At 40.5% G+C, this 57,671-nt stretch carries 42 protein-coding genes, 1 tRNA gene, 2 pseudogenes and 1 riboswitch (1 of these 46 running past the window's edge); of the genes and pseudogenes, 20 read left to right on the top strand and 25 right to left on the bottom strand.

Going from position 1 to position 57,671, the window contains the following annotated elements:
- Positions 1 to 577: 577 nt before the first annotated feature.
- The 6 genes and pseudogenes from EV690_RS18800 to iolD form a co-directional block, all read right to left on the bottom strand.
- Positions 578 to 682: pseudogene (locus EV690_RS18800) on the bottom strand (transposase); the annotation flags it as partial.
- A gap of 226 nt (positions 683 to 908) precedes the next feature.
- On the bottom strand, positions 909 to 1,805 hold the full coding sequence (gene iolE, locus EV690_RS10140) for a myo-inosose-2 dehydratase (RefSeq protein ID WP_131912895.1): 897 nt from the start codon (positions 1,803 to 1,805) through the stop codon (positions 909 to 911).
- Positions 1,806 to 2,118: 313 nt separating this feature from the next.
- A complete protein-coding gene (locus EV690_RS10135) occupies positions 2,119 to 4,404 on the bottom strand; it encodes an ATP-binding response regulator (protein WP_165872725.1) in 2,286 nt (761 codons plus the stop codon).
- 300 nt (positions 4,405 to 4,704) lie between these two features.
- Positions 4,705 to 6,564, bottom strand: coding sequence for an ATP-binding response regulator (locus EV690_RS10130; RefSeq protein WP_165872724.1), 1,860 nt, complete (start codon positions 6,562 to 6,564; stop codon positions 4,705 to 4,707).
- A 598-nt stretch (positions 6,565 to 7,162) separates the two neighbouring features.
- A complete protein-coding gene (locus EV690_RS10125; protein ID WP_131912892.1) occupies positions 7,163 to 8,314 on the bottom strand; it encodes an acyl-homoserine-lactone synthase in 1,152 nt (383 codons plus the stop codon).
- Positions 8,315 to 8,933: 619 nt separating this feature from the next.
- Complete coding sequence (iolD, locus tag EV690_RS10120) at positions 8,934 to 10,874, bottom strand: 3D-(3,5/4)-trihydroxycyclohexane-1,2-dione acylhydrolase (decyclizing) (RefSeq protein WP_131913119.1); 1,941 nt, start codon at positions 10,872 to 10,874, stop codon at positions 8,934 to 8,936.
- A 448-nt stretch (positions 10,875 to 11,322) separates the two neighbouring features.
- Here iolD and EV690_RS10115 point away from each other — a divergent pair, with 448 nt between their 5' ends.
- Both EV690_RS10115 and EV690_RS10110 read left to right on the top strand, forming a co-directional pair.
- Positions 11,323 to 13,236, top strand: a complete 1,914-nt coding sequence (locus tag EV690_RS10115) for a bifunctional 5-dehydro-2-deoxygluconokinase/5-dehydro-2-deoxyphosphogluconate aldolase (RefSeq protein ID WP_131912891.1) — start codon at positions 11,323 to 11,325, stop codon at positions 13,234 to 13,236.
- A gap of 387 nt (positions 13,237 to 13,623) precedes the next feature.
- Entirely contained in the window at positions 13,624 to 14,451 is an 828-nt protein-coding gene (locus EV690_RS10110) for a MurR/RpiR family transcriptional regulator (RefSeq protein WP_131912890.1), read from the top strand.
- 161 nt (positions 14,452 to 14,612) lie between these two features.
- Here EV690_RS10110 and iolB read toward each other — a convergent pair whose 3' ends face one another.
- Together iolB and EV690_RS10100 are read right to left on the bottom strand one after the other, a co-directional pair.
- The gene (gene iolB, locus EV690_RS10105) at positions 14,613 to 15,434 is read right to left on the bottom strand and encodes a 5-deoxy-glucuronate isomerase (protein ID WP_131912889.1); all 822 of its coding nucleotides are present in this window, start codon (positions 15,432 to 15,434) and stop codon (positions 14,613 to 14,615) included.
- 18 nt (positions 15,435 to 15,452) lie between these two features.
- Positions 15,453 to 16,961 carry a CoA-acylating methylmalonate-semialdehyde dehydrogenase gene (locus tag EV690_RS10100; protein WP_131912888.1) on the bottom strand — a complete coding sequence of 503 codons (1,509 nt, stop codon included), beginning with the start codon at positions 16,959 to 16,961 and terminating at the stop codon, positions 15,453 to 15,455.
- Positions 16,962 to 17,658: 697 nt separating this feature from the next.
- On the opposite strand from EV690_RS10100, the gene EV690_RS10095 reads away from it, so the two are divergent.
- Positions 17,659 to 19,158, top strand: a complete 1,500-nt coding sequence (locus EV690_RS10095; RefSeq protein WP_131912887.1) for a sugar porter family MFS transporter — start codon at positions 17,659 to 17,661, stop codon at positions 19,156 to 19,158.
- 94 nt (positions 19,159 to 19,252) lie between these two features.
- Here EV690_RS10095 and EV690_RS10090 read toward each other — a convergent pair whose 3' ends face one another.
- The 4 genes from EV690_RS10090 to iolG form a co-directional block, all read right to left on the bottom strand.
- Positions 19,253 to 20,056: an ATP-binding cassette domain-containing protein gene (locus tag EV690_RS10090; protein WP_131912886.1), complete on the bottom strand. Its 804-nt coding sequence runs from the start codon at positions 20,054 to 20,056 to the stop codon at positions 19,253 to 19,255.
- Between the two features lies 1 nt (position 20,057).
- On the bottom strand, positions 20,058 to 21,110 hold the full coding sequence (locus EV690_RS10085) for an ABC transporter permease (RefSeq protein ID WP_224055045.1): 1,053 nt from the start codon (positions 21,108 to 21,110) through the stop codon (positions 20,058 to 20,060).
- Between the two features lie 184 nt (positions 21,111 to 21,294).
- Positions 21,295 to 22,248: a sugar ABC transporter substrate-binding protein gene (locus EV690_RS10080; RefSeq protein WP_131912884.1), complete on the bottom strand. Its 954-nt coding sequence runs from the start codon at positions 22,246 to 22,248 to the stop codon at positions 21,295 to 21,297.
- Positions 22,249 to 23,280: 1,032 nt separating this feature from the next.
- Entirely contained in the window at positions 23,281 to 24,270 is a 990-nt protein-coding gene (gene iolG, locus EV690_RS10075; protein WP_131912883.1) for an inositol 2-dehydrogenase, read from the bottom strand.
- A 572-nt stretch (positions 24,271 to 24,842) separates the two neighbouring features.
- On the opposite strand from iolG, the gene EV690_RS10070 reads away from it, so the two are divergent.
- Positions 24,843 to 25,319 (top strand): Dps family protein, encoded by a 477-nt coding sequence (locus EV690_RS10070; RefSeq protein WP_131912882.1) that lies wholly within the window; start codon positions 24,843 to 24,845, stop codon positions 25,317 to 25,319.
- A 28-nt stretch (positions 25,320 to 25,347) separates the two neighbouring features.
- On the opposite strand, the gene EV690_RS10065 is transcribed toward EV690_RS10070, so the two are convergent.
- The gene (locus EV690_RS10065; RefSeq protein ID WP_131912881.1) at positions 25,348 to 25,554 is read right to left on the bottom strand and encodes a hypothetical protein; all 207 of its coding nucleotides are present in this window, start codon (positions 25,552 to 25,554) and stop codon (positions 25,348 to 25,350) included.
- Between the two features lie 235 nt (positions 25,555 to 25,789).
- Positions 25,790 to 26,218, bottom strand: coding sequence for a winged helix-turn-helix transcriptional regulator (locus EV690_RS10060; RefSeq protein WP_131912880.1), 429 nt, complete (start codon positions 26,216 to 26,218; stop codon positions 25,790 to 25,792).
- 116 nt (positions 26,219 to 26,334) lie between these two features.
- Here EV690_RS10060 and EV690_RS10055 point away from each other — a divergent pair, with 116 nt between their 5' ends.
- From EV690_RS10055 to EV690_RS18620, 5 genes and pseudogenes are all read left to right on the top strand, one after another.
- Positions 26,335 to 27,186: an SDR family oxidoreductase gene (locus tag EV690_RS10055; RefSeq protein ID WP_131912879.1), complete on the top strand. Its 852-nt coding sequence runs from the start codon at positions 26,335 to 26,337 to the stop codon at positions 27,184 to 27,186.
- 411 nt (positions 27,187 to 27,597) lie between these two features.
- Positions 27,598 to 28,827, top strand: coding sequence for a sugar ABC transporter substrate-binding protein (locus EV690_RS10050; protein ID WP_131912878.1), 1,230 nt, complete (start codon positions 27,598 to 27,600; stop codon positions 28,825 to 28,827).
- A gap of 7 nt (positions 28,828 to 28,834) precedes the next feature.
- Positions 28,835 to 29,614, top strand: a pseudogene (locus EV690_RS18440) (ATP-binding cassette domain-containing protein); the annotation flags it as partial.
- A gap of 174 nt (positions 29,615 to 29,788) precedes the next feature.
- Positions 29,789 to 30,907 (top strand): sugar ABC transporter permease, encoded by a 1,119-nt coding sequence (locus tag EV690_RS18435; protein WP_224055046.1) that lies wholly within the window; start codon positions 29,789 to 29,791, stop codon positions 30,905 to 30,907.
- Between the two features lie 537 nt (positions 30,908 to 31,444).
- Positions 31,445 to 32,758: a methyl-accepting chemotaxis protein gene (locus EV690_RS18620; protein WP_131912876.1), complete on the top strand. Its 1,314-nt coding sequence runs from the start codon at positions 31,445 to 31,447 to the stop codon at positions 32,756 to 32,758.
- A 283-nt stretch (positions 32,759 to 33,041) separates the two neighbouring features.
- Here EV690_RS18620 and EV690_RS10035 read toward each other — a convergent pair.
- Positions 33,042 to 33,117 (bottom strand) — tRNA-Thr (locus tag EV690_RS10035).
- Positions 33,118 to 33,671: 554 nt separating this feature from the next.
- Entirely contained in the window at positions 33,672 to 34,631 is a 960-nt protein-coding gene (locus EV690_RS10030; protein ID WP_131912875.1) for a manganese-dependent inorganic pyrophosphatase, read from the bottom strand.
- A 27-nt stretch (positions 34,632 to 34,658) separates the two neighbouring features.
- Positions 34,659 to 34,730: riboswitch (Fluoride riboswitch) on the bottom strand.
- Between the two features lie 229 nt (positions 34,731 to 34,959).
- Between EV690_RS10030 and ohrR the strand changes: the two genes are divergently transcribed.
- Together ohrR and EV690_RS10020 are read left to right on the top strand one after the other, a co-directional pair.
- On the top strand, positions 34,960 to 35,394 hold the full coding sequence (gene ohrR / locus EV690_RS10025; RefSeq protein ID WP_131912874.1) for a transcriptional regulator OhrR: 435 nt from the start codon (positions 34,960 to 34,962) through the stop codon (positions 35,392 to 35,394).
- A gap of 184 nt (positions 35,395 to 35,578) precedes the next feature.
- A complete protein-coding gene (locus tag EV690_RS10020) occupies positions 35,579 to 36,124 on the top strand; it encodes a glutathione peroxidase (protein ID WP_131912873.1) in 546 nt (181 codons plus the stop codon).
- Between the two features lie 280 nt (positions 36,125 to 36,404).
- On the opposite strand, the gene EV690_RS10015 is transcribed toward EV690_RS10020, so the two are convergent.
- A complete protein-coding gene (locus EV690_RS10015; protein WP_165872722.1) occupies positions 36,405 to 37,949 on the bottom strand; it encodes an ArnT family glycosyltransferase in 1,545 nt (514 codons plus the stop codon).
- Between the two features lie 404 nt (positions 37,950 to 38,353).
- On the opposite strand from EV690_RS10015, the gene EV690_RS10010 reads away from it, so the two are divergent.
- Positions 38,354 to 38,872 (top strand): cytochrome b/b6 domain-containing protein, encoded by a 519-nt coding sequence (locus EV690_RS10010; protein WP_131912871.1) that lies wholly within the window; start codon positions 38,354 to 38,356, stop codon positions 38,870 to 38,872.
- Positions 38,873 to 39,174: 302 nt separating this feature from the next.
- Here EV690_RS10010 and EV690_RS10005 read toward each other — a convergent pair whose 3' ends face one another.
- Together EV690_RS10005 and EV690_RS10000 are read right to left on the bottom strand one after the other, a co-directional pair.
- Positions 39,175 to 39,900, bottom strand: a complete 726-nt coding sequence (locus tag EV690_RS10005) for a GNAT family N-acetyltransferase (protein ID WP_131912870.1) — start codon at positions 39,898 to 39,900, stop codon at positions 39,175 to 39,177.
- A 295-nt stretch (positions 39,901 to 40,195) separates the two neighbouring features.
- Positions 40,196 to 40,921, bottom strand: coding sequence for a GNAT family N-acetyltransferase (locus EV690_RS10000; RefSeq protein WP_131912869.1), 726 nt, complete (start codon positions 40,919 to 40,921; stop codon positions 40,196 to 40,198).
- Positions 40,922 to 41,687: 766 nt separating this feature from the next.
- Between EV690_RS10000 and EV690_RS09995 the strand changes: the two genes are divergently transcribed.
- Both EV690_RS09995 and EV690_RS09990 read left to right on the top strand, forming a co-directional pair.
- Positions 41,688 to 42,104 (top strand): MarR family winged helix-turn-helix transcriptional regulator, encoded by a 417-nt coding sequence (locus EV690_RS09995; RefSeq protein WP_131912868.1) that lies wholly within the window; start codon positions 41,688 to 41,690, stop codon positions 42,102 to 42,104.
- A gap of 1,176 nt (positions 42,105 to 43,280) precedes the next feature.
- Positions 43,281 to 44,870: a methyl-accepting chemotaxis protein gene (locus EV690_RS09990; protein WP_131912867.1), complete on the top strand. Its 1,590-nt coding sequence runs from the start codon at positions 43,281 to 43,283 to the stop codon at positions 44,868 to 44,870.
- 208 nt (positions 44,871 to 45,078) lie between these two features.
- Here the strand turns inward: EV690_RS09990 and EV690_RS09985 are convergent, their stop codons facing one another.
- Positions 45,079 to 45,801 (bottom strand): tetratricopeptide repeat protein, encoded by a 723-nt coding sequence (locus EV690_RS09985; RefSeq protein WP_131912866.1) that lies wholly within the window; start codon positions 45,799 to 45,801, stop codon positions 45,079 to 45,081.
- A 173-nt stretch (positions 45,802 to 45,974) separates the two neighbouring features.
- On the opposite strand from EV690_RS09985, the gene EV690_RS09980 reads away from it, so the two are divergent.
- The 3 genes from EV690_RS09980 (at position 45,975) to EV690_RS09970 (ending at position 48,253) form a co-directional block, all read left to right on the top strand.
- Positions 45,975 to 46,607, top strand: a complete 633-nt coding sequence (locus EV690_RS09980; protein WP_131912865.1) for a hypothetical protein — start codon at positions 45,975 to 45,977, stop codon at positions 46,605 to 46,607.
- 268 nt (positions 46,608 to 46,875) lie between these two features.
- On the top strand, positions 46,876 to 47,796 hold the full coding sequence (locus EV690_RS09975) for an SPFH domain-containing protein (protein WP_131912864.1): 921 nt from the start codon (positions 46,876 to 46,878) through the stop codon (positions 47,794 to 47,796).
- Positions 47,797 to 47,806: 10 nt separating this feature from the next.
- Positions 47,807 to 48,253 carry an NfeD family protein gene (locus EV690_RS09970; RefSeq protein WP_131912863.1) on the top strand — a complete coding sequence of 149 codons (447 nt, stop codon included), beginning with the start codon at positions 47,807 to 47,809 and terminating at the stop codon, positions 48,251 to 48,253.
- A 58-nt stretch (positions 48,254 to 48,311) separates the two neighbouring features.
- Here EV690_RS09970 and EV690_RS09965 read toward each other — a convergent pair whose 3' ends face one another.
- Complete coding sequence (locus EV690_RS09965) at positions 48,312 to 48,623, bottom strand: hypothetical protein (protein ID WP_131912862.1); 312 nt, start codon at positions 48,621 to 48,623, stop codon at positions 48,312 to 48,314.
- 541 nt (positions 48,624 to 49,164) lie between these two features.
- Between EV690_RS09965 and EV690_RS09960 the strand changes: the two genes are divergently transcribed.
- Positions 49,165 to 49,887 carry a YebC/PmpR family DNA-binding transcriptional regulator gene (locus tag EV690_RS09960; protein WP_131912861.1) on the top strand — a complete coding sequence of 241 codons (723 nt, stop codon included), beginning with the start codon at positions 49,165 to 49,167 and terminating at the stop codon, positions 49,885 to 49,887.
- A 71-nt stretch (positions 49,888 to 49,958) separates the two neighbouring features.
- On the opposite strand, the gene glgC is transcribed toward EV690_RS09960, so the two are convergent.
- The 4 genes from glgC to EV690_RS09940 form a co-directional block, all read right to left on the bottom strand.
- On the bottom strand, positions 49,959 to 51,179 hold the full coding sequence (glgC, locus tag EV690_RS09955; protein WP_131912860.1) for a glucose-1-phosphate adenylyltransferase: 1,221 nt from the start codon (positions 51,177 to 51,179) through the stop codon (positions 49,959 to 49,961).
- A 192-nt stretch (positions 51,180 to 51,371) separates the two neighbouring features.
- Positions 51,372 to 52,778 carry a prephenate-dependent tRNA uridine(34) hydroxylase TrhP gene (trhP, locus tag EV690_RS09950; RefSeq protein WP_131912859.1) on the bottom strand — a complete coding sequence of 469 codons (1,407 nt, stop codon included), beginning with the start codon at positions 52,776 to 52,778 and terminating at the stop codon, positions 51,372 to 51,374.
- Between the two features lie 609 nt (positions 52,779 to 53,387).
- A complete protein-coding gene (rdgC, locus tag EV690_RS09945; protein ID WP_131912858.1) occupies positions 53,388 to 54,299 on the bottom strand; it encodes a recombination-associated protein RdgC in 912 nt (303 codons plus the stop codon).
- 132 nt (positions 54,300 to 54,431) lie between these two features.
- On the bottom strand, positions 54,432 to 56,237 hold the full coding sequence (locus EV690_RS09940) for a sensor domain-containing diguanylate cyclase (RefSeq protein ID WP_131912857.1): 1,806 nt from the start codon (positions 56,235 to 56,237) through the stop codon (positions 54,432 to 54,434).
- Positions 56,238 to 56,652: 415 nt separating this feature from the next.
- Between EV690_RS09940 and EV690_RS09935 the strand changes: the two genes are divergently transcribed.
- Together EV690_RS09935 and EV690_RS09930 are read left to right on the top strand one after the other, a co-directional pair.
- Complete coding sequence (locus EV690_RS09935; RefSeq protein WP_131912856.1) at positions 56,653 to 57,447, top strand: EfeM/EfeO family lipoprotein; 795 nt, start codon at positions 56,653 to 56,655, stop codon at positions 57,445 to 57,447.
- 51 nt (positions 57,448 to 57,498) lie between these two features.
- Positions 57,499 to 57,671 carry the start of a cupredoxin domain-containing protein gene (locus EV690_RS09930; RefSeq protein ID WP_131912855.1) on the top strand. The gene runs 919 nt beyond the window's last position, so the window shows 173 of its 1,092 coding nt (coding positions 1-173); its start codon is at positions 57,499 to 57,501; the stop codon falls past the right edge of the window.

The following is a 57,671-nucleotide window of genomic DNA, read 5'->3' as shown; positions in this document are numbered from 1 at the left end:
ATAATGTGGCGAGTACTATTTAATCTATCTCGTTATGTCTTTTCAAAACGAGAGCCTGAATCTTGGAGATTTAGTGCTGTAACTCTGATTACTACCGTAGTTACTGTTCTGTTTGGTTTTGTATTTTTCTTTGCACTTATTTATTTGAATATAATGCCATTCTTTTTAAAACATCCCTTTGTATTTTATGTGCCACTATTTATATTTTTCTCTTGGTTTTTCTTTTACGGAGTGAAGCAGTTTAAGAAATTCGTTGATGAGTTGGAATCGGAAAAAAACAAGTCGTCTCGGTAGGATCGTGATTATCGTCGAATAAGTCCTTTCTTGCGCCTAAATACTACATACGCAGCCACATCGCGAGATAAAAAATTAGCCCTAGTCACCACCAACAGTATAGCCAAAATAGGGATTGAGGTAGGGGAGCGTGACGTGTCACATGACACTATAATTATGATATTTAAAATATCTTTAGTTTCTACCCTTTGCTGTCCCTCCCATGTATCGATATCTGGTTAATCGCTCAACTAGATATTTCATGAAATTAGAAATCCATTTGGATGTATCGAGATTACCCCTTCATGGCTTCAGCGGCATCTCGAACGCTGTAATTTTGGTCGACAACGAGCTGCGCCGCTTCCAGACAGAATTCGGGGCTAAAGTTAGGTCTTCTTGGTTTAGTCATTGGTTCACCTGTATCGTCTCTGAGGTCAGTTTATCACCTCTAATCAGGTGGCCAAATTCACTATGCCACTTACAGTGTGCTGTTTAGTGCTAATTCCTGCATCCCAAAAGACGCAACGCCTTGCTATATTCTGCTTTTTCACAAAGCGTTTAGTCAATTTTACTCATGATACAAAGTTATAATGAATTACTATTTGAAAAGGGCTCCTTCTCCTGAGTTGCAGTTATTAGATATGAGCGATTTCACGAATATATTGACGAGCTTTGAAGGCATATTCGAGCGGGTTTGCGACACTGGGGTCTTGCTCGGCTTCAACAACCATCCACCCTTCATAACCTGCTTTATCCAAAGCGTCAAAAATCGGCTTAAAATCGATGACGCCATCTCCTGGAACCGTGAACGCGCCAAGGCGGACACCATCTAAGAAACAGCGGTGTTCATTGATGACTTGTTGACGTTTTTCCTCTCGAATATCTTTTAAATGGACATGTGGAATTCTATTCATATAGCGATTGAGAATATCCATAATGACAGTCTGATTGCCTTCAGAGTAATAGATATGGCCTGTATCTAATAACAACCCCACCGATGGCTCGACTTCAGCCATAAAACGGTCGATTTCAGCTGGCGTCTGAATGGCAGTGCCCATATGATGATGAAGGCAGACTGACATGCCTTTTTCAGCGGCCATTTCCGAAAGTTTGTTATAGCCTTTGGCAACTAGATGCCACTGCTCATCATTAAATGTGGGTTTATCATCAAAGATTGGACGATCGGTTCCCTGAATACTGCCACTTTGCTCAGAGCAACCGATGACTTTTGCACCCATCGTATGAAGAAAATTCATATGGTCCATAAAGCCAGCGATTGTTTCATCTAATTTGCCATCCGCGAAAAACGTACTAAACCAGGCATTACAAATTTGTAGTCCTCGCATCGATAATTGCTTTTTCAAAACGACCGGATCTTTAGGGTATTTATTGCCAACTTCACAACCGGTAAAACCAGCCAGAGCCATTTCACTGACACATTGTTCAAAGGTATTTTCCGCCCCCAGACTTGGGAGATCATCGTTAGTCCAGGCGATTGGGGCAATAGCGAGTTTTACTTTATCAGTGTTCATGTTCGTCTCCGTATAGACGTAGCTATTGAATAGAAAATGAAATATTTTTTCTAATTTTTATTTAATTTGAAATAAAATTCGATGAAATGAATCACACTTTTGAGATCTTAGATATTTTTAGTATTGGGCTCTTGTTGGCTATGAGTGGGGAAGTAGAAAATGTATGAGAACGATTGGTTTGCAGGGAACCTCTTGTTGAAAAACAGCTCATCAATCTATTGCCACATAGAAATAGTATACAGAGTTGGATGGTTCTATTACCCTATGATTCATGTTGATTCAATCGGCTGATTTAAATTGATCAATGGACTGTTTATTCTATTTTTGAGATGGAGGTAAAGTGGGGAACCCATTTTGTTAAAATAGTTTCTAAGTGCTCTTTAGTCGTCGGTTTGGCTAAACGGTCATCCATGTGCTGGTTGATTTGCAACATAGTTTCATCTTCGGTTTCGCCTGAAAACGCAATAACGGGGAGTGTTGGGTAGAGTGCTTTAATCGATTTACAGGCTTGGAAGCCATCCATGACAGGCATTCGAATATCCATAAAAACTAGGTTAAGAGGGCAGCGTTGCACCTTTTCGATTGCTTGTCTGCCATTTTCAGCCTCTTCAACGTTGATTCCCAATTTTTCAAGATAAAATCTAAGCAGTTGACGCTGTGACCGATTGTCATCAGTAACCAGTGCATAAATCACAGAGTCAGAACCCGATTTAGCCTTTGGGGGAGAAGTCGCCAACGATGATTCTTGCATTTCCGGCAATGCCATGGGGGCTTGATCTACTTTTGGAAAATGAAGCGTGAAAACTGTGTATTGACCAAAAACTGAATCACACGAAATATAGCCATTGAATAAATTCATTACCCGTTGACAATAACTTAATCCAAGGCCTGTCCCGCCACTTTTTTGGTAGGTAAAGAAGTCATCAAAAATGCGTTGTTGTATATGTTTTTCAATGCCTGGGCCATAATCTTTGAAATGTAATAAATTTTCTTGTTCTGCGATCTCTAGCGTGATCTCAATAGTACTTTCAGGATATTCATTGAAGTAATAGATGGCATTGCGAAGGAGGTTAAATAAAATAAAGCTAAATAAAACATCATTTACTGCAATCGTAAAATCACTCTGATGATTGAATGTGACCCGTTTTTGAGTGATTTCGCTATCAAAAGCATAGTCGCTGATGACCGCTTGTCCAAGCTGACTGATTGAATAAGGATGAATAGATTGTGGATCAATAGTGGGTTGATTTGCTTCTTGAAGCATTAAATCGATAATTTGATTTCCATGATAAATGGCGTTTTTAGCTTGCGTAATTTCATGATGTAATTCTAAATAGCAATCCATATTAGTGGATTCACTGTCAATTTTTTCCAGCCGAAGCTGAATTTGAGAAAGTGGATTGCGCATTTCATGGGCAATGGATTGTGCGATGGCTTGCGACTGTTTGATGTGATATTCGCTAAAAATATAGGTTTGAATATTTTTTAGTAATTGCTTAAGAGCAGATATTTCCTCAATAGTAAATAGAGCCCCATTCTTTTTATGTGAAGCAATAAATAGACGACTTAGTACATGATTGAGGTCATATAAAGGAAGTATAATTGCTGAATTATCTAACGACATTTGATCTCGGATCTTAACTAATTGTATATCATCAGTGCGATCAACATAATATTCAAGTTCATCAATTAGTAATGCAGAGTTGTTTTTTGATAAATAGGAATAATATAAATCGTTGGTTATAGTATCTGAAAAAAGAATTGTTTCTTGGTCAAGATAAAGCAAATCAGAAATCTTTTTAATTGCATTAAATGTCGATGATTTAAATTCTTTAGACATTTTTTTTATTTGTTTAACTGGAGGCTCTTTTTGATGGTAAAGCCATAAACTAATATAAATACTAGTGAATTTCCAGATTAATTTCCAGTTAGCGCTATAACTGATTGTCCAAATGATAGCACTTATGTTCTTTAAGCTTTCGGGGAATTTCCAGAGAATTATAAAAAGAATAGATAAGTATAAAAGAGATATTAAAAAAATATTTAAGAAAATATAAGATAGGTACTTAAAACTATAGAAGCGATGATAAATCATTGTGTATCCGACTATCATTAATTCAACTACAGATAGAGCTGGAGGAAGCCATGTTAATGCAAAGTCATGACAAGCATATGTAACAATGACGCTAGTTAATATTGTCGTTGTTGAGGTGATAATGAAGCCAATCGCGATATATATAGATTCAATTCTTTTTATTTTTGTTTTATTTTTGTTACTTAGAAGGTTAATTGCTGTTAATAATGAAACTAATACAAATGTAAAAAAGAATAATACTGTGTATGGTCCGAAATTAATTATAAAAAAACTAGCCTTTACTATTTTAATATTGGTAATAGTCAGATTAGGTATGAGATTTATTATTAAAAAAAATGCTGAAAAAATAATGATAATTAATTTTTGCCATCTTGAAATTTTTCGGTCCTTTTTATTTGAACTAAGGTGACACGAATATGTAAAAGCAGAAATAATTAAAAAAGAAGAGAATATATTAGCTAACCTAGCTAATATGATAGCATCATGTTCTCCATTAGAAACCAACCAGCTTGTATGAAAGTAGATATTGCTTAATATCCAAAGAATTATAAATATGGCATACATAATGCATGGGTAATATAATGTTCGGAATAAATATAGCCCACGATTTTTAATGAAAAAAATAAAAAAAATAAAAAAGTTTAAAGTAATAATCAAAGATATTACTAGTAAAACAGATCTAAAATTAAAATCATTAATAAAAGACATTTGTTTAATATATGAAAGTGTTTATTATAAGTGTAAACATATGAACTAACTTGTTAGAATATATATAATTTATTCTAATTAATAAAATAATTTATGTCAATGATTTAACCACTTATCAATAATTTTTATTAAGTCATTCTTTCTTACCGGCTTTTCTAACCTATCATCCATAATGTTATTGATTTTTTGTATTTCATCTTTATCCGATTCACCAGACAAAGCAATTATAGGTAATTTAGGATAAATTTCTTTTATTTTATGGCTAGCATCAAACCCATTCAATAAAGGCATTTGTATGTCCATAAAGATGATATCTAACTTATGTTGATGAATTTTTTCAAGGGCTTCTTGACCATTCTGTGCCTCAATAATTTTAACTCCCATTTTCTTTAGATAGAGAATAATAAGGAGTCTTTGGGATTTATTATCATCGACAACCATTATATGTGTTCCAAATATATTTGGTTTTTTTTCTTTATTAATATCAGCATACTGAGTTAACCTGCTTAAAGGGATAGAGGATTTTGGGAAATACAAGGTAAATAATGTATACATCCCATAGTTTGAATGACACTCTATATAACCTTTAAACAGTTTCATTACTTTTTGGCAATACCCAAGACCTAGCCCTGTTCCTCCTCGTTTTTCAAAGGTGAAAAAATCATCAAATATACGTTTCTTTGTTACTGAATTTATTCCTGGTCCGTAGTCTTTAAAATTAAGTTGACAATAATAATTGTCCGTCGACTCAAAATAAATTTCTATATAACTATTAGGATATTCATGAAAATAATATATTGCATTACGTAATAAGTTAAAAATTATGAATTCAAAGAGAACTTTATGAACATTTATTGAAAAATCATTGCTCTCATTAATGAGAACACGTTCAGCAATACTATCAGATTCAAAAGGATAATTTAGAATAGATTGTTTGGTTAATTGTCGGATTGAATAAGGTTTCACTAAATTTGGATCTATGCTAGGTTGATGAACCTCTTGTAGAATTGTATCAATTATCTGATTACCATTATAAATCGCTTTTTTTGCATACTCAATTTCACTAGTGATCTTGTCTACATATTTATCCTCACTTGTTGTTAACTGAATTATTTTCTCGAGATGTATTTGTATTTTTGCCAATGGATTACGCATCTCATGGGCAATAGAATGTGCAATAGCTTGAGATTTTTTGATATGATATTCACTATAAATATAGCTTTCAACATTTTTAAGTAAATGCTGTAAGGCAGATACTTCTTCAGTAGAGTAAACTGATCCATTTTTTTTATGTGGAGTAATAAATAAACGTGTTAAAATGTGATCATTATCATACAATGGTAAAACCATAGCAGAATCATGTTGCGACATTTGTTCACAAATCATCTTTAAACTAAAATCTTGTGTATTTTCTGCATAATATTCAACTTCTTCTTTTAATAATGCCGAGTCATTTTTTGTTAAATAAGAAGAATATAATTGATACGTATTTGCATCGGATATGGAAATATAATTAGAGTCTATTTGAAGTAATTTAGATAGTTTCTTAGTTGCTTGTGAAAGTGAAATTTGAAAATCATGAGTGAGAGTGTTTATTTCTGAAACTGGTGTTTTTTCCCGTCCATATATAATCAAGCTAATATATTTCCCGGTATATCTCCAAATTGTCCTCCAAGATAGTCCAAAAATTAATGCCCAAATTAGTGAAATAACTATGTTAGGCTCGTAAAAGATATATTTTTTTATAAAAAGGATTGGTATAACAAAGACAGATAATATTATAGAAGAATTTATCATTAGAAATAGTATATATCGCCAGCTATAAAATCTATGGCAAATAATAGCATATCCCATGAATACTAATTCTATTACTGATAAAGCTGGAGGTAGCCAAGTGTATTTGAATACATTAAATGCTAAAGGTATAATAATATGAAAAATACTAGTGGATACCATGAAAGTAATCATCCCTATTATCATGTAAATTGATTTTATTTTTTCTATTTTATTAGGTGAGAAAGATGATAGAAATAAATTTATTAGAGATAAAAAAGTGATAATTATTAGGATAGAATAAAATATAAGTGTCGCGGAACCAAAATCGATAGTAAAATCACTAGGGGATATAATATTAATATCGCTAATTGTTAAATTTGAGAATATATTAGCGTAGATAGAAAATATTGTGGTAGATATAATTAATAATATTTGATAAGATTTTATCTTTATTTTCTTTCTAATGGACAAAAATGTGCAAGAGAATATGTATATAGAAATGAAGGCTAGAAAGGAAAAAATATTAGCAGCCTTATCTAAATTAATTGCTAGTTGTTTGGGATATATTACAAGAAACCTAGTGTGAAAATAAGAATTACTAACAATCCATAAGATAATAGATAACGTATATACAATATATGGGATATATATTATAGAGAATTGTTCCCATTTTTGATTTTTTAACTGGTATATAAAATATATTAACCATATGCAAATAAAAATAGATACACTAAGCAATAGTATTGCTTTAGTGTATAGAATGTTTTCAAAAAAATTGCTATACAAAATTTATCCTAGATTTTTGAATGATGAGTGATTTATATTTTTTCCAATCAATATTGGATAATTCATCTCGTAACTTTTGAGTAAACCAAAATCCCTTATAAGTGGCATTATTAGAGCCGTTTATATAATTATAACATCTACTTAGATAACATGTGCTAGATAACTTTTTATATAAATTGAGCATAACAGGTTGTTCAATGATAGTGAAAGATAATAGCTTTCCATAATCTACAAGTTGTTTCATTAAATGTTTCTGACATAAATACAAGAGAAAGTATCGAAATGATTTAGGTCCACTAACAGTTAGTCTTAATACCTCACAAATTGCATCATAATCATCTAAATAATTTGAAAAAGATGTTTCATTCTCACAGTTCTGTTCAGAAATAATATTCTTATTAAAAATTCCTGTTTCATATAAATATTTTCCAGCATCAAGAGGATGACATGATATCCATTGTTTTCCTTGAAAGAAAGGATCAAAACTTAGCCAGTTTTTTCTGTCATTCCAATTTTGAATCAAGCTTGTTGATACTAGAATTGTCCTCTTCTTATTATAGAGTAGAAAATGGTTACCTCTTTGTGAAAGTTGTAATAAAGAAAGTATTTCATACCATTTATATTCAATAATAAATAGTTCAATGTTAATTAACTTAATAGCATCAGATAGCAATAATGGAGTGTTACAGTGTAATGTATAAAAATAACGAGGATCGTTTTCAATATGTTCTACAATTTCTGATTTATATTCAAATTCATCTCTTGGTAAATTATTAAATAATGAAACAGGTAATGCTTGGTATTTATCTAAAATAAGAAATCGTTCATAATATCCCCAACAAGCCAATAGATTACCAAATAGTTCAATAGCCGTTTTTTCTAACTGATGCCAATAGGAATTAATACTAATTATTGCATGAGACTGAATATGAGCGATCGAACGAGAAGACTCAAATATAGCTGCTAAATTGCCATTGCTTAAATCTGGGTAAATCTGAAGCAGTTCATTTTTCCTGAGGGTGACTAGCTCTTGAAAGCTATGAATGATGTTATCTACTTCAAATTTTTTCTGAACATCCTGAAAAAATTGGTTATGGTTTGTGTTCGAGTTTTCAATAGGGCATTCGACAGAAATAGCTGACATTTTGCGTTGTTCCACAGCGAAATATGATATTAATAATATTATTATCATATTTTTTTGACGATTTCCACTGTGCAATAGGGTTATAGAATCCTGTCGTAAATCAAAATTTGGATTGTCTCAGTTTATTCGAATCAACGTTTTAACATTTAGACTAAATTGTGTGCTAGTTATTATTATAATGATTATTTTATCAATATTTCGTGTCCTATATTAATCTCTAGTTTTGAAATAATCAATAACATTTACATTGTTACAGATGACTATAAATGCAGAATATGTGAGCTATTTATCAATTTTGTTTGTCAAAATATATCCTAAGTAATTTTTGACGATTATTGTCTGACATAGGGGGATGGATAGTAATTTGAGTCATATTCAATACGCTCAGTTGAAGTGGTTGGCTGAGAGTTATAGCTCGAGTTTGATCTTTCCTTTCTCAAGAGCAAGGTTACATGCTATCTCTAAAGAGATCTGTTTGAGTGGAGTTAGTGCTTCTTGTTATGAATAAACATTCAATTCTGTTTGTGTTAATTGGCAAATAGGCGCTATTTTTTAGCATTTAGAGCCGTATTATGAGACACAAAAGGGGGCATTCTCGTATTGCCCCCTGCTTTGTCTGTCAATACTGCCGAGCTTTGCTGATAGTTGCTTTGAGGCGTTGTGAAGCGGCTCTTATTTCTGGTTTGTCAGATTGTTCGGCTAAACCGACCCGCCACCAATTTAGATAACCGTGGAGCATGGTTTTAGGAAGAATTTTAATATCAATGAGTGTGGATACCGTTTGCATTTGGGCATCGGCTAATGCGTGCTTTAGTTCATCGATGTTTGTTACTCGATACGCTTTACAGCCATATCCTTCGGCAATCTTGGCATAGTCAACCGGAATCAGTTTGCCATCGAGTTGGTTGTTTTTGGAATCACGGAATCTGAATTCTGTGAAAAAACTATTCATGCCATTGCCAATCTGTAAATTATTGATACACCCATGAGCGATGTTGTCAAAAAGTATGATGTTGATTTTCTGGTTTTCCTGTATAGATGAAACCAGTTCTGAGTGCAGCATCATAAACGAGCCATCACCGACTAGCGAGTAGACCTCACGTTGTGGGTTGGCGAGTTTTGCCCCCAGTGCAGCGTTGACTTCATAGCCCATGCAGGAATAGCCGTATTCCATATGGTAACTGTTGTAAGAGCGCGTTTTCCAAATCCGCTGTAAGTCACCTGGAAGGCTGCCCGATGCGCCGACAATCACTGCATCTTCCTCGATATTGTTGTTGACGAATCCCAGCACTTGGCTTTGAGTTAACACAGAGCCTGTTAATTGTTTGAATTCTCGGTATACCTGATCGCGGGGGAGATGGTCATCGATTTCCGGTATAAAATTGTCTCCGGTAAATTCGATTTGATAGACCCGTTCGCGTTCTGCATCTAGGTCCTCTTTTGCCTGCTGAATTTGTGAGCCCCAGCTCGTGCTATAGCTTGTTTTAGCAAGTACTGAGAGCAACGACTCAACCGCGGTTTTTGCATCAGCGATGATTTGCACACCATCTAGTTTGAATGCATCAAAACGGTTGATATTGATATTCAGGTAATCGACATCCGGGTCTTGGAATATCCATTTAGAGGCAGTGGTGAAGTCGGTGTAGCGGGTGCCTATCCCGATCACCAGATCGGCTTTGGGGGCGAGTTGATTGGCGGCAATACAGCCGGTTTCGCCAATTCCGCCAACATTAAGTGGGTGCTCAGACAAAATGGCGCCTTTGCCCGCTTGTGTTTCTGCAATCGGGATATCAAATTGCTCGGCAAATTGTAAAATAGCAGCGGTTGCCAGTGAATATTTAGCTCCTCCACCAAATATGATGATTGGCCTTTTTTTGCTTGTCAGTAGCTTTTTAGCATCGCTGAGCATAGCGTCAGTCGGCGGCTGTCGTTCTAGGCGATGCACTCTTTTGCTGAAGAAGTAATCTGGATAGTCATAGGCTTCCCCTTGTACATCTTGTGGAAGAGCCAGTGTCACGGCTCCGGTTTGGGCTGGGTCGGTTAATACTCTGATGGCATTAATACAGGCAGTCATCAATTGTTCGGGGCGCGAAATTCGGTCCCAATATTTACTAACAGCCTGAAATGCATCATTGGTACTGATAGTTAGGTTATGCGGTTGTTCTACCTGTTGTAAGACTGGGTCAGGTTGGCGGGTTGCATAGGTATCTCCTGGGAGTAGTAGAAGGGGGATATGGTTTGCAGTTGCGGTTGCAGCTGCCGTAATCATGTTAGCCGCACCGGGGCCGACCGATGACGTACACGCAAAAATTTGTTGGCGCAGTGATTGTTTCGCAAAACCGATCGCTGCATGGGCCATCCCCTGTTCGTTACGTCCCTGATGTATCCGGAGATCGCCACTATTTTGTTCCAGTGCCTGACCCAGTCCTAAGACATTACCGTGGCCAAAAATAGCAAAGATCCCTTTGATGAATTTGATTTCCTGTCCATCCACTTCCAGATATTGATTATCAAGGAAGCGAACCAAGGCTTGTGCCACTGTCTGTTTTGTTGTCTTCATCATCTATATTCCTAAAGTCTGGCTTGACGACTGGATTTGCTTGCTGTTTGCTAAAGTCATTTTCTGATGTTCACTTTAGCTGCGTTCAATCCGCTTATTTAATTAGAATTATAAGTAAGCTGTTTTTCATTCCAATAAAAAACAAAATATATATTTCATACTGGGATGTAGATCAAATAAACGCAGACTGGTTGGTTTTAAATGTGCTATTTAATCAAAGCTAATTAAATCTTAATGACCTGTTTTTAAAAGATTTATTAATTGAACACTTTACTTTGGTAAGACTTTTTTCTGTGGTTATTAATACCAGTGAGAATGTGACATGGGTATGATTTTTGTAGTATAACGGAACTAAAAAAATCTCCGTTTATTCTATTTTTATTGAAAATGAAATTTTTAGTTTGCATAATGCGGGTAAATTTCCATCATGAGGCACGAGGATAATCGAATGGATAAGGTGCAGAAAAAGCTTGATGTGATCTGTATTGGCCGTATTGCGCTCGATTTATATGGTCAACAAATTGGAGCACGTCTAGAAGACATGAGTTCATTTGCCAAATACCTAGGAGGATCTTCTGGGAATGTGGCTTTTGGAACGGCTATTCAGGGGCTTAAATCTGGGATGCTTGCTCGGGTTGGTGATGAACATATGGGGCGGTTTTTACGTGAAGAGCTCGAGCGTGTCGGTTGTGATACTCAATATCTGATAACGGATAAAGAGCGGTTAACGGCAATGGTGATTCTCGGGATTAAAGATCAGGACACGTTTCCACTGATTTTTTATCGTGATAATTGTGCTGATATGGCTTTAAGCGAGGCTGATATTGATGAGTCTTACATTGCTTCATCTCGTGCTGTAGCCATTACTGGCACCCATTTGTCGCATCCTAATACGCGTGCCGCCGTGTTGAAAGCGCTGGAATATGCTGGCAAGCATGGACTGAAACGTGCACTGGATATCGATTACCGCCCAGTTCTATGGGGGCTGACATCACTCGGGGATGGTGAAACCCGGTATGTTGAGTCTTCATCGGTTACCTCTTCTCTTCAGAATGTTTTGCACCATTTCGATTTAATTGTGGGCACGGAAGAAGAATTCCATATTGCAGGGGGAACGACTGACACCTTGGCGGCGCTGAAGGCGGTCCGTCAGGTGAGTGATGCGACCTTGGTATGTAAGCGTGGTGCTCAGGGATGTTCGGTTTTTGAGGGGAAAATTCCGGATAGCTGGGAGCAAACTCATCTGTATAGTGGTGTGGTGGTGAAGGTGTTGAATGTATTGGGTGCAGGGGATGCCTTCATGTCGGGGCTATTACGGGGCTATCTGCATGATGAAAGTTGGGAGCAATGTTGTCGATACGCGAATGCATGTGGTGCTCTGGTGGTGTCTCGTCATGGTTGTGCGCCCGCGATGCCAACCAAAGAGGAATTAGATGATTATCTGCTGCGCGAGCAATTGGTTCTACGGCCTGATCAAGATGAACGGTTGAACCATTTGCACCGGGTGACCACCCGTAAGGTGCAGTGGCCAGAGTTATGTGTCTTTGCTTTTGACCATCGTCGCCAGCTAGTTGAAATGGCTGAAGCAGCCGGACAGGATTACAGTCGCATTCCTGAATTGAAACGGTTATTACTTCAGGCTGCGATTGAGACGGCTCAGTCAGAGGGATTGGATCATACGAGCGGTATTTTAGCGGATACCACGTTTGGTCAGGACACGTTAAATGAAATTACTGGGCGGGGATGGTGGATCGGTCGTCCTATTGAGTTACCAGGTTCTCGCCCTCTAGTACTGGAACATGGCAGTATCGGCTCGCAGTTAGTAAGTTGGCCTCAGGAACATGTGGTGAAATGTTTGTTATTTTATCATCCTGATGACAGTGCGATTCTTAAAGAAGAGCAGGAGTCATCAATTAATGAAGTGTATCAGGCCTGTTGCCAGTCAGGGCATGAGTTGCTCTTAGAGGTAATTTTGCCCGATGGTCAAAGTGATAAAGATGAGGCGCATTATGTCACGATTGTTCAGCGCTTTTATCAGCTGGGAATCAAACCAGATTGGTGGAAATTGCCCCCATTATCGCATCAAAGTTGGATTGAAATTGGTCATTTGATTGAGGAGTATGATCCCTGGTGCCGAGGCATTGTGATTCTGGGACTCGATGCGCCAGAGGCTGAGTTGAAAGCCGGTTTCTTGCAGGCATCAAAAGTGCCTTGGGTGAAAGGATTTGCTGTGGGGCGGACTATTTTTGGTGAGCCTTCAGGGCGTTGGCTGCACGGCGAACTAACCGATGCACAATTAATTGAACAGGTACAGAATAACTACCGGAAGTTAATCCGTTACTGGCGTGAGTCCCGTGCTTAATTGACTCTAAATGATAAAGGTTTGTGATAGACCTTTATCATTTTTTATTCCTATTATTTTCATCAAAAACCCATAACATAAATGATTAAAAATCAATAAGATATATTTATACCTGACAAGGTTTTACTCAGGAGAAGTGAAGCAGTAGACAGTGATTTTAATCAAAAATCGAAAAAATGTTTTATAATGAACTTGATCGAAAATTTTTAATCATATTATGATAATGACTCTTTATCTTTGACGGGTTTTTGCCGTAACTGCTGCCTCATGCTCGGTTAACAAGAGCCTCAAAAATATCACTATACCCAGAATTTAAATCAATACTAATGAACGAAGATAGCATTTATATAATTAAATTCTAGTCGTCGAATTGTATCAGTAGGTTTTATGACAACATCATCACAACTGGCAGAATTGCAAGAAGATATTCGTACTCGTTATGACAGCTTGAGTAAACGTTTAAAACAGGTTGCCCAGTATATTCTGGATAATAGCAATAGTATTCCTTTTGATACGATTGCCTCGATTGCTGACAAGGCAAGTGTCCCACCTTCGACATTAATTCGTTTTGCCAATGCATTTGGTTTTGATGGATTTAATGAAATGAAACAAGTATTTCGTCAGAACCTTATGGAAGATACGGTTAGCTATACCGAGCGAGCACGTTTGTATCGTCAGATGGCTGGTGATAGCAAAGTCCATGAAACCCCCATGGAGATCCTTAATACTTTTGGTATGGTCAATGCGAAGGCTTTGCAGCAGTTGCCGGGGCAAATCGATCCTGAGCAGCTCAATGAGGCGGTGAAGCTGTTGGATGAATCGACCAATATTTATGTGATTGGTCTGCGCCGTTCTTTTAGCATTGCATCCTATCTGACTTATGCATTACGTCATTTGGAGCGTCGGGCATTTCTGATTGATGGCCTCGGGGGGATGTTTAAAGAACAACTGGGAATGATTCAACCGACAGATGTTGTGATTGCGATTAGTTATTCACCTTACTCGCAAGAAGTCCTGGATTTAGTGTCTCTGGGGGCGAAAAATGGAGCGAAACAAATCGCGATTACCGATAGTATGGTCAGTCCTCTGGCGGCTTTTAGCGATCTGTGTTTTGTGATTCGTGAAGCACAGATGGATGGTTTTCGCTCTCAGATTTCATCAATGTGTTTAGCGCAAACACTGATGTTGTCTTTAGCGGTCATGGGGACGAAATAACGTTTTTCATTCGTCATGTGATTCCTCATCTCCTGCCAACAATGCGGCTTGTATTATGTGTTGTTGTACATGCAATCGGCATGTAAATGCAACTCGAGGGGTTTTGCATCTTAGAGGTGCAATGGAGCAAAACCTCCCCTGACTCGGGGAGGGGCAGTGATTTAATTTTGCGGATATTGATCGCTGTTTATCCATTGATGGTCAGCTTCCCAGGTAAATTTCCACTGACGGATTGGACCTGCCATCACGTTGAGATAATACCCGTCATAACCAGCTAACATCGCGACCGGGTGATAACCCCGGGGAACTTTGACGACATCACGGTTATAGACAGCCATCGCTTCATCTAAGCTTCTGTCATCGGTATAGACCCGCTGCATACAAAATCCTTGTTCTGGATTGAGACGATGGTAATAGGTCTCTTCCAGATAGGTTTCTGTGGCGGATGAGGTATCGTGTTTATGGCTGGGATATGAACTGGTATCTCCTTCCTTTGTATAGACTTCAACGACCAGCAGGCTATCTGCCGGTTCGGTTTCCGGTAGAATATTATGAACCAGCCGCTGATTGCGCCCTTTGCCACGGTGTTCGATGCCCACATCAGTTGGTGCAATCAATCGGGCCTGTAATCCGCCATTACAGCCTGGTGCCTGACAAACGGCTAATTCCAGCTCCGTTTGTGCAACGATTGTGGCGGTGTCATTTTGTGGCAGATAAACCGAGTAGGGCGGTGTTTTTTCAAATGGGCTCATGCGCTGCCCGATGGTTCCAAAATACTGTTCTTGTGTTTCAATATTTGCAAGCCCTGAAATCAGCACCAGACACAATTCTTTATCCTGGCTAGCGAGCGATAGAGTCTGTCCTGAGGTAAGTTGATACACTTCAAATCCGACGTAATCCCAATTGGCATTTTCAGGCGTTATGTTCTGTATCCGCCCGGTTTTATCGGGCGGTTGGCATTTGGATAAAAGTGGTTGACTCATGTTGGTTCCCCCCGGCGGTTAACCTAAAGTTGGCATGTTGAATTCGGCAATGGTCTGTTGTCCGTCAGGCCAGCGTGTTGTGATGGTTTTCATTCGGGTGTAAAAGCGAACCCCATCTGGTCCATGTACGTTCAGTGCACCAAAAATAGAGCGTTTCCAGCCTCCAAACGAATGGAAGGCCATCGGAACTGGAACCGGAATATTGACGCCGACCATTCCGGCTTGCACTCGCATTGAGAAGTCGCGGGCATAATGGCCATTGGTTGTAAAAATGGCACTGCCGTTACCAAATTCATGGCCATTGACAATGCTCAAGGCTGTTTCGTAATCGGGGGCACGGATAATCCCCAGTACTGGCCCAAAAATTTCTTCTTGGTAGATCCGCATACCTGGCTTGACATCATCAAACAGAGTTCCTCCCACATAATAGCCATTTGGATAGCCTTTAACCTGATAATTGCGACCATCCACAACCAGTTTAGCGCCTTCTTGTTCACCAATATTAATGTAACCAAGAACTTTTTCTTGATGGGCTTTTGAGATTACGGGGCCCATTTCATTTTCTGGGTGGCCTTGTTCAGCCATTCCTGGGCCGACGCGAAGTGCTTTAATCTGTGGGATTAATTCGGCGATTAACTTATCGGCTGTGTCGTTCCCTACAGCAACAACTAAGGGCAGAGCCATGCAACGTTCACCCGCAGAGCCGAATGCTCCGCCCATAATGGCCTGAACGGATGCTTCCAAATCGGCATCAGGCATGACAATCGCGTGATTTTTAGCGGCTCCAAATGCCTGAACACGTTTCCCATGGGCACTGGCATTACTATAAACCTGTTCGGCGACAGCTGATGAGCCAACGAAGCTAACAGCCTGAATTCTTGGATCTTTTGTTAGGATCTCGGCCTCTTCGTTAGCACAGTGAATGACGTTGAATACGCCATCTGGTAGGCCTGCTTCTTGTAATAGTTCCGCGATACGGATTGAAACGGATGGATCGGCTGCTGGTGGTTTAAGTACGAATGTATTGCCACAGGCCAGTGCAATTGGGAACATCCACATCGGTACCATAGCGGGGAAGTTAAATGGGGTTATGCCGGCCACAACTCCCAGCGGTTGCATCACTGAATAACTATCGACGCCTTTCCCGACATTGGCTGAATGTTCACCTTTGACGGTGTGCGGGATCCCACATGCAAATTCAACCACTTCGATCCCCCGTGTTAATTCACCCTGGGCATCAGAGAAAACTTTGCCGTGTTCTTTTACGATCAGTTCGGCGAGCTCATTGCGATGTTCTTCCATCAGTGCTTTAAATTTAAATAGGATTCGAGCCCGTCGCAGTGGGGTCATCGCTGACCAAGCCGGGAATGCCTGATGAGCTGATTCGATGGCTTGCGACACTTCTGCTGTTGTACTTTGTGTGACGTAACTTTCTATTTCGCCGGTTGCCGGATTATAGATAGGTTGTGTCTGTCCACTGGCACTGATGTGCGATTTTCCGCCAATAAAATTACCGACTGTGATCATGATTCATTCCTCTTTTATAACAGGGCTGAGTATCTAGAGACGTTGATGCTGGAGATGTTTTTCATCTGGATGAAATGCAATCGCCTTCTACCAACATCTGCAGGGACTTACTTTTCGTTTTTATGCGGTCAGGCTGCAAGTCCGTTATCGGATATTGATTGATAATCAATGTATCCAAATGAAAAAAATATTTCAAATATTTGTATTTGAAATATTATTTCGCTGTGATCTGATTCATGCTTTTTGCTTCTATTTTTATGCAACGCATATACACGTGTTACATGACCTAAACAATTATCGTGAATGGCCCCGATGGTTGCGAGGGAGATGGCGGGTAAACTGCGTTGGTGTGAAATCGACGATCGAACGGTGTTGAGAGTCGTAATCAGGAGTGCTTCTTTACCAGTTAGTAAACAAATTGTTTAAAAAATGTATGAAATTAATTTTCCGAAATAATCAAAATTATTTCATTTACTGCCCCTTTAATTCGAAGTTAACGTGATGTAAATCTCATTTTTATAGGGTGTGCATGACCGATAACTCAAAATTTAATTTCAATTGTAATTTAAATGAAAATTTAAGTCTAAATTGTATTGACAAATTTTACAGTTATGAGCATTGGCCGTCATGCAAAAGATGGCGGTTTATTTGCGATAGCAATATCGGTAAGTCATTCATATAACACTCAGGAGTCATCATGAGTCACGAAACCTATATCACGATGAACAAGGCATCGGGTCCAAACAGTGATGCGAAGGTTGAACCTTTTGTGAAGGTGATTGCACTCGTTGCAACTTTAGGCGGTTTGCTGTTTGGATATGACACAGGCGTCATATCTGGTGCTCTTTTGTTTATGCAAAATGATCTCCACCTTACTCCGTTTACAACAGGACTGGTGACGAGTTCTTTATTATTTGGGGCGGCATTTGGCGCTGTTTTTGCGGGGCGTTGTGCAACTGCTATGGGGCGACGGCGGATTATTATTATACTGGCTGTGATTTTTGCCGTTGGTGCTATCGGAACGTCGCTTTCTCCTAACGTTCACTGGATGGTGATCTTCAGAACGATTCTCGGAGTTGCGGTTGGTGGTGCTTCTGCCACTGTTCCTGTTTATATTGCGGAAATTTCTCCAGCCAATAAGCGTGGACAACTGGTGACGATACAAGAGCTGATGATTGTTTCAGGACAGATGCTTGCATATATGTCGAATGCTGCGTTTAACGAAGTGTGGGGAGGGGAGTATACATGGCGCTGGATGTTGGCTGTTGCGACGGTTCCGGCTGTTCTTTTATGGTTTGGTATGTTGTTTATGCCGGATACCCCGCGTTGGTATGCCATGAAAGGACGTATGGCTGAAGCTCGCAAGGTGCTGGAAAAAACGCGGGCCAAAGATGATATTGAATGGGAATTAATAGAAATTGAAGAAACGCTGCAGGAAGAGTCGGCGGAAAATAAAGTTAATTTTCGTGATATTTTAGTAACACCTTGGTTATTGAAGCTATTTGGAATCGGCATAGGGGTTGCTATGATCCAGCAGCTTACGGGCGTGAATACCATTATGTATTATGCGCCGACCATGCTGAAAAGTGTCGGAATGAGTACCAATGCGGCATTGATTGCAACAATTGCTAATGGTGTGATTTCAGTCTTAATGACTTTTGTTGGGATCTGGATGTTAGGCCGTATCGGGCGTCGGTCAATGACCCTGATTGGGCAAATTGGGTGTACCTGTTGTCTGTTCTTTATTGGCTTCGTTAGCTTTGTAATGCCTGAATTCGTGAACGGTCAGCCTGATGTGTTGCGCAGTTATATGGTGTTGCTGGGCATGTTGATGTTCCTGTCGTTTCAGCAGGGGGCATTATCTCCGGTGACCTGGTTGCTGCTCTCTGAAATTTTCCCAACCCGGATGCGTGGCATTATGATGGGGGCTGCTGTTTTTGCCATGTGGATTGTAAATTTCCTTATTTCATTTTTGTTCCCGATTATGCTGGCTTCGGTCGGATTATCTAACTCATTCTTCATTTTTGGTTTAGTGGGTATTTTAGGGGCTATTTTTGTGATTCGCTGTGTTCCAGAAACACGCTCTAGAAGCTTAGAACAGATAGAACATTATCTGCGGGGACGGTTAGACCAACAGGCGCCAAGCCCTTTAGCTGCAGGACAAACATCACCTATGATGAATAATAAGTTAAAATAAGCGCAACTTCGGTCAAGGCGTTTATAAGGCCGCTTAGATGCGGCCTCTGTGTTTTATCCAAGTGTTATTTGTCTGCTTGCGTATTCTGGTGTTTTTAGACGGTACCTTGTAGCTCATCTGACAAGGCTTGTAATTCTTTACCGCCAGCCATGAGGTTTTGTAATTCTTCTGTTGTGATTTCCGATTTCTGAAAAGTCCCGAGTGTTTTGCCCCGATTGAGAATAGTAAATTGATCCCCCACTGCATAGGCGTGACGCACGTTATGGGTAATAAATATCACCCCTAATCCTTTACCTCGAACCAAATTAATGTATTTCAGGACCATTGATGTTTGAGCAACGCCGAGAGCCGATGTGGGTTCATCCAAAATCAGCACCTGAGCACCGAAATAGACTGCACGGGCGATGGCTACACACTGTCTTTCTCCCCCTGAGAGAGTTCCTACCGCTTGTTCAGGATCTCGAATATCGATACCGATTTTTTTCATTTCATCGTGAGTGACTTCATTGGCATGTTTTATATCGATATATTTAAAGCCCAATTTGCTTTTGACCGGCTCTCTGCCCATAAAGAAGTTTCGGGTGATCGACATGAGTGGAATCATGGCTAAGTCTTGATAGACAGTTGCAATGCCTGCATCAAGCGCATCTCGTGGACTGTTAAATGAAACTGGTTTGCCACGGACTAACAATTCACCGCTGGTTGGCTGGTGGACGCCTGACAGTGTTTTAATTAAGGTGGATTTACCGGCACCATTATCGCCCAGCAGGCAGAGTACTTCACCTGCATGGACTTTTATATCAATGCCGTTCAAAGCGATGACATGACCAAAATGTTTGATGAGATTACGTATCTCGACTAACGGTGTTTTAGGATCATTAAAAATTGCAGAGGCCATATTAGCGTTCTCCTGTGACACGTTTACGAACGACATTATTGAAGATCACGGCCAACAGGAGCATGCCCCCCAAGAAGACCAGATACCAGTCTTGATCGATATTGGTGTAACTGAGCCCGATCATCACCATGCCAAAAATAATGGAGCCGAAGAAAGCTCCGATGGCAGAACCATACCCACCGGTTAGCAGACATCCACCGATGACAGCCGCAATAATGGCTTCAAATTCCTTTTGAAAGCCACGACGGGCATCGGTTGACCCGACATCCATCACGGTGAGGACGGCGACTAAGGTGGCGCAGAGCGCAACTGTGATAAATAGAATTGTTTTGACTCGGTTGACTGGAACGCCAGAGTTTCGGGCGGCTTTGGGATCGCCCCCGGCGGCGAAGATCCAGTTACCAAATTGGGTTCGAAGCAAGATCCACGTCGCCACAATGGCCAATCCGATAAACCAAAGTATTTCAACGGGCACTCCTGTTACGGTCGGTGTTCCGTTCGGGAACTTTGCGATCCATCCGTGACGGGCTGCCCATGAAAATAGTCCGGTAAATGCATTGCCTGAAAAAATGTGCGTGAGGAAGCTGTCGCCGGCTGCTCCTCTGATTCCGCGGAGTTGGGTTGAGCCGCCACTGGCAATTTTAAGACCGACTAATGTCAGTCCACGCAGGATAAACAAAAAAGCCAGCGTGACAATAAAAGAAGGGAGTCCGGTGCGCAGAACAATTTGTGCGTTAAGTGTGCCAAAGGCAATGGCACAAGCAAAGGTAACCAATAGCGCTAAACTTAATGGAAGATGAAGGACCACTAGCGCCGTGCCGAAGATCAGCCCAGCAAATGCCACCATGGAGCCAAGCGATAGGTCAAACTCACCCCCAATCATCAGTAATGCCGCCCCAATGGCTAATATTCCCAGTTGTGCTGCGGGGGCCATGACATTCATGATTCCCGAAAGTGTGAACATAGCTGGGTTTGCAAAAATGATAAAAAATATGACAACTAAAACGAGTCCGGCGATGGCCCCCAGTTCAGGACGGCGAATCAGAGTGGTCATTAAGGAGACTTTTTTCAAACGTTCATCCGATTCTGGTTGTTGAGGAGGACGCTGTTTGACCTGAGTATTGGGCTCAGTTTTATTTTCTATCTTGGTCGATGTTGATGAATTCATGTTGTTTACTCCACAATCAACTGAACTCGCAAATGGTGACTGCTTCTTTAGAAGCAGTCACACGATGCGACTAGCGAATACCTCGAGCGGATAGCTGAATGACTCGTGCTGCATCTTTTTTGGTAATGAAACTCGGGCCTGTTAATACATTGCCAGCTGGTAAGGTTTTATAGCGATAGTTTAGAGCCAGAAAACTGACTGGCAGATATCCCTGTAAAAACGGTTGTTGGTCGACGGCAAAGAGTGCTTTGCCCTGTACAATGTCTTTTAAGAAACCGGCTGAGAGGTCAAAACTGACGACTTCCACTTTATTTTGCAGTCCCATGCTATCAACCGCTGCCACAGCGGGTTCACCACCTAGTGAAGCATTCAGGCCGACAATCGTGTCAATTGCTGGTTTGCTGGAAAGGACCGCGCGAATTTTTGACTCGGTTTCAGATGGATCGGTGTTGGTGGGCAGCACTTCTACTTTTTTGCCAAATCCAACAGCAACACCATGACAACGTTGGTCAAGTGAAACGTTACCGACTTCCTGGTTGACGCAGATGACATCTTTTCGGCCAAGTTTTTTCAGTCTTTCACCGACGGCTTTCCCGGCTATGAATGGGTCTTGTCCGACATGGAGGCGGATACCTAATTTCTTAGCAGCTTTCATCCCTGAGTTGATTGAAATGACAGGAATGCCGGCTGCGACAGCTTTACGAATGGCTGGCCCTAACGCTTCTGGGTCTGGGTCTGAGACGATAATTCCCGCCGGATTTTGATTAATTGCAGACTCGATTAAATGGCTCATTTCTACCATATCGAATGTCTCTGGAGCCCGGTATTGAACTTTAACATGCATATCTTTACCGGCCTGAACGGCACCATTTTTTACAATGGACCAGAACGGATCGGAGGCTTGTCCATGGGTGACCATGATAATGGTCGGGGTTTTTGTTGTGGCCTGGGCATTAGACCAGAGAAAGCCGGTGAGGCTTAGGGTGGTCATGATGAACGCTATGATCTTCACTAATCCTTTCATTTTCTGTTCTCCCGCCTGAAAAGACGTTTATGTCTTCGCTATTATTTTTATGTCATGTCTCTGTTATGGACTAAATTAATGTCTTTAATGAGAGACTGGCTTCATTGAACATCTTATTCATATTCGCTGATGTTAATCGTAAATTTATTATTTAACGGGCTGGTTAAAATTATGGATTAATATTCAGCTGGTTGTTAATTTAATGTAAAATAATTGGGTTGATCAATATGAATATTACATTATTAGATGGATCTGTGAAGGCGGTCATATTACTCTTTGTGAGGTAATTTTTAGTGGGTTTTAATTTATTTTTTAAATGGTTAGATAGCTTTTTTTGATAAAATTCAGGGAGGGTGGTTTTTATATCTATATGATAAATAATGGATTTTTGTTTATTGGTTAAAACTTTTTTATAGAGCTATTTATTTTATTTACAAGTAAGAGTAAATATCATAAATAAGATATTTAGTGGGTTTTTTATATTTAATCAATGTTAATGGAATATTGTTTATTTATTCATTGCTTACTCCAATTTTTTTAGTCGTTTTCCAAATTATTTATTAGTTCTTAACTTTTAAATAGATATTAAAAATGCTTCTTATCAATTTACTCTGAATTTTGATGGTTAGTAAATGAGTCCACATAATGGATTAATAGACCCCTGATTGATTCGGATTTCTGCTTTGAAATATGAACTTGGTGATGCATTGTTCGTATCATTGTCCGCCACCTCAAAATCTATCTGTCGTGCCTACTTAAATGTGATGTGTATGATGTAACAACTGTATTTTATTTATACGGAATATTTATTTCATTATCAACCTAATATGATTATAAAATTCTATTTTGTGATCTGTTCGAAATTTTATGCCGCAAACATTTTTGCTTATGATTTAGACGATGCAGAATCCGCCCCTATTTAACACAGTTCAAAGCGGCAGTTCTGTTCATTTAACAGTTTGGGGAATGCATAAAAGAGAGGCGATAGGAGATGACTAAGCATCCCCTATCGGTATCAAATGAAGGGCTGGATTAGAGTGTCACTTCCTGACCGGTTTTTAGTGATTCAAGTGCGCAGTCTGCTATTTTTAGCGCGAATTCGCCATCATACCCACTGCATTCGGGCTCGCAGTGGCCTGCCAAGACATCGATAAAGTGGTCCCATTCTGAACGATACGCTTGAGCATAACGTTCTAGAAAGAAGTGCTCTGGTTTGGCCCCTACACAACCTGATTCTTCACTCCACAGTTCAACTGTGTTTTCATGGATATTATCTGCTTTGAGTAGGCCTTTTTCGCCGTGAAGCTCTAATCGCTGGTCATATCCATAACCTGATCGGCGGCTATTTGTGATGGTCGCCATGGCCCCGGATGGGAACTTCATCACGATAAAGGCGGTGTCGATGTCACCTGCCTGACCAATGGCCGGATCCACAAGATTGCTGCCTTGCGCATAGATAGAAACTGGGTCTTCACCAATGATAAACCGTGCCATATCGAAATCATGAATGGTCATATCCCGGAACATTCCGCCGGACACTTTGATATATTCAGCGGGGGGTGGGGAAGGGTCCCTTGAGGTAATGACCAATGATTCAGCTTTACCTATAGCTCCGGCACTGAGTCGCTCCCGTATCAGGCGAAATTGTGGATCGTAACGGCGATTGAAACCAACCAGTAATGGCACATTATTTTCTTTGACGACGGTCATACATTGCTGGACTCGTGAAATATCTAAATGAATTGGTTTTTCACAGAAGATTGTTTTTTTAGCAAGAGCAGCCTGTTCGATTAAATCAGCATGCGTATCGGTTGCCGAGGCGATTAAAACAGCGTGAACATCCGGATCAGCCATTGCTTCTTCAGTTGTTTGGATTTTTGCGCCATATTGCGTCGCAAGGGCTTGTGCTCCCTTTTGGTAAGGGTCGATGACTGAGTAAAGGCTGCTTTGTGGGTGATTAGCAATATTGACAGCATGAACCTGGCCAATTCGGCCAGCGCCAAATAGTGCAATGTTATACATAAAGGCTCCTATTTCGGTTTCTCTTACCGACATGAATCATAACCCCGAGCATGATGTTTTGGGGGGATGACTTTAACATACCAAATGGAATTTTTATTTCATATGTTGTTTGTTGTGAACATTATGTTTTTATGGGCTGTTTATCACTTTTGATGGTTCATTGACTTAAAAATGATAGTCTGATCACGACTTGATTTTTTGTATAGCTCTTATCGGAAGGTCCGGTTATTGCCTAATCTATTTGGCATATCTAGGATATGCTTCACAACAGGGATGTGTCCATAGCTCCAATCGAGCACATTACCCTATTGTTGGGAGCATCCAATGGTGGATTTGATTTTCTATAAATTAACTCATAAACATTCAAGGCAGCACAGTTTTATAGGCGCTTTTAGTGTAGAACCTAACTATGTGTTAAATATCAATAAATGAGTGAAAAAAGTGATACCATTAAAATTAAATACTGTATCTCTGACCAATATCAATGAATGCTAAGGAAAAGATCTGATTTTAAAAAAGAATTCATTTATAAAAGGATACAGGTTTGTATTTCTATTGAAGGAGAAAGTGCTATGAACTCACCACAGATAAATATTGGTATTGATGAAAAAGATCGTGTTGAAATTGCTTCAGGATTGTCTCGTCTTCTAGCTGATTCTTATACGCTTTATGTAAAAACGCACTATTATCACTGGAATGTTACTGGACCGATGTTTAATACATTACATCTTATGTTTGAAACCCAATACAATGAACTGGCATTAGCGGTTGATTTGATTGCTGAACGTATCCGCGCATTAGGGGTTTTTGCACCGGGGACTTATCATGAATTTGCAAGTTTAACCGTGATTGAAGAAGATAAGTCAGTACCAAAAGCCGAAGAAATGATTCAAAATTTAGTGATTGGTCAAGAAGCTGTTGTTAGAACTGCTCGTTCGCTTTATGATGCGGTCAACAAAGCTAATGATGAAGCAACCGCTGATCTTTTGACTCAACGTATTCAATTGCATGAAAAAACCGCGTGGATGTTGCGTAGTTTATTAGAATAAAATACGACCGCTGCTATTTAGTATGTTACTAAATAGCAGCTTCCGACAAATAGATCTGGTCAGCGAGCGATAGCGCAAGACGAACCTTGTTAGGTTTATAAGAAACGCCTCCCGCGAAGTGCAACACCGCTTCAGTGCTGCTAGTTTTTTGCTGATCTTCTTGTTGCAAAGCGGGAAATTTTAAAATCAAACGCCCAGCATCACTCAAAGTTGTCATCATATCATGAGTCATCATCTGTAAAATCATACGGCTATAAGTTGGGACTCATAGGGTGAACCAGACAGGGAAGTGATTGATAAACTTCATTTGCACGAAAGAGTTAAAATTCCCGATGTAACGCAGGCTTACACAAAGAAGATATGGCGTAGCGTGTTTTAATTTTGTAGCTGAAGCTGAGAGCGCTGTCTAACACAATTGCGGCTATCATTCGCTAATGCGAGGCGCCTTTGAGAGGATAGACAATGGACAACTAAGCGCTGCGTTCGGAATCATTCATTTTATTTGATTTCGCAAGAGTATACCGGTTTTTGGATTGTAATATGTCTTCAATATTGACTTCGATCCAGTCCACTAGCTCTGCCACTCGTTTGCCAACTTCGATGCCATGTTCAGTCAGTTGATATTCGACATGAGGTGGGATCACTGGGTGGGCAATTCGTAGTATAAATCCATCCGCCTCTAGTGACTGTAATGTTTGAGACAACATTTTTTCACTGACTCCCGTAATTCTTTTTCTTAATTCACTAAATCGATGTGTGCCATCCAGTAACGAGAAGAGAATCAGTACAGCCCACCGGCTAGTGATATCTTGCAGTACACCGCGTGATGGACATTCTTTGACGAGCACATTGCCACGACTAAATTTATCGGTTAATGACGCTCTTATATCGCTGCTCATGATGATTTCCTAGTCTGAGATCCATACTTACCTAAAAGTACGTACTAACAAATAGTAAGTATATATGGCAGGCTAAACAAAATCGAGCTTATTGAAAGCCAATCGCGGAGGAAAATATGATTGCAATCACTGGTGCAACAGGCCAGCTAGGCCAATTAGTCATTAAGCATTTACTACAGAACATTGCGGGTGAGAGTGTTATTGCATTAGCCCGTAGTCCGGAAAAAGCGAATACTTTAAAAGAGTTAGGAGTTGAAGTTCGTCAAGCTGATTATTCAAAACCAGAGACATTGGATGGCGCGTTAAAAGGGGTTACTAAATTGCTACTGATCTCTTCAAGCGAAGTCGGTCAGCGCAGCGTACAGCATAAGAATGTGATCGATGCGGCTAAACGCTCGGGCGTTGAATTAATTGCCTATACCAGTCTATTGCATGCTGATACTTCTGAATTAATGCTTGCCGAAGAGCACGTTGCAACGGAGGCCTATTTAAAACAAGCTAATATTCCCCACGTGCTGCTGCGTAATGGGTGGTATAGCGAAAACTATCTGGCTAGTATTGCGCCTTCGTTGGCAAACGGTGGATTTATTGGCTGTGCGAAAAATGGCAAGATTAGTTCGGCTGCTCGCGAAGACTATGCGGAAGCTGCTGTGGCAGTACTTACCAGTCAGCATGTTCAAAGCGGGGAAGTTTATGAATTAGCCGGTGATGAAAGTTATACACTGACACAGTTATGCGAAATAATCAGTGAGGAATCTGGCCAACAAATTCCATATATCGATATGGCTGTAAGTGATTTTGCTAAAGCCCTTGAAGGGGCCGGCATCCCTAAACCTCTTGCAAGTGTTTTGGCTAATTCAGATAAAGGTGCTTCGCAAGGAGGATTGTTTGATGATAGCCATGAGTTAAGCAAGCTAATAGGCCATCCAACCCGCTCCATTCGTGAAATGGTAAGAGCCAGCCTTTAAATTGTTTGCCTTTGCACGTAGATGTGCAAAGGTATCTGATGAGGACGATATTACGTCTAATTGGTGCTTCTTTTGGCCTATGCACTGATTTTGCATTTGCAGCAATCACAGCAACGGCCGTCCATTTTTAGGATGGCAATGATGTTGGAGTGAATTCAGCAAACTGTGGATTGCTATTGATATAACCATCATCAAAAATGTGATTCATTACACTATTTTAATTATATTTTAACCTGATAGTAACATTCATCGAGTAACTCACATTTTCACATGCTTCCCTTCACCATACTACAGATCATTAGGCTGCGTTCTGATGCTCGCAGTCTCTGTCACTTTTGATGGTTTTGATGAACAAAGGTAGGACAATTCGAGCAATTCGAATTTCCCTCATAAAATATAGCGGAGCGGAACATGGTATCTAGATCACCTACATTGCAAAACAAAACAAGACCGGTTGCGAATTATCGTAAGCGTCGTGCTAATCATCGGCGTATTCATTGTATTAGCACCTTTGTTGCCCTGATTGGACTTGGTATTGCCAATTGCGCGCAAGCGGCTATTTCTGTGCACGATTTTTCTCCTAACTTTAGTGCGATGAGCCAACTGAAAGACATTGTTAAAAAAGGTTCAGGGAAGATTGGAGTCATTCTCCCAGCGACGACGACATCGGCTCGTTATACGTCATTTGACCAACCCTATTTGGAGCAAGCATTTAAAGCTGCGGGGTTAAAACCAGATCAATATATGATCAGCAATGCACAAGGCAGTGAGGCCACTCAGCTCACTCTCGCCCAGTCGGATATTGCTCAAGGCGCTAGTGTTTTGTTAGTTGACCCCATCTCGTCCGGGGGGGGAGCCGCTATTGAACAATATGCTAAATCCCATGGGGTACCCGTTATTGATTATGATCGAATCACCTTAGGTGGTAGTCGCGATTACTATGTGAGTTTTAACAATGTCGAAGTGGGTAAACTCATTGGTCGTGGGCTTGAACAATGTATTGTGGATTGGAAAGTCAAAAAACCTCATGTGTTAGTGATGAGCGGTGCCCCAACCGATAACAATGCCACGTTGTTCCGTAAAGGGTATATGAGTGTATTGCAACATAAATTTAAATCTGGTGCTTATGTGAATGTTGGCGAACCTGCAGGGAGTTGGGATCCGGCGGTTGCTCAAACGACTTTCCAACAGCAGTTTACTGCCCACCCCGATATGAATGCAGTCGTCACGCCTAATGATGGTAATGCGAACGCCGTGATTGCTTATCTAAAAACCTTGAAGGTACCGCCTCATACGTTTCCGACCACGGGCCAAGATGCAACATTAACTGGGATTCAAAATATTCTTAGTGGTTATCAATGTGGCACGGTCTACAAACCTATCTATTTAGAAGCACAAGCTGCCGCGGCACTAGCTATCTATTTGCGTGCGGGAGTAGAGCCTCCTAAAAGTTTAGTCAATGGTAAAACGATGGATTCGAAAACAGGCAAGTCAGTTCCTTCAGTTTTGGCCTCGCCGATTTGGGTAACTCCCAAAAACGTTAAAAGCACAGTCATAAAAGATGGTTTTGTGAAAGCTGCAAAACTGTGTAGTGGCGAAGGAATGGCTAAAGCGTGCAAAGACGCGCATATAAATCCATAGGAATCTTATGCAAAACACAACACAACAACGAAGCGAGCCGGCGTTATTGCAAATCAGAGGGTTAGAAAAACACTTTGGTGCAGTACAGGCATTAAGTGGCGTTGATCTTGACGTCCCACTCGGGCAGGTGACTGCCCTAGTGGGAGATAACGGTGCCGGTAAATCGGTGTTAGTGAAATCTATAGCAGGTATTCACGAAGCGGATGGCGGTGAAATCCGATGGCAAGGTGAACATGTGCGAATTCGCTCTCCACGCGATTCTGCGCAACTTGGCATTGAGGTGGTTTATCAAGATTTGGCGCTTTGTGACAACTTAGATGTTGTGCAAAATATGTTCTTGGGTCGTGAACGCTTAAGTGGGAAGCTACTTAATGAAGATGCGATGGAACGTGAAGCTGCTGAGACGCTATCGAGTCTGCGGGTAACGACACTGCGTTCCATTCGTCAGCCAGTAGCCTCGCTTTCTGGTGGGCAACGTCAATCCATTGCGGTCGCCAAAGCGGTGATGTGGAACTCTAAATTAGTAATCTTAGATGAACCCACTGCTGCATTGGGCGTCGCACAGACAGGCCAAGTTCTTGAACTGGTGCGGCGGTTGGCTGATCAAGGCTTGGCCGTTCTGATGATCTCACATAACCTCAATGATGTTTTCGCGGTCGCTGATCGGGTTGCCGTGTTGCGTTTGGGAAAAATGGTAGGTGAAGGGCCTACTGAAAGTTTTGACACGCAGCGCGTCGTGGAGTTAATGACTACGGGTAAAAGTGATCATGTTGTGGCAACTGATCAAGCGCCACCTGCAGCCCCCTCGATTGCAGTCGAAAATGCCAAAAAGCAAGCTAGTCAGAACCATGGTTCCGCTGTGGTTGTCAGTAATGAAGTGGGCACCCTAGGCAGTTACCTTAAATCGGTATGGGCGAAAATTCTCGCAGGGCAAAGTGGTGTATTACCTGTGCTACTGGGAATGATTCTGATTGCGGCAATCTTCCAAACCCAAAATGATAAATTCCTCTCTTCAGGCAATTTAGTGAATTTATTAGTCCAAGGTGCAGTGTTTATGCTGATTGGGATGGGTGAAGTATTCATCTTAATTTTAGGGGAGATTGACTTATCACTGGGGTTTGTGGCAGGGATTGGTGCCACAGTTGCCACTGTACTGGTACAGCCATCGTTTGGGTGGAGCTGGCCACTGGCAGTGATTGCGGCATTATGTGTCAGCGGTGCTTTAGGGGTGTTCCAAGGCCTCTTAATCACACGCTTAAAACTGCCGTCATTTGTCGTGACACTTGCCGGATTACTGGGCTTTCAAGGGTTAATGATCCAGTTATTGGGGACGGGGGGAACTATTCCAATTAATAGTAATGTCATCAATAATTTTGCTAATGGTACGCTCTCCCCAACGGTGGGGTGGATTGTTACTATCTTAGTTATCCTCGGCTTTAGTGTGTTTACCCTGCGCCGCGATGGATTGCGCCGTGCTAGCGGCTTAGTGGCTCCTCCAGTTGGGCTATCTTGGCTTAAAATTGCTGCGGCTATCTTGGCTGGATTGGTTTTAATGCTGATCTTTAACGCTAATCGTGGCATTGTCCGTTTTCCAATCAATGGTATGCCGTGGGTTATCCCTATTGTCTTTGTGGTTTTGTGCGCTTGGGCTGTATTACTGGGTAAATTGCGGTTTGGACGTTATCTATATGCCATCGGAGGCAATGCTGAAGCAGCCCGCCGAGCCGGGATTAATTTGGCGAAGATTAGGTTACTAGCCTTTACGTTAGCTTCGGTCACAGCCGGTATCGGTGGGATTATTTACGCTTCTCGCTTGCGTTCCATCTCTACCAGTTTTGATGGCGGGACCATTGTCTTGTATGTGGTCGCTACAGCCGTAATCGGTGGTACTAGCTTGTTTGGTGGCCGTGGTCATCCATTACATGCGGTACTTGGTGGTGTGGTGATCGCTGCAATTGTCAATGGTATGGCTCTGCTGGGGCTGCCTGCCGCAGTGCAGTTAATGGCAACCGCCGTTGTCTTGCTTGCCGCGATTACCGTCGATGTGGTGGTTCGTCGGCGTGGTGAAACGACCCGTTAGTTGTCACTTACCTTACCTCGTGTGGCGTTGTTTCAAAATCCACGCGAGGTAAGTTTTATTATTAGTGTGAATAGGATGATTTGGTTTGCATCCTATTTTTCGAAATTTTGCGTGACTCATGAATTTGGCTATTCCTATGCACTGGCATTTTGAATTGCCGCCCTGAGGTTGTCGTGAACCTTTTTTTAGCTGGTCATTCATTACAACAAATTTAACAACGCGATTCATTGGAATGAACCGACATTGGGGGAGATTTTAGGTTAGTCGTATCCATTTGCAGTTATTATTTACTTCAGCCGTTATCTCTTTGAGCCGAACACTCGGTATTTATGTTCGGTTATTTCAACAGCCCTTAATTTAATTGTTTATTGTCTCTAAGAACGACCTAACTGAGCATATTACTGCTAGTTTGGTATTTTATTCACAACTATTCCCTTGTTTGCCATTTATATTGACTTTTTTCTTAAAAAAAAACATGGTTTTTTAACCATTGAACTATTATGAGAAGAAATACTCTGTTCATTGGAGAAAAGCTGCATGTTTTTTAGCGGACGTTCAGGTAAAGCCAAGTCAGCCACAGCGGTTGTCAATCGTGATACTCATATTGTGGATTCAATCCGAAAATACATTGCCATGATAGAGTTTGATGTTGAAGGTTATATAGTTGATGCCAATGATATCTTCTTGTCGGCGATGGGATATACCCTGGATGAAATAAAAGGGGAACATCACCGTATATTTTGTGCAAAGAAAGATGCTGAGAGTGCTGCATATCGACAACATTGGAAGGATTTGGCCAATGGGATCAAAAAAGACGGAACGTTTTATCGCTATAAAAAAGATGGGTCGTTGATTATTCTGGAAGCGACCTATTTCCCGATATATGAAGAGGGTAAAGTAACTGGATTCATTAAAATAGCATCCGATGTGACAAATCAACACATTGAATCCCAGCGAATGGCAGATGTATTTACCGCATTAAACAAAACCTATGCCATGATTGAGTTTACTAATGATGGCACTGTGACTTTTGCCAATAATAATTTTTTAAATGTTCTGGGATATACGGCAGAAGAAGTCGTAGGGCAGCATCATCGCATATTTTGTTTTGATGACTTTTATCAACAACATCCTGATTTTTGGCAGCAGTTATCGAATTCTCGTGCTTATTCGGGGCGTTTTCGGCGCAAAACCAAGTATGGCGAAGAGGTATGGATTCAGGCTTCTTATTGCCCCATTGTAAATGCTGATGGTAAAGTTTATCGCATAGTGAAGTTTGCGGTTGATATCACTGAAGATGTGGAGCATGAACAGACAGTCAAAGATGCGGCACATATTGCGTATAGTACTGCGGTTGAAACTGCCCAAGTTGCTGAACAAGGTAATGAAAACTTGCAACGTTGTGTCCAATTAGCGGACTACATGAATGATACTGTGATTTCAGCAATTGAAAAACTGAATCAGTTAGTAACTTTGTCAGATGATGTATCTAATATTGTGAATACGATTAGTGGTATTGCTGAACAAACGAACCTGTTAGCTCTGAACGCTGCCATTGAAGCGGCTCGAGCTGGCGAGCAAGGCCGAGGGTTTGCTGTGGTTGCGGATGAAGTAAGACAACTTGCAACACGAACGTCGACATCAACGGGAAATATTAACAAAGTCGTTCAACAGAATCTGAAATTAACGAATGAAATTGTTGAAACCATTCAAGGCGTATCTTCTGTGGCTTCTGATACGAATAGCAAAATTGCTGAGGTATCAGCAATTATGAATGAGATCCATAAAGGCGCAGATGACGTTTCTGGTGCGGTTGAAAACTTACAACTAAATAATAATAGTAATATTTGATTTGAGTCGTGATAACTCGGTTTGAGGGGGCATCAACCACTTAGATGTCCCCTAGAGGAGCCGCCATTGGGACAATTCGCAGTGATAGCGTTTAAATCGATTATGAACTCTTTCCATCGTGTATCAAACAGCTCAATGCTAGATCGCAGCTAGGGCTCTATGAGCTTTGAGGACCTTATTCGTCGGTTCTTTTAAGAGTAGGAAAGTGACATACAAATAACGATGAAATTTCACGAAAAAAGATTCAGAAATAACATAAAGAGCGCTTAAAATCTGTGAAAAATGGTGCCGATTATCAGAATCGAACTGATGACCTACGCATTACGAATGCGTTGCTCTACCGACTGAGCTAAATCGGCACTCTTAGATGTTTTTAAGGAATATGTATTATTGAGGTTGGGGATGATAAATCGCTGAATTCATTCAACCACCATTCCCTATCCATAAGGAACCGATATTCCTTTAAGTATATGACGAACAAAAGGGGGCAACCGTCCCGAATCTTATGAGCAAGGTTTTGTTCAATCAGATATAAAAAACGTGGAGAATCATAGACCTTACGATCGTGAAGGTCAATAGATGAAAGGGGGAAATTGTCAGTTGCCGAGTGGATATTGATCTGGCTTAAATCTTTGGCAAGGCTTTAGTTACCTTACTCACCTTACTTACGTTTGAATCGTTGCGAGTCAATGGGGTGCAACGGGCGAGGGGACTGACATTTATAAGATGCCTTCCATCAATAGCACAATGTCTGTTTTCAATGGCCAAGTCAAATATGGCGAAACATTTCATGCGAAGAGCAAGCGCTATTTCTTTAGGCATTGTTTGTATGGCTTTTTAGCTACTGACAAAAGCCGCTAGTCTTTTAAACTAGGGCTATATCGGCTCTTAGCGGATGTGGCCGGTAGATAAGCTATCCAAGGGTCATCGTTTTTAGTCTATCAGTCAGCCAAGGGAGCACTTCTTTTTTACGGCTGGTAACACCAGGTAAAGAAATCGGTTCCGAACTGGCTTTTTGTGAATCACAGAAATATAAAACTGAGTTGTGCTCGCAAATATCAGTGAGTATTAATCCAACCATATCTAATTTGTTGGTCAGTCGCTCTTGTTTCATTTGTGCTAAGAGTTCAGGTAATAGTGCCTGAACATCTGCTAAATCTTGAACTTCAAGTTGGGCTAATAAAATAGCTTTGTCTGCAATTTGATAATTCTTAGCATCACGCTGTAATAGTGTTTTGGCACTTTGTCCGGCAATATTTGTTTTTGCTTTGAGTAACTCGGTTACAAATTTTTGGTAATCCTGCTCAGAGGTTTTCGTTAAATCAGCCACTGCTTTTTTATCCAACTCCGTTGTTGTCGGGCCAGATAGGGCTACCGTATCGGATAATATGGCCCCGAGCAATAACGTTGCTTGGGTGCGAGTTAACTGCATCGCACTTTCATGAGTCATGATTTGCCAGACAATGGTCGCACTACACCCAACTGGACGGATCCAGACGTTCGGCGGATTTTTAGTGACGATGGTCCCTAATCGGTGATGATCAATCACTCCAACAATGTCACTTTCTAGTAGTGTTTTTGGGCCTTGTTCGGCATCTGTAAAATCAACGAGCCAGACTTTTTGGTTGTTTAACGGGGATTGAATCAGTGGTGGCTGCTGAGCTCCCGCAGCTTTAATAATATAGCGAGTTTCAAAGTTGAGTTCGCCTTGGCGAAAAGCTTGTGCTCGTTGGCCTTGCTGATTGAGCCAGTCGGCCACTACAAGAGAACTACATATACTGTCACTGTCTGGATTTCTATGGCCAAAAACATGAATAAGTGGTTCGTTAGGATTGACCAAAGGGGTTGAGGAAGCGCGATTATTTTGTTGCATAAAGATACCTGATAGCTCTGCCTAAAGATAAAATCAGGTGTCATTATTCGTTGTAAAACGACGGTTAGAAAAAGGTGGAACACCATCACCCTGAGTTTTAATAATAGTAAAAAGTGACTATTAAATCAATGTTCATGCTCGTTGTGTTAGCGATTTAAAGGATTAAACATGCTGATACCTTTAATCAGGTGTTGCAATTTTATTGTGTGCAATATAATTGTTCGATATGCTATATCACCTTACAATTCTGATAGACAGACGATTGTGTTTTGAACTTGAGGTATGGTGAATGAACCCGTGTAAAGAGCCTTCCAAAGAAGCGGTAAATATGGCGGAAGATGATGAGGGGTTGCTGCTCGATAACCAGGTCTGTTTTGCACTGTACAGTGCAGCAAACGCCATTGTTAGAGCTTATCGTCCTTTGCTTATTGAGTTAGATTTAACCTATCTGCAGTACCTGGTAATGATGGTGCTTTGGCAATCTAATGGTATTAATGTTAAAACACTCGGAGAAAAGCTGCACCTTGATTCAGGAACCTTAACGCCATTATTAAAACGTTTGGAAGGGAAAAAGCTAGTTCAACGCCGAGTCAGCCAGAGGGACGAACGTGTTAAGGAGCTTTTTTTGACAGAACAAGGTATGGCTGTCAAACAAAAAGCGTTATCTATTCCGGATGCGATGTTTTGCAAAATGAACTTGCCTGCCGAAGAGTTAATGATGCTGAAAGGTCTGTGTGAGAAAGTAACTAAAACGTTAGCGTAAGAATTTCCCCGAATACTTTATAGAGAAAGAATCCTTGTTTATTTTGGTGATGAAAATTACCAGCTAGATTTTTTCCTTAAAAAAAGTTACTTTATGATTGTGTACAATTAAATAGTGCAATATTTTGTTGGTGGTTGTTTGTTTAATCACCATATTTTGATGATAAAGGTATGGGGAACTCGCTATGAGCTCAATTTATGATATTGATGTTGTCACAATTGATGGCAAATCATTAAAACTTTCTGAATACCAAGGTAAAACTCTTTTAATTGTAAATACTGCATCTGAATGCGGTTTGACCCCCCAATATGAAGCGTTGGAAAAGCTTTACCAAGCCCGTAAAGACGAAGGTTTAGTGATTTTAGGTTTCCCATGTAACCAATTTGGTGCTCAGGAGCCAGGACAAGATTCAGAAATTCAATCATTTTGTACGAAGAATTATGGTGTGAGTTTCCCAATGTTCAGTAAGCTAGAAGTCAATGGAGACGGGCGTCATCCACTGTATCAAGCTTTATATTCAGCTATGCCAGAGCGCACAACTTCACTTGATAGTGAATTTGTTGATTTGTTGCAAGGTTATGGTTTTGAAGTTAAAGAAGGTAATATTCTGTGGAACTTTGAAAAATTCCTAGTGAGCAAAGATGGCAAAGTCATTGGTCATTTTGCGCCAGATATGACCCCCGATCATCCGATTTTGACTCGAGCTTTAGATGACGCTCTCGCAAAATAACAGCCGGTTAGACGAGTGTCTCTTCGAGTATTTTGAAAGGGCACTCTCGTTCGGTTGAGCTGTTGTTCCATATAATAGCGTGATGTATCTGTCTAAACCAATTGCCTCGAAATTGCTTATCACTACGATAAAATGACCCAAGTTGTATTTAAATCTGATTGAATCATTATCAGTGACTGACTGAGCTGGTTACCTTGTTATCAGAGTATTTTATATATATTAAGACGGGGCACTTATCTTCCACAATAGAGATCTTATACAGTGCCCCTTAAGCAGTGGTTTAGGATAGCTCCTTATGATGGCCATGATCTTGTTGTTTCAGATACTTATAAAGTAATTGATTCTGTAGAATATAAAGCCATTTTCCTCTATAACGTGAGGCATATGTAGCCTGCTCTTTAAGATGGGGAACATCATCATTACTGATCCAAACGGTGTACCCTGGGTTTGACTGTAAATAGTGGTTCAGTGTTTTTTTACTGTTATTTTTGACCACAATCGGTTTTTTTAAGCGGCCTAAAAAAGCAAACGTATCTGGATATTTTCCGACATAACTAATAGTTTTTTGTCTACTTTGTAGTTTAGCTATTATTTTTGCTTCTGGTGTCACATCATAAAATTTATAAAGGATCGGTGAGAACGCAATTAATGCACCAGCGAAACATATAGGCAGTGAAACTAAATTAAGCTTGTAAGTATATAAAGGTTGTTTATTAAAAATAAATAGCCAAAGTAATAACGATAGTACAATAACTATTAACAAGTTATTCCCAATGCTAAATTTAATTTGTGGTAATAGGTATCCTCCCCAGAGAAAGCTAGTTAGAATAGCTATGATTGTAATCGCAAATGTTATGATAGTAATAGGTTCAATGGCTTGTTTAGGTGCCTCAAGCTGTTCACTAAGCCAAATTGCGATTATTGGAAAAATTGGAAATAAATAATGGATCTGTTTACCACTGAAGCAACTAAAGACAAAAACAGTGATACCAATTAGGGTTAGACAAAATAGATCGCTGGGGTGTTTTATTTTCCAGGGCTTATTCAGCCAGAAGGACTTAAAAAATACAAAGGGAAATAACAGCCCTGGTAGCACGAGTAGGTACCAGTAAAAAGGCCGTTGATGTGCGAACGAGTGGGCAATCCGTCCAGCACTTTGTTTCCAGAATATCGCATCAGCATAGTGTTCGCCCCCAACGATTGCGGCAGGAATTGCCCAGAGTAAAATAATGCCAATACTTATGAGAATTGTGATGAGGAAAAAGCGAATTGCATTGGCGGTTTTTTCTTCTTTGAGCTTGAATAGCTTCAAACAGATAAAGAAACCGATCATAAATACCCAGGCGACTGGCCCTTTGGTTAAAAGAGCTAGTCCGATACAGATCCCCGTGAGTATTGTCCAGCGTTTTTTATGCGTTGCAAAATATTGAAAGCTCATCCACATGGCTAACTGAATAAATAGTGTAAGTAGCAGATCAAACATCGTTAAGCTGCTATAGGTGAGCCAGCCGGCAAAAGAAAACAAAATAAGCGGTGTCAAAATGTTCTTGCTGGGGTAGATTTCTCTATGAAGTAAACAGACTACTCCTAAATTTAATAGTGAGAAAAAGGGGATTATCATTCGTGTCAAAATATTGGAATGACCAAAAAAACTCCAGATTAGATTAATTAACCAAAATAACATTGGTGGTTTGTCTGGATAAGCAGAGCCATTTAAATGAGGGACTAAATAATTGTGGTTTAGATACATTTCCCAGGCTACTGAAATGTATCGAGTTTGATCAATTGGAAATAAAGGAACCCAGACAACTGATATAATTGTCACAATAATAGATAGGGAAATTGCAATAAATAATGAATTTGGTTGGTATCTCATAGTCTTTTAAATATCGTTAGTTGTCATTTTTATCAGAATAGGGTGATTATTTAGGCGTATTTTAAGTTTCTTATATGAAGATTTGATGGATGTTAAAGGCACTACCTGAAGTTTTTCTTAAGAGAATCATCTAAAATAAAAATATTTTATTACGCTCTCGTGGATCTATTTTCACCTCTGTTTTTTGCTTAGCGGGTGGATAAAATGGCTAAATTTACAAAAATTTAATAAAAGATAGTAAAAAATTAAAGATTTCTTAAGGTTTCGATTATACCTTTAGTCGCTGGATATAGAGCACCTTATGTAACTCAATATACAGAGTTTGATCATCTAAATTTAATGAAGAGAGCCTTATGAATAAAGTTACTCGATGGGATAATGTTGTGAAGTTAACACATTGGATTGTTGCGTTACTTTTTTTAACCAATTATTTTATCACCCAAGCTGGAAGCGTGATCCATCAATGGATTGGCTATACGGTTGTGGGCGTTGTGATCGTGCGATTGTTATGGGGATGTATTGCTAAGCCACCGGCTCGGTTATCTTCATTTTTACCTTCGATTCCCAAAGCAATTGAGCATGTTTTAGAAGTCGCGTCTACACGCTCTGATGAGCATCAAGGGCATAATCCTGCCGGGGCTATTATGATCTGGTGTATGTGGTGCGGGTTGTTAATCACTGGGGCTTCTGGATATTTGTTAGAAGCACACTTGTTTGGTTCTCATCATCTGCTTAAATTAATTCACGTCACAGCAGTTAACATTACTTTTGGTTGTGTTTGTATTCATATCTGTGCTGTTGTGGTGATGAGTAAAATCACTGGACGTTCATATGTTAAAGAAATGTTGCCCGGACAAAGTAAAAAGAAATAAGTGATTCACCCGTTTACTTTTTACTTTGTTGTGGGGCTGAGCTGGTGCGGTTTTAGCTTGCCTGGCATCGACTTAGTGCTGTTTATACAAAGTAAAAAGGAATGCTTTATAAGCTAAGGCGTTTTGTGAGCCGACAGTTATCAGAGTGATAAATAGCAACGCAGGAGGGGGCTTTGATGGCGTTTGTGTCAATTGGGAGCCCCGATGGTTTTTTGCCTGTCTGAATAATGGTCACCAGTAAACAGTCATGATGGCCTATTAATCCCCAATAAGCACCGATTTAACGAATTGTACTCGCATGTTTAAGATGGATTTGATCGGGGCATCAATCGCATGCAAGATAACGATCTTTTTTGTTGGCCCTGATGATTAAAATTTTTGGGGCTTAGCCATTTAATGAAAGCATCACGTATGATGGGCCAGTCTTTATCAATCATCGCATACCACGATGTATCTCTACTGCGGCCATTGTATACAATGGCTTGTCGGAAAAGGCCTTCGAAGCTAAAACCAAGTCGTAATGCAGCTTTTTTAGAAGCTTCGTTGAAGCTGTCACATTTCCACTCATAGCGGCGGTAGTTGAGCTGCTCAAAGACATACCGCATCAGCAGGAACTGCGCCTCAGTTGCGGCAATTGTTTTTTGTAATAGTGGTGAAAAAGCGACATTCCCCACTTCAATGACGCCATTGGCTGAATCAATACTCTTGAGTGCTATTAAACCAACTGCGTTATTCGATTGAGAATCGACGATAACATAGTGTTTGGGATCTAAACACGATTCAACCTGTTGTAAGTGTTCAGTGAGCTCTTCTATTGTATGAAATGGACCAATAAGCATGTAGGTCCAATCACGGTCATCTGCAGCGCTTGCGTACGCATCAAACAGGTCTTGAGCGTGTTTTTGAGCATTCAATGGTTCTAATCGGCAATGTTCTCCCTGCAAAACAATGCTCTGTGGTTGTGGGCGAGCTGACCAATGTGTTAATGATTCACCAATAGGTTGGCCATACTGATTTTGGACTGGCATGGGGTTTATCCAAGTGAAAGGTACGTTAAACAGAAAGCAAATATCACATCCAATTTGGATTATTATTGCATAATAAATGAGTTAAGTACAACAGTGGGTGCCATTTGGTATTTCAACTGTGGGGTAGCGGTTTTTTAATCTCGACCCACCGAAAATAGCAACGCAGGAGGGGCTTTGATGGCGTTTGTGTCAACTGGGAGCCCCGATGGTTCTTTGCCTGTCTGAACAATGGTCACCAGTGAACAATCATGGCGGGCCCCCATAAGCACCGATTTAACGAATTGTACTCGCATGTTTAAGATGGATTTGATGGGGGCATCAATCGCATGCAGGATAACGATCTTTTTTGTTGGCCCTGGTGATTAAAATTTTTGGGGTTTAGCCAATTTATCAAAGCATCACGTATGATGGGCCAGTCTTTATCAATCATCGCATACCAAGATGTATCTCTACTGCGGCCATTGTAGACGACGGCTTGGCGAAAGATGCCTTCGAAGCTAAAGCCAAGCCGTAAAGCAGCTGCTTTAGATGGCTCGTTAAGGCTGTCACATTTCCACTCATAGCGGCGATAGTTGAGCTGCTCAAAGACATACCGCATCAGCAGGAACTGCGCCTCAGTTGCGGCAATTGTTTTTTGTAATAGTGGTGAAAAAGCGACATCCCCCACTTCAATGACGCCATTTGCTGAATCAATACGCATCAGCGCTAATGAGCCAACGGCCTGGTTTGATAGATTATCAATTACGATGTAGCGTTTTGGATCTAAACACGATTCAGCTTTTTGTAGGTGTTCAGTTAACTCGTGCATTTTATGAAATGGACCGGTAAACATATAGGTCCAATCACGGTCATCTGCAGCGCTTGCGTACGCATCAAACAAATCTTGAGCGTGTTTTTGAGCATTTAATGGTTCTAATCGGCAATGCTCCCCCTGCAAAACAATGCTCTGCGGTTGTGGGCGAGCTGACCAATGCGTTAATGGTTCACCAATAGGTTGGCCATACTGATTTTGGACTGGCATGGGTTTTATCCAAGTTAAAGGTACGTTAAACAGAAAGCAAATATCACATCCAATTTGGATTATCATCGTATAATAAATGAGTTAAGTACAACAGTGGGTGCCATTTGGTATTTCAACTGTGTGGTAGAGATTCCTACCCACCGAAAACTGTTGTATTAAGTAGCATTTATATTGTATGCCTGAAGTCAGGCAGATGGTCTTCGCTTCACCATGGAGCTCTCATCTAGGAGAGCAAAATGGTTGGGTTTGTCGAAAGATTGTGTTCTTCAGTTTTTCATTACTGAATTAATCTAAGTTAGGTTTACTTCAAAAATAACGTTTAACTTACTAAAAATAATAGCTATTTTTTGTGATTTGTCATGGTAGCCGGGTTGGTGGTTAATGCCTTGAGTGATTTTTTGTCACCCGATCATCATTCTCACCGTCACTTTGGCTATTATTATTGCGCTTATTTTTGGTAAATATTATGGTTGGATGCGTTGATGGCAGGTGTTGGTACCGTGTTGATCTGCAATTGGACTTTGGGCTTAATGAAACAAATTAGCCCTATTGTGTTGGGGGAGAAGATTAGCCAAGAGCATCGGCGACGAGCTATTTCTTTTTTCACCCTATCTACAGGTGTGAGATTTGCGTATCTGGAAGACTAGTTCTGAGCATGCAGTGTAGCGATAAAATTATTATTAGCTAGTAAAAAAATCTGTTCAGAAATATGAACAGTTATTATCTAATTTTGATGGGATTCGCCATCTCACATTTGAAGTCCATTATGAATAATATTGAGAAAATTAATCAGGTTATCACTGAATTCTACGACAAAATGTCATCATGGGAACAGTCAGTTGTCAAAGAGACAGGTCACTCATTGGCGCAAATACATACAATAGAAGTGCTTGGTATGCATGGTTCGCTAAAGATGAAAGAATTGGCCGAGAAGCTTGGAATTACCACTGGAACATTAACCGTTCAGGTTGAAAAATTAGTGAATGCTCATTTGCTAGAGCGATGTGCATTGCCAAATGATCGACGCGCGATTGTCGTTCAGTTAACCGATGCGGGAATAGCGATTCATCGGCGACATAACTTATTGCATGTGGAATTGTTTAAAACTCTGATGCGGGAGATTGAGCCAGATGAAATTGAGGTGTTGTTAAATTGCTTTGTAAAGATGAACCGTGAATTTTAAAGCCTGTAAAATGAAAGGTGTGATGTTAATTAGAACTGTTATCACATAAAAAATGACCTCATGAGGATGAGGTCATTGAATGAGTTAATTCTTCATTTGTAATAGATGTTTGCTTGTTACTATTTCTACCTGTATGACTGCTTAGTTTATGGCTAGATGCGGCAATGTCTTGAGATGACTTTGGATGTTCTAATTGCTTTAGATCTACTGTTGAAGAGGTCAAGCAGATTGGACTGTTTTAGTTTTATGTTATCGCATTGTTATTTTTTTATATAATCTAAACTAATTTTTAAATTAAAATTGGTTTAGTGTTTTGAAATTTTAAGTTTGACAAATAATGTTTTTTATGACTCGCTAAATAGTTATAAAAAAGTTGTATTTTGTTATTTATCTATACCTTTATGTTTGTGGGTAAGTATTAACTTAATGTCAATTTATGAGAATGATTCTTCTTAAATAATAAAAAACATAATAAAAATCGTAAATTACCTCAAATGGGTGAGTTATTTTACTATGGAAATAACTAATATGATTTTGCTTGTTACTATTTTTGCTTGTCTTGCTTTGACAACACCCAGTGGTTTCCACTGGGTTTATTTTTATCTTTTCTTGTTTATAACCTTCTTTTATTTGTGGTTATTGTTGCATCTAATGTCTTCTAGTTTGAAAAATATCTAACATATTGTTTTTTAATTAAAATTAAAAACATGATGATTAAATGTGGACAGATAATTTTTATTCATACAAACCTGTGTTTGCTAATGGTGCGATGCAATATCTATCTGCCAGTTCATCGATAATTAGTTTAGAAAAGAATAGTTCTAAAATAATTTTAATAGAGTATATTTTATATGATTTTGAAATATAAAATGGAGAAAAATGTATTTTTTACAGTAAGTTAATAATTGTTAGTTGTCAGTTACTTTCGAGCCGAGATTTGTAGTTGATTGATATAACAAAAATAAATAAAAAAATTATTTTTATTTATTTTTGTTATTTTCCATGAAAAAAATTTAGATATATTTCTCATTCAACTTTTTAAAACAGTAGTTTATATCAAACTTTCTCTAGAAATTCTCAGGTTTTTCTTTTCTAAAAGAATTAGTTCTCTATCATTAATGCCCTTATTTATATGTTGCTATTTTCTTGTCTGAAGGAAGTTTAAGGGAGTAATGGATGAAGTTAATACATCAACTTATCTTATTGATAATTGTTGTTATAATTGGATTTGTAGCACTTGGGAGTTATGGACTACATTCACTGCGAACGAGTTTGATTGATACTCGTGAACACGAGCTTAAATCAATCTTAACGTTTGCTCAAAAACAAGTCGATCCAATTGTCCAGGCACAACAACAAGGCAAGATTTCAAAAGAACAGGCTGAGCAACAAGTTGTCGATATCTTGTCAAAATTTCGCACTGGGACTTCATACCTTTGGGCTAATGATAATAACGGTATTGCTCGAGTCCATGTTAAACAGCAAAAAATAGGGACATTTCAGAGTTCGTATGCTCATGACATAGGATTGTTACAAGGTAAAAATTTTATCATTAATGTTGCTGAAAACTTTAAACCTGGTGAACCCCAGGAAGTGGTAAAAGTGAATGCCGTAACTAAAATTTCCCAGTGGAATTGGGTCATGGGGATTGGTGTCTATATGGACGACTTGTCTTCGACCTATTGGCATTTTGCGCTACGTTTTATGCTTATTTCTATTTTTGTTGTCATCGTGATTGGTTTGGTTGTAGCGTATGTCGCTCGCTCTATATTTAGAAAGATTGGAGGCGAACCTGATTATGCAGTGGATATTACGAATAAAATTGCTAACGGCCATCTAGAAGAAGTGATTGTGGGTTCTTTTACACCCGATAGTTTGCTTGGTGCGATTCGTTCAATGCAAAATTCCTTAAGTTCAATGGTCGGTAATATTCAGCAGGCTGCTGATAAACTATCACAATCCACAGGTCAGCTAGCGAGTGAGTTTAAAGTCATTACTCATTCTTCACAGCAATCTTCTGACGCTTCGATTTCAACATCTGCAGCGATTCAAGAGTTATCTAATTGTATTAAAGATATTTCACTGAATGCTCAGTCAACTGAAAATAATTCACAAAAATCATTTGAAACCAGTCAATCAGGTGTTGAATTAATTGAAGAATCAAATCAGACGACGACGCAGATGTCCGAGAAAATTTCTTCATCTGTCGCCGATTTTAAGACACTCCAAGAGCGTACCAGCACAATTGGCAATATTGTTAAAGTGATTAATGATATTGCCGAACAAACCAATTTGTTGGCACTTAATGCTGCGATTGAAGCTGCTCGGGCAGGGGAGCAAGGGCGCGGGTTTGCGGTTGTGGCTGATGAGGTCAGAACGCTTGCCTCACGGACGGCTGCGTCAACATCTGAAATTACTAACACTATTACTCTGATTCAAAAAGATACCGATACCGTGGCTAATGCATTAACGTCGGCATTGCCTATTGTTGAGCAAAATGTCTCAATTTCGCTATCGGTAGGCGAAGTTCTGCAGCAAATTAGTACTCGAATCAGTGAAACACTGACCATGACGCGTGAAGTTTCCAGTGCGACCAATGAACAGCAGATTGCGTCAAACGATTTGGCCCAGCATGTCGAAGAGATCTCTGGTTTAATTAAAGAAACAGCTCATTCAGTGGCTGCTTGTAATAGTACTGTTTCTGGGTTGGATACGTTAGCGGCAGAACTCAGTGAGAGTGTGAGCCTATTCACAACAACAAGCTAAACATCTCCCCTTCACATTGATGCAAACCATCTGAATAAGTTTTATTCAGATGGTTTTTTATTGGTCGCATCGCAAAATCACAGCTCAGCTAAGGCTATAAACAATATATCTAAGCATAGTGTTCACTGTTTAATAAGCGGGTGTTACCTGAGGATATTCAGATGATGTTTGACTATACCAAAGAGCCGTCCCGTTTACCGATTGTTGATTAGCCATCTTCGCTATGGGGATCCACTTTTTGATAATCGCCAGTGGCGTTCACGCCCGCGCCAAATGAACACCGAGTCGTAGCTTGTTTAACGACCAACTCATTGGGTAAAAAGCGAAAGTGGATTTTACATTCACTATGAGCGCTTTGATAAGTGCCCTGATGATCTTCAATGGTAATGCGAGTGGTTAGATCGCCCATATGCGGCCCATATTCGAGAATATTACGACCAGGAGACATCCCTGAAAATGAAATATCGGCTTGATGATTGGCTGTTTTCACTACATCGATTCGATTCCAAGCGCCCTGTCCAACATATGACCAGTATTGGCCATTGATACTTTTTTGAGCATTTTTTTGGGCTTGTTCAATCTGATTCGCATAAATATGAGCATTTAGCTTCGACTGCTTACTTTTGGGGGCAAGTTCAAGCCAGGCGTTGGCTGTTAAATAATGTTGTTGATGAAAGTAGGTTAAAGCAATATTGTTGTAAGCAATCGGTTTTTGTAAGTGGTAAGCTGGACATATTTCTGCGAGTATGGCTTGGTACTCGAAGTATCGACGCGCTTGGGTATAATCGTGATCCCCATAGGCTTGTAATCCTTTACTTTGATAAGTTCCAAATTGCTGACACATAGTTGTTGCGGCATTCACACTCAAAGGACTATATAATCCGAGTGAGAGCAGACCCCAACCTAATAGTGCGGATTTCTTTTCTAACATGGATGAATCAATTAACAGTAATTCTTAACCGCTACTCTAGCGTTTAAATGTCAATTAAGGAAGACAGCCCCTAGAGCCTATAAAATTGTTGATAAAATATTTAATTAAGCTATTTTGTAGGTCGTTATCAATCTATGGGCTACCGCGCTGTCAAAATTGCAGGGAGATTGTGGATGAAAATCGTTGTTATTGCCATTATCGCATTTATTATTGCGCGAATTATTTTAAAAAAGACGGATAAAAATCCCCCCTCAAATGCGGCTCGTTCTAAACGGCATGATGATGCTAAATCTGAGCAACTTTTTAAAAATTCCGGCGATGTTCGTTCGCATCATGCGACGGGTCAAAACAGTTTTTCTCATGACCGATGGCAAAATAATCTAGGCCCTTTCCCCGCTCAGCTACGGATCAATGGTGTGGTGTATCGTGATGCTGAAGTTATCCAGGCCATTTTGACCTACATTCAATATGGTCGTGTTCTTGATAAACTGCCGGATGAAATTATGTTTGTGCCTGATGCTCAGCTTGATGAAGTGTTGCAAAATTGTTCGTCGCGCACTCAGAGTGCAGGTTGGCGATCAGACTATGTAAAGCCAGCTCAACCTTCCCCTTATCGTCGAACTAAGCAAATCGTGACTCATGCTTCCAAGTCCACAAAAAGTGATCTGAATCGAGCGACTGTGGCTAAGCCGCCGTCATCACAATCGTCTAGTTATAGTGAAACGATTTATCAGACTCAGTATCGGAGCCAGTATAAATCGCAATTTAGTGACCACGATGCTAATGATGATAAAAATTCGAATTAGGGGCGTTTGAGTTGATGATTTTAGATAAATTAAACAGGTTGCTGTTAATATGATTTAAGCTGGGATGATCGGTTTATCGGTATTGAATGAGAGGGATAGTCAATTATTTGTATAACGCATTTATTTGCCGAGCTATTTTACGGTCTTTTTAGTGATTTTTAGACTGTTAACAAAAAAGATAATAGTTATTGCAATAGTAAAAAAGACTTAATAGGATAACGCTCAATTTCGGATTTCCCACCTTTGAATGACTTGGAGAGTTTATTTAATGGATATTAATATTTCTACCCTCATTACGGCTGTTATTGCCTTGTTGATTGTAATTACGATTGTTCGTTCGATTCGAATCGTGCCTCAAGCGCAACTTAGCGTAATCGAGCGGTTAGGGCGGTTTCATCGAGTACTGCATGGGGGATTACACTTTATTGTGCCATTTGTGGATCATGTCCGTTCTAAATTCACCACACAAGAACAGCTCATCAATTTGCATCCACAAAGTGTGATCACCAAGGATAATGTGAGTATCACGATTGATGGATTGGTTTATCTGCGTGTCAATGATGCGCAAAAAGCGACTTATGAAATTACTGATTTGCGTGATGCTACCGCTCAGCTGGCACAAACCACACTGCGAGCTGAAATTGGTAAAATGGAGCTTGACGAAACGCTCTCTAGTCGCGAAGAGATGAACCAAGCACTGCAGATTGCACTGGATCAGGCATCAGCGAGTTGGGGAGCGAAAGTAACTCGCGTTGAAATTAGTGATATTTCAGTGCCGCAAGATGTGCAGTCGGCCATGGAATTACAATTGCGAGCTTCTCGAGAACGGCGTGCGATTGAAACTCAAGCCGCAGCGAATAAGAACCGAGTCATTGCCGAAGCTGAAGCAGCCCGTCAACAGGCTTATCTGGAAGCTGAAGCCAAAGAGCGTATGGCAGAAGCGGATAAAAAAGCTCAAATTTTAATGGCAGAAGGTCAACGACAGGGGATTGAATTGATTGCTCAGGCGTTGAAAGAAAACGCGTTTGCTGGTGAATATATTCTGACTCAGGAACGAATTAAAGCATGGAATGGTATTGCGGCGAGTGATTCAAGTAACAAAATCGTTGTGCCATATGAGGCCGCTGATTTAGTCGGAAGCTTATCGGTTGTATCAGATCTTTTAAAAGGTGTAACACCAAAGAATTAAAGGATAGTCGATGACCAGTGTCGATTGGTGGATTTTAGTTGTGTTTGGCGTGATATTAGTGACTTCAGAGCTACTTGTGACCGCTTTTGTCTTAATGTGGTTTGGTTTTGGCTTTGTCCTCTCTGGGGTTATCAGTTATTTTTCGCCTTCCCTGAACTGGGGAATTCAGGTCTTGATCGCAGCCATCATTGGCGGGATCTCATTGTATTTTGGCCGTCGCTACTGTGTGCCGAATGATAACGAAGTCAATCCACAAATTTATACTTTCGAAGGTGGGCTAGGTGAGCTGGTAATCCGAGAAGATAATGGTCATACGCTGGTGAGTGTTCGTTGTCGAGGAACCTACTGGTCGGTTGCTAACCCGCAGATTTTACATGAACACCCTGAGCTTGTGCATGGCTCGGGGGTGAGTGTCGAAAAGATTATTGATAATAAAGCGGTTATTAAACCACTATAAAAGGGTTTGGTGATGATGGAAGCGGCTCTTCAGCCGCTTTTTTGTTCCTGCGCTGAACTTACGATGTCAATGATCTTATAATTTTGATATCGCTGAATTTCGATTGAGCTTGTTGACAACCTTTGAAATGATTCTCGCAGACGCCATTAAGTAATTGAGCTAATTCTGCCGGGTGAGTTAAACGCTGAAGCGAGTTAAAATTGATATATTTATGGTGCTTTTTTGCAAGCTTCATTAAATAGATCTTGGCAAAAATACTCAGATGCGCCTTTTCAATCTTATTACCTGATTTTTCGAGCCAGCGCCGATAAGGGCCTTTGAGCTTAATCAGTGTACCGGCTTTAGGTGGATGACGTTTAAAATCTACCACGCGTGCATAGGTCTTAGGAGTATTGCTATTGATAAAATTTAATAATTCTATTAATTGACTGTCTTTGGTATAAGACCATCATAAAAGAAGAAAATCTAAATAATATCTTAAATATTATAATGATAAAAAATATATGTTTGAAGATATAACCGCTAAAAAGAGGGCTATCTGTCTACTAATACATAGGGTTATATCAGCAAATCGCCATTAGAGAATCATTGCTTGCATCGGAGAGAGTTTACCTAAAATCAAATATCTAGTTATTAGATTTTAGGGGGTTATTTACAGGCTATGATTCGATTAATTTCTCCTTTTCTTAGATGCTACAAAAGATATAAAAAGCGTTGTCCGTAACAGTGGTAGAATTTTTTAGCAAAAATGCCACGTTTTAGTATCTTATAATAGATTACGTTAAAACTTTGATAACATTAGCATACGCGGCTGTGAGTCGATTGGGGGAAATCTCAATCTTTGCGTGGAGCAATCGCGAAGCTATGGTAGAATTCTTGCCACGAATGTTGTTTGTTTAGAGTTGAAATTAATGGGAAGAGCCTACGAAGTCCGTAAAGTGTCGATGGCTAAGACTGCGGGCGCTAAAACAAAAGTTTATTCTAAATACGGCAAAGAGATTTATGTGAGTGCCAAGAAAGGTGGCGGTGATCCAGATGCAAACCTTTCATTGAAACGCCTGATTGAAAAAGCCAAAAAAGATCAAGTGCCATCGCATGTCATTGATCGTGCCATTGAAAAAGCCACTGGTGGCGCAAGTGAAGACTACGAGCCTGCTCGTTATGAGGGGTTTGGTCCGGGAGGCTGCATGGTGATTGTTGATTGTTTGACCGACAACAATAGCCGGACTTTCGCCTCTGTGCGTCAAGCTTTCGTGAAGAATGACGCAAAACTGGGGAGCCCCGGTGCCGTTGCTCATATGTTTGAACATCAAGCCATCTTTAGCTTTGCTCATGATGATGAAGATGCCATTTTGGAAATGCTGATGGAAGCGGATGCCGATGTCAGCGACATTGAAGCTGAAGAAGGTGCTGTCACGGTATTTGCGCCTTATACCGAATATGACAAAATTCGTAGTGCCTTACTTGCTGCAATGCCTGATTTAAATTTTGATGTTGAAGAGATCTCCTTTGTACCTCAAACCAGTGCGGAACTCAGTGGGGATGACGTTGAAACCTTCCAACATTTTTTGGATGTGTTAAACGATGATGATGATGTTCAGAACGTTTACCACAATGCTGTTTTGCCAGATTAATTTTTAGGTTTCATGAAAACAAAAGGCGCCATTTGAAGTGGCGCCTTTTGTTTTATTAAATCAAGTTTTATTTATTCAAAGCGATAGTCTTTAGGGACAACGACGATCCCATCTTCGGAAATGGTAAAGCGTTGTTTATCGAGGTGTTTATTGATGCCGATTTCGGTATTGGGAGGAATGACAACATTTTTATCGATGATACATCGGTTTAACCGACATCCAGAACCCACTTTTACATCATCACATAAAATGCTGCTCTCTACGACGGCCTCATCTAATACATGCACATTTTGAAATAAAATTGAATGTTGTACGCAGCCGCCCGAAACTATAACACCGCCACTGACAATTGAGTTAATGGTAATACCTTCTGTCCCCGAGGCTCCAGAGACCATTTTGGCCGGAGCTACCTGTTTCTGATAACTCCGAATGAGCCACTCCTTCTGATATAAGTCGATTGGAGGCACAGGCTTTAGTAAATCCATACTCGCCTGATAATAGGAATCAAGCGTTCCTACATCACGCCAATACTGATCACGACTCACACGGCCACTCGCACCACCAAAATGATAGACGCAGACCCGGCCATGCTGAACGGCTTTAGGAATGATGTGGTGGCCAAAGTCAAATTGGTCATTATTTTGCTGAGCATTGTCACAAAGACATTTTTTTAAATAATCAATGCTGAAAATGTAAACGCCCATGGAGGCTAATGCTCGATCGGGATGACCTTCAATTGTGGGCGGATGCTCTGGTTTTTCAACGAATCCTTCGACCCGCTGACGAGCATCGGCGCTAACAATACCAAAATGATGAGCTCGCTCGGCATCGATTTCCATACAAGCTAATGTCAAATCGGCGCGGGTTTGAATATGCTGGGCGAGCATAGGTTCATAATCCATCCGATAAATATGATCACCTGATAAAATGACCACGTATTGAGCATCAGTACGCTCTAACAGATAAAGGTTTTGGTGGATTGCATCCGCTGTGCCGCGATAACCACTCATGGTTTCACTCATTTGGGGTGGAATCGGAGTAATAAACTCACCTAATTCGGGATTGAATATAGACCAACCATCTCGCAGATGTTTGTGTAAAGAGTGCGATTGATATTGCGTCAGGACTACGATTCGGCGCAATCCAGAGTGTAAACAGTTCGCTAGCGTAAAATCGATCAGGCGATATTTGCCGCCAAAAGGGACTGCTGGTTTGGCTCGGTACTGTGTTAAAGGTGAAAGTCGAGTTCCTTTGCCTCCAGCTAAGATAACTGTAATAGCTTGCTCTAACATTTAAGGCTCCTTAGGGCATGCCTAAGCATCAATGGAATAAATTAGTTTACTCGCAATAGTTATGCCAGCAACTAAAGTAGCCCAATAATCGGGTGTCGATCAATTTTATATTTATTTTTCAATCTGTTAATAAGATCGGCAAAGGTGGGCAAGATTTTCCCACCTTTATAGAATAGCATTGTGTGGCGAGAGTTAAGCACTTTTCTGGTGCGGATGACGGGTGTTGGTCCCTTCTTGTAAATTACGCATAACCAGCGCGTATTGTAAGTCAATATTTTCTGGGACAGGGAAGTAGACTGTGTGACCACTCCCTAACGCTGCTTCTAATGACTCACCTTTTTGGTTTTCTAGTTGTTCCAGCGTGAAGGTAATATTGCCCTGTGGTGTCATGAGCTCAAGCGAGTCACCTAGTAAAAATTTGTTTTTAACCGCAACTTCAGCCATCCCATTGTCAGAGCGACCAATGACTTCACCAACAAACTGTTGAGAGTCGCTAATGGAGTAACCGTAGTCGTAGTTCTGGTATTCGTCATGTGTATGACGGCGTAGAAATCCTTCGGTATAACCGCGATGAGCTAAGCTCTCTAAGGTGTTCATGAGGCTGCTATCAAAAGGTTTGCCTGCGACAGCATCATCGATGGCTTTGCGATAAACTTGGGCTGTTCGGGCACAGTAATAATAAGATTTAGTGCGCCCTTCAATTTTCAGTGAATGAATCCCCATTTGAGTCAGACGCTCAATATGTTGAACTGCTCTTAGATCTTTAGAGTTCATAATATAAGTGCCGTGTTCATCTTCAAATGCAGCCATTTTATCCTCGGGGCGGCGGCTTTCCGAGAGTAGTACTACATCATCAGATGGCTTACCTAAACCAAGCGTGTTTTGTGGACGTTCATGAAGAACTTCAACTGGATTTGCGGCCTGTGGATCGAACTGCTCAACAATCTGCCCCGCATCGTCTTCCTTGGCTTTTTCGACTTTATATTCCCAGCGACAGGCATTGGTGCATGTTCCTTGGTTAGGATCGCGTTTGTTAATGTAGCCTGATAATAAGCAGCGTCCAGAGTAAGCCATACACAGTGCACCATGAACGAAAATTTCGATTTCGGTGTCGGGGCACTGTTTGCGGATCTCTTCAATCTCTTCAAGGGAGAGCTCGCGAGACATGATTACGCGTGAAATCCCTTGTGATGTCCAGAATTTGACGGTTGCCCAATTCACCGCATTCGCTTGTACTGACAGGTGAATGACCATATTTGGGAATGCTTCACGCACCATCATAATGAGCCCTGGATCGGACATGATCAGAGCATCTGGGCCCATATCAACCACTGGTTTTAAATCGCGGATAAAGGTTTTCAATTTTGAGTTATGTGGTTGAATATTGCATACCACATAAAATTTCTTGCCTTGGGCGTGGGCTTCGTCGATCCCGATTTTTAGATTTTCGTGGTTAAATTCGTTATTGCGTACCCGCAGACTATAACGAGGCTGGCCAGCATATACAGCATCTGCACCGTAGGCAAATGCATAACGCATATTTTTAAGACTTCCGGCTGGGGATAACAGCTCGGGTACAAATGGTTTTTCGGTGCTCATGATTAAATCTCTGTTGTCTGATCTCAAGTCAGTACGACACCACCTGATGGTATCGCAAGGGCGCAAATTTTACGTTAAAAATGTAGTTATGCCTAGGGACTGTTGACCTTTTGTGATTAGTTTTACAGAAATCTGAGAGGGATTTAGGCAAGGCAAACGTTGTGCCGTGTAGTTATTCTCCACAAAGAACGTTTAACGTTGGATAAATTCCTCTCAGATACTGCCCTTGGGGTTCATTTAAACGCATCCTGAACTTTGTTGCCCCCTGCTTGCTTCACTCATTAAGCGACGCAGGGGGCGCCGCGTTCAAAATGCGTTTAATTTGAACAAAATTCAACCACCAAAGGTCAACAGTCCCTAGGGGCAGTGTATGGGCAAAGGTGACTTTTAGTTCAGTTAACGTTTTGGACATTGAGTGAACAATGGCGAGGAGCGTTTCAGTACGTCGTTTTAGGCGATAGCTGATATACCATAGAAAATGCTGGACAGATGTCCAGCATCAGGCCATGTTTAGCCAGTGAATTTCAATATTCAGTCGGTCATGGATGAATGCGCCGAAACTGCTTTATCGATGTATCGGACCGGCGGTTTCACAAGTGCAAGGAGGTGTCACTCAGTCGCTTGTAATCCACCTAAAGCTTCATACAAGGCGGGCAGAAATTGACTCAATTCGCCACACATTAGCGCAAAATCAGCATCAAATCGGGCTAGTGGATCTTCGTTGTCGATATCATCGTTCTCTTCAAGCAGTTCATCTGCGAATTTTAAACGTTTTAGAGCGACTTCATCAGTGAGCACAAATGACAGGTTGTCTGCATAGGTCAGTGCTAATTTGGTCACCATTTTGTCTGCCTCTAAGTGAGCTGTAATTTCATCACTGAGTAGATCTTGCTCTTTGGCTCGAATAATACCGCCATGCTCAAGGGCACTGCGAAATTCTGCTTCGCTACCTAGTTCAAATCCGTTTGGAGCTTTTCCTTCTTTAAGCCAATCAGTCATGGTGACATCAGCCGGTGTTTCAAGGCTCACGGGGACAATCGGTAATGAGCCCAGTGATTTTCTAAGCAATCCTAATAATTCATCTGCTTTACGTGCACTAGAAGCATCGACACAGATAAAACCACCATCTGGACTGACCCAAGCGAAGGTTAAATTATGCCGAGTAAATGCACGGGGAAGTAATTGTTGAATAATGTCGTCTTTTAGCGCCTGTTTTTCAGCTTTTTTCAGTGAACGCTGTTGCTCGGCTTCACTACTTTCAATCTTTTCTTGCAAAGCTTCACGTATAACGGGGGATGGCAGAATTTTTTCTTCTTTTTTGACGCACAATAACAGTTCGTTATTGGCACTGTGCGTTAAGGCTGTACCTTGTTTGCCCAAAGGACTAACCCAGCCTAATTGGCTCAAATCTTGGCTGCCGCAAGGTTTAAAAGCAAAGGCACTGAGTGCATCTTCAAGTTGCTCCTGAGTATGAGTAAAAGGTTTGGTCAGCCGATAGAGCAAAAGATTTTTAAACCACATGGTGGATGATCCTAATTCATTAATAAGCAAGAAGCGCATTCTAACAAAGCTGACTCATTCAGCCATAGTGTAAATTGTGATGATTGCTTTAGATGCTCATCATTTCTGTCAATCGCTGAGCGATGGCTGTGCTCAGTCATGAATAGATGAATTGGTTGGTGAGAATTGCTGGAGTGATTGGCTGCTGTGATAAATTTCCAAGCGGTTTCGTCCTTTTTGTTTAGATTGATAGAGTGCTTGGTCTGCATTTGAAAAACAGCGGTCAACATTGCCCTCACTTGCTGCCATTGCACACACGCCAATACTACAGGAGAGGTTAAAATATAGGTTTTCATAACTGACTGGGGTCGCCGCGATGGCGATTCTAGCACGCTCAAAAATGGCTTTAAGCTCAAGATCATTGGCGACCTCTACAATGACTACAAACTCGTCTCCACCAAAGCGATAAAGTCGGTCATGAACGCGTAAACAGTTCATGAGTCGGCGAGAGAATGTTTGCAGTGCTAAATCGCCTGCCTGATGACCATATTTGTCATTAATCGCTTTAAAATGGTCAATATCGATAATCGCAATAGCCAGTTGCTGTCGCGCAACAGCACAATTTTCGCGCATTGTTTGCAGCTCTTGTTCAAGGGCTCGACGGTTGTGGGCTTGCGTGAGAGGGTCAAGATTCATGTCGCGGTTTAAGTGTTGAATGTGGTCAATGAGGCGTTGTGCATCCATAATTAATGCCCCATAGATGAGCTGATTGCTATAGGTATTTTGTGTGACTGAGACTAGCACAGCGAGCTCATCACCATGTTTACATTTAGCAAAAAGCCATAATGAAAGACTTTCTCGATTTTCATTTGTTTGGCGGCGAAAATTTACTATGGCTCGTAAAACGGTCATTCGATAGCGAAAAGGGACAATTTCCCAAACACTCATCTGTTCCATCTCTTCTTGCGTCCAGCCCAAAATATTTGAAGCCCCCCGATTGACCGATAAAATCGCACCTGTGTCAGAAAATAAAATCAACGCGCCAGACGCGGAATCAAGGATCACTGAAAGTTTTAACTGCTTATGTATGTTATCCGTGCTAACTGCATTGAATTCAGCAAATAATGCATTGTAACGAATCGAACTATGGATCAGGGCCGCGAGGCTGAAGATAATAAAGTTGGCGGCAAATAAGGCTAAGGCAAAATCGGGTTCAAGCAGCTTATTGACCACTAATGTTTTATAAATGAGCCCCAATATTAAAGGCATCGCAAAAATTGGTAAAATTAATCGTCTAAAAAGCCCTGAGCCTGGGGAGTCTACAAATAGCAAGGTATTTATGTGGCTATTTTGATTAAGAACCGGTGCTGCAATAAAAAACATGATAAGACCAATGCAGGTATGAAAAGCCATACTAGAGAAAACGGGCACTTTAAATAAGCCGAGTGGGTTATAAATGTAACCCAGTAAAGCGATGGTCGGTGCGGCTAAGCCTATAACACAAATGATATCTAGATAGACCGCTTTTTTTTGCCAATGTGTATATAATAATGTAAACAATCCGACAAAAATAAAGCTGGTTGAAGTTGCGATGGATGGGCGTCCAGGATACTGAGTGCTCCAGTGATCGGTAAATAATAGTTGGTCAATATGTAAATCTATTGTAAAAGCATATTCAAAAAGTGTTGCACTAAATAATGCTAATAAAGTTCCACCGATAATTAAAGTTGGATAGTAAAAACCCTTATAAATGGAAAAGAGGGCACACCCACATAAAAAAAAGCCGATCGCGGTATTGGGTTTCATTGAGGGAAACACCGGGATTAACCGAGTTAAAGCTATGTTGTCGAGCTCCCAGCCGAGTAAAACGAATAGACTGCTAATTAAAAAAACAAATGTAAAGGAGTTAATAATCACCTGACGTGTATAAGGTGATATATAAGATGCCTGTTGGGTCATGGAAAAATCCCACTCATAGTATGTCTTACCTTTGACTGATTCCTGTATAAATCATAGAGGGGAATTTCCAATAAGACAGAATAATTTATAAAAATGATGGGTCTTTTGGAAAGTTTAGCAGATGTTTCTCACTGTTGGGGGAACGGTGTTGTGGATACGCTAATTGGTTGGTTGTGATAAATTCTTATGAAGATGAGTATTTATTTAAATTTGTTGAGTGTTTTAGCGGATTATAGCTGTCGATATCTCTGTATGGGGATAAGCTTATCTCTGTCTGAGTAAAATGCGCGTGGTTTATTGCTCAGCTTATTATTTGCTGCACGCTGTGACAGTATAAGTCAGTTTGATATAATAGGAACTTAGATCAAATCGTCGCTGTCTGTGAATAAATAATAGTCATTATCAAGGATTTTCAATGAGGTATCTGAAGACAATTTTGTGTGTGCTACCCATGCTGAGTGTATTTATGAGTCTGCCTGCTCAGGCAAAGCCATCTGAAGTCCAATTGATGGCGGCGATGACAGACTATAAAATTTATGTCATTAAGCAATTACAGCAGTTCGTGACACACACTGATGCGCTGGCTAGCGCACTTAAAGCTGCCAATGTTAGTGCTGCTCAAGAATTATATGTTGTAACCCGAGTTTATTATCAACATATTGAGCCAGCGGCTATTTCGCTGCACTCTTTAAATCAGCGTATTGAAGGGAACAGTAATAACCAGTTAGGATTTCGTTATATTTCTAATCTATTGAGTCGTTCTGATACAGACAGCTCAAAGTTTGCCAAACCAGCCATGCAGCTCGAAAGTGATGTGAAAACGCTGCAAAATGAGCTTGTTATGGCCTCTTTTGATACACATGAAATGCTTGAAGGTGTACTCAAGGAGATTTCTGAAAATAAGCGTCAGAGTCATGCTGAGATGCAGTTATCTGTCCAAGATTTTTTAGGTGAACAATACGCTAGTCTCAAGGGGATTGAGCAATTATACAAAGTTTTAAAACCGTTAGTTGAGCAAGAATCACCCCAACTGAAAACGAAAATGGATAAGCAATTAGAGCAAATGAATCAGTGGATGGGGAAGTATCAAAGTGTTGCTGGTAGCTTTGAACCGCTAAAATCACTAAAAGAAGGTCAACGTCAAGTATTAGCAAAACAGTGGCAGCAACTGCATGGTTTAGTTGAGCAACTGGTCGATGTTCTGTTGTAGATGACAGATTGTGCTTTGACGGCTTATACCTTTTGACTGAGAGGGCATTACATGACAAAAAAATTGTTGCTTGGCATATCGTTGGGATTATCTGTCATAAGTATGGCTAGTTATTATGCGAGTGCTGCGGAGGCTGTCCATACGATTGATGTATCTATACTCAAACAAAGTTGCTTACCGATGGCCATCAATACACAGCCAGGCAATGTTCACTTTGTGCTCAC

Source organism: Celerinatantimonas diazotrophica (assembly GCF_004339545.1).
Lineage (GTDB): Bacteria > Pseudomonadota > Gammaproteobacteria > Enterobacterales > Celerinatantimonadaceae > Celerinatantimonas > Celerinatantimonas diazotrophica.
This window is presented reverse-complemented; position numbering and strand designations above follow the sequence as displayed.

Bases quoted from the DNA above. Each gene is read 5' to 3' on its own strand.
- iolE (WP_131912895.1), bottom strand. From the start codon at position 1,805: ATGAACACTGATAAAGTAAAACTCGCTATTGCCCCAATCGCCTGGACT.
- EV690_RS10130 (WP_165872724.1), bottom strand. From the start codon at position 6,564: ATGGTATCCACTAGTATTTTTCATATTATTATACCTTTAGCATTTAAT.
- EV690_RS10125 (WP_131912892.1), bottom strand. From the start codon at position 8,314: ATGTCAGCTATTTCTGTCGAATGCCCTATTGAAAACTCGAACACAAAC.
- iolD (WP_131913119.1), bottom strand. From the start codon at position 10,874: ATGAAGACAACAAAACAGACAGTGGCACAAGCCTTGGTTCGCTTCCTT.
- EV690_RS10115 (WP_131912891.1), top strand. From the start codon at position 11,323: ATGGATAAGGTGCAGAAAAAGCTTGATGTGATCTGTATTGGCCGTATT.
- EV690_RS10110 (WP_131912890.1), top strand. From the start codon at position 13,624: ATGACAACATCATCACAACTGGCAGAATTGCAAGAAGATATTCGTACT.
- iolB (WP_131912889.1), bottom strand. From the start codon at position 15,434: ATGAGTCAACCACTTTTATCCAAATGCCAACCGCCCGATAAAACCGGG.
- EV690_RS10100 (WP_131912888.1), bottom strand. From the start codon at position 16,961: ATGATCACAGTCGGTAATTTTATTGGCGGAAAATCGCACATCAGTGCC.
- EV690_RS10095 (WP_131912887.1), top strand. From the start codon at position 17,659: ATGAGTCACGAAACCTATATCACGATGAACAAGGCATCGGGTCCAAAC.
- EV690_RS10090 (WP_131912886.1), bottom strand. From the start codon at position 20,056: ATGGCCTCTGCAATTTTTAATGATCCTAAAACACCGTTAGTCGAGATA.
- EV690_RS10085 (WP_224055045.1), bottom strand. From the start codon at position 21,110: ATGACCACTCTGATTCGCCGTCCTGAACTGGGGGCCATCGCCGGACTC.
- EV690_RS10080 (WP_131912884.1), bottom strand. From the start codon at position 22,248: ATGAAAGGATTAGTGAAGATCATAGCGTTCATCATGACCACCCTAAGC.
- iolG (WP_131912883.1), bottom strand. From the start codon at position 24,270: ATGTATAACATTGCACTATTTGGCGCTGGCCGAATTGGCCAGGTTCAT.
- EV690_RS10070 (WP_131912882.1), top strand. From the start codon at position 24,843: ATGAACTCACCACAGATAAATATTGGTATTGATGAAAAAGATCGTGTT.
- EV690_RS10065 (WP_131912881.1), bottom strand. From the start codon at position 25,554: ATGATGACTCATGATATGATGACAACTTTGAGTGATGCTGGGCGTTTG.
- EV690_RS10060 (WP_131912880.1), bottom strand. From the start codon at position 26,218: ATGAGCAGCGATATAAGAGCGTCATTAACCGATAAATTTAGTCGTGGC.
- EV690_RS10055 (WP_131912879.1), top strand. From the start codon at position 26,335: ATGATTGCAATCACTGGTGCAACAGGCCAGCTAGGCCAATTAGTCATT.
- EV690_RS10050 (WP_131912878.1), top strand. From the start codon at position 27,598: ATGGTATCTAGATCACCTACATTGCAAAACAAAACAAGACCGGTTGCG.
- EV690_RS18435 (WP_224055046.1), top strand. From the start codon at position 29,789: ATGATTCTGATTGCGGCAATCTTCCAAACCCAAAATGATAAATTCCTC.
- EV690_RS18620 (WP_131912876.1), top strand. From the start codon at position 31,445: ATGTTTTTTAGCGGACGTTCAGGTAAAGCCAAGTCAGCCACAGCGGTT.
- EV690_RS10030 (WP_131912875.1), bottom strand. From the start codon at position 34,631: ATGCAACAAAATAATCGCGCTTCCTCAACCCCTTTGGTCAATCCTAAC.
- ohrR (WP_131912874.1), top strand. From the start codon at position 34,960: ATGGCGGAAGATGATGAGGGGTTGCTGCTCGATAACCAGGTCTGTTTT.
- EV690_RS10020 (WP_131912873.1), top strand. From the start codon at position 35,579: ATGAGCTCAATTTATGATATTGATGTTGTCACAATTGATGGCAAATCA.
- EV690_RS10010 (WP_131912871.1), top strand. From the start codon at position 38,354: ATGAATAAAGTTACTCGATGGGATAATGTTGTGAAGTTAACACATTGG.
- EV690_RS10005 (WP_131912870.1), bottom strand. From the start codon at position 39,900: ATGCCAGTCCAAAATCAGTATGGCCAACCTATTGGTGAATCATTAACA.
- EV690_RS10000 (WP_131912869.1), bottom strand. From the start codon at position 40,921: ATGCCAGTCCAAAATCAGTATGGCCAACCTATTGGTGAACCATTAACG.
- EV690_RS09995 (WP_131912868.1), top strand. From the start codon at position 41,688: ATGAATAATATTGAGAAAATTAATCAGGTTATCACTGAATTCTACGAC.
- EV690_RS09990 (WP_131912867.1), top strand. From the start codon at position 43,281: ATGAAGTTAATACATCAACTTATCTTATTGATAATTGTTGTTATAATT.
- EV690_RS09985 (WP_131912866.1), bottom strand. From the start codon at position 45,801: ATGTTAGAAAAGAAATCCGCACTATTAGGTTGGGGTCTGCTCTCACTC.
- EV690_RS09980 (WP_131912865.1), top strand. From the start codon at position 45,975: ATGAAAATCGTTGTTATTGCCATTATCGCATTTATTATTGCGCGAATT.
- EV690_RS09975 (WP_131912864.1), top strand. From the start codon at position 46,876: ATGGATATTAATATTTCTACCCTCATTACGGCTGTTATTGCCTTGTTG.
- EV690_RS09970 (WP_131912863.1), top strand. From the start codon at position 47,807: ATGACCAGTGTCGATTGGTGGATTTTAGTTGTGTTTGGCGTGATATTA.
- EV690_RS09960 (WP_131912861.1), top strand. From the start codon at position 49,165: ATGGGAAGAGCCTACGAAGTCCGTAAAGTGTCGATGGCTAAGACTGCG.
- glgC (WP_131912860.1), bottom strand. From the start codon at position 51,179: ATGTTAGAGCAAGCTATTACAGTTATCTTAGCTGGAGGCAAAGGAACT.
- trhP (WP_131912859.1), bottom strand. From the start codon at position 52,778: ATGAGCACCGAAAAACCATTTGTACCCGAGCTGTTATCCCCAGCCGGA.
- rdgC (WP_131912858.1), bottom strand. From the start codon at position 54,299: ATGTGGTTTAAAAATCTTTTGCTCTATCGGCTGACCAAACCTTTTACT.
- EV690_RS09940 (WP_131912857.1), bottom strand. From the start codon at position 56,237: ATGACCCAACAGGCATCTTATATATCACCTTATACACGTCAGGTGATT.
- EV690_RS09935 (WP_131912856.1), top strand. From the start codon at position 56,653: ATGAGGTATCTGAAGACAATTTTGTGTGTGCTACCCATGCTGAGTGTA.